At 33.0% G+C, this 57,671-nt stretch carries 52 protein-coding genes, 2 tRNA genes, 1 rRNA gene and 1 pseudogene (2 of these 56 only partly in view); 27 read left to right on the top strand and 29 right to left on the bottom strand.

All coding sequences use genetic code 11. The features are described from left to right. The 3 genes from AAGD20_RS01130 to AAGD20_RS01120 all read left to right on the top strand — a co-directional run. Window positions 1–212, top strand: the 3' portion of a protein-coding gene (locus AAGD20_RS01130; RefSeq protein ID WP_341749093.1) for an AAA family ATPase. 1,636 nt of this gene lie to the left of the window's left edge; the window shows 212 of its 1,848 coding nt (coding positions 1,637–1,848); its start codon lies off the left edge, out of view; the stop codon is at window positions 210–212. A gap of 139 nt (window positions 213–351) precedes the next feature. Further along, window positions 352–426 (top strand) — tRNA-Cys (locus AAGD20_RS01125). 19 nt (window positions 427–445) lie between these two features. After that, window positions 446–1,387 (top strand): site-specific tyrosine recombinase XerD, encoded by a 942-nt coding sequence (locus AAGD20_RS01120; protein ID WP_341749416.1) that lies wholly within the window; start codon window positions 446–448, stop codon window positions 1,385–1,387. A gap of 81 nt (window positions 1,388–1,468) precedes the next feature. Here the strand turns inward: AAGD20_RS01120 and AAGD20_RS01115 are convergent, their stop codons facing one another. Continuing rightward, entirely contained in the window at window positions 1,469–2,113 is a 645-nt protein-coding gene (locus tag AAGD20_RS01115) for a hypothetical protein (RefSeq protein WP_341749092.1), read from the bottom strand. A 198-nt stretch (window positions 2,114–2,311) separates the two neighbouring features. Between AAGD20_RS01115 and petA the strand changes: the two genes are divergently transcribed. The 4 genes from petA (at window position 2,312) to AAGD20_RS01095 (ending at window position 5,409) form a co-directional block, all read left to right on the top strand. Further along, a complete protein-coding gene (gene petA / locus AAGD20_RS01110; protein WP_341749091.1) occupies window positions 2,312–2,839 on the top strand; it encodes a ubiquinol-cytochrome c reductase iron-sulfur subunit in 528 nt (175 codons plus the stop codon). Window positions 2,840–2,845: 6 nt separating this feature from the next. Then, a complete protein-coding gene (locus tag AAGD20_RS01105) occupies window positions 2,846–4,057 on the top strand; it encodes a cytochrome b (RefSeq protein WP_341749090.1) in 1,212 nt (403 codons plus the stop codon). Continuing rightward, window positions 4,054–4,827 (top strand): cytochrome c1, encoded by a 774-nt coding sequence (locus AAGD20_RS01100; protein WP_341749089.1) that lies wholly within the window; start codon window positions 4,054–4,056, stop codon window positions 4,825–4,827. Before AAGD20_RS01105 ends, AAGD20_RS01100 begins: the two co-directional genes overlap by 4 nt. Window positions 4,828–4,977: 150 nt before the next feature. Then, window positions 4,978–5,409 (top strand): DNA (cytosine-5-)-methyltransferase, encoded by a 432-nt coding sequence (locus AAGD20_RS01095; protein ID WP_341749088.1) that lies wholly within the window; start codon window positions 4,978–4,980, stop codon window positions 5,407–5,409. A gap of 436 nt (window positions 5,410–5,845) precedes the next feature. Here AAGD20_RS01095 and AAGD20_RS01090 read toward each other — a convergent pair. The 5 genes from AAGD20_RS01090 to tolB all read right to left on the bottom strand — a co-directional run bounded on the left by AAGD20_RS01090 (window position 5,846) and on the right by tolB (window position 10,834). Beyond that, a 16S ribosomal RNA gene (locus tag AAGD20_RS01090) occupies window positions 5,846–7,348 on the bottom strand. A gap of 207 nt (window positions 7,349–7,555) precedes the next feature. Then, the gene (locus AAGD20_RS01085) at window positions 7,556–8,719 is read right to left on the bottom strand and encodes an FAD-dependent monooxygenase (protein ID WP_341749087.1); all 1,164 of its coding nucleotides are present in this window, start codon (window positions 8,717–8,719) and stop codon (window positions 7,556–7,558) included. Continuing rightward, on the bottom strand, window positions 8,719–8,979 hold the full coding sequence (locus tag AAGD20_RS01080; protein ID WP_341749086.1) for a monovalent cation/H+ antiporter complex subunit F: 261 nt from the start codon (window positions 8,977–8,979) through the stop codon (window positions 8,719–8,721). The genes AAGD20_RS01085 and AAGD20_RS01080 overlap by 1 nt, the downstream gene beginning before the upstream one ends. Before the next feature lie 433 nt (window positions 8,980–9,412). Continuing rightward, window positions 9,413–9,488 (bottom strand) — tRNA-Thr (locus AAGD20_RS01075). 20 nt (window positions 9,489–9,508) lie between these two features. Beyond that, the gene (gene tolB, locus AAGD20_RS01070; RefSeq protein ID WP_341749085.1) at window positions 9,509–10,834 is read right to left on the bottom strand and encodes a Tol-Pal system beta propeller repeat protein TolB; all 1,326 of its coding nucleotides are present in this window, start codon (window positions 10,832–10,834) and stop codon (window positions 9,509–9,511) included. Window positions 10,835–11,051: 217 nt separating this feature from the next. Here tolB and AAGD20_RS01065 point away from each other — a divergent pair, with 217 nt between their 5' ends. After that, window positions 11,052–11,357 (top strand): hypothetical protein, encoded by a 306-nt coding sequence (locus AAGD20_RS01065; RefSeq protein ID WP_341749084.1) that lies wholly within the window; start codon window positions 11,052–11,054, stop codon window positions 11,355–11,357. Next, on the top strand, window positions 11,350–11,739 hold the full coding sequence (locus AAGD20_RS01060; RefSeq protein WP_341749083.1) for a type II toxin-antitoxin system VapC family toxin: 390 nt from the start codon (window positions 11,350–11,352) through the stop codon (window positions 11,737–11,739). The genes AAGD20_RS01065 and AAGD20_RS01060 overlap by 8 nt, the downstream gene beginning before the upstream one ends. 145 nt (window positions 11,740–11,884) lie before the next feature. Here AAGD20_RS01060 and cyoE read toward each other — a convergent pair whose 3' ends face one another. The 7 genes from cyoE to AAGD20_RS01025 all read right to left on the bottom strand — a co-directional run bounded on the left by cyoE (window position 11,885) and on the right by AAGD20_RS01025 (window position 17,392). Then, window positions 11,885–12,781, bottom strand: coding sequence for a heme o synthase (cyoE, locus tag AAGD20_RS01055; RefSeq protein WP_341749082.1), 897 nt, complete (start codon window positions 12,779–12,781; stop codon window positions 11,885–11,887). 412 nt (window positions 12,782–13,193) lie between these two features. Further along, on the bottom strand, window positions 13,194–13,646 hold the full coding sequence (locus AAGD20_RS01050; protein ID WP_094649544.1) for a DUF1772 domain-containing protein: 453 nt from the start codon (window positions 13,644–13,646) through the stop codon (window positions 13,194–13,196). Between the two features lie 58 nt (window positions 13,647–13,704). Beyond that, on the bottom strand, window positions 13,705–14,094 hold the full coding sequence (gene acpS, locus AAGD20_RS01045; protein WP_341749081.1) for a holo-ACP synthase: 390 nt from the start codon (window positions 14,092–14,094) through the stop codon (window positions 13,705–13,707). Beyond that, complete coding sequence (rpoZ, locus tag AAGD20_RS01040; RefSeq protein ID WP_094649542.1) at window positions 14,091–14,483, bottom strand: DNA-directed RNA polymerase subunit omega; 393 nt, start codon at window positions 14,481–14,483, stop codon at window positions 14,091–14,093. Before rpoZ ends, acpS begins: the two co-directional genes overlap by 4 nt. Before the next feature lie 148 nt (window positions 14,484–14,631). After that, window positions 14,632–15,450, bottom strand: a complete 819-nt coding sequence (gene mutM / locus AAGD20_RS01035; RefSeq protein WP_341749080.1) for a bifunctional DNA-formamidopyrimidine glycosylase/DNA-(apurinic or apyrimidinic site) lyase — start codon at window positions 15,448–15,450, stop codon at window positions 14,632–14,634. A 124-nt stretch (window positions 15,451–15,574) separates the two neighbouring features. Further along, complete coding sequence (locus AAGD20_RS01030) at window positions 15,575–16,870, bottom strand: O-antigen ligase family protein (RefSeq protein WP_341749079.1); 1,296 nt, start codon at window positions 16,868–16,870, stop codon at window positions 15,575–15,577. Window positions 16,871–16,882: 12 nt separating this feature from the next. Next, the gene (locus tag AAGD20_RS01025) at window positions 16,883–17,392 is read right to left on the bottom strand and encodes a DUF2155 domain-containing protein (protein ID WP_192866941.1); all 510 of its coding nucleotides are present in this window, start codon (window positions 17,390–17,392) and stop codon (window positions 16,883–16,885) included. A gap of 307 nt (window positions 17,393–17,699) precedes the next feature. Here AAGD20_RS01025 and AAGD20_RS01020 point away from each other — a divergent pair, with 307 nt between their 5' ends. The 7 genes and pseudogenes from AAGD20_RS01020 (at window position 17,700) to AAGD20_RS00985 (ending at window position 24,711) form a co-directional block, all read left to right on the top strand. Further along, window positions 17,700–19,064, top strand: coding sequence for a M23 family metallopeptidase (locus AAGD20_RS01020; protein ID WP_341749078.1), 1,365 nt, complete (start codon window positions 17,700–17,702; stop codon window positions 19,062–19,064). 35 nt (window positions 19,065–19,099) lie between these two features. Next, on the top strand, window positions 19,100–20,044 hold the full coding sequence (locus AAGD20_RS01015) for an Rpn family recombination-promoting nuclease/putative transposase (RefSeq protein WP_341749077.1): 945 nt from the start codon (window positions 19,100–19,102) through the stop codon (window positions 20,042–20,044). Between the two features lie 40 nt (window positions 20,045–20,084). Further along, window positions 20,085–21,122: pseudogene (locus AAGD20_RS07065) on the top strand (Rpn family recombination-promoting nuclease/putative transposase). Window positions 21,123–21,253: 131 nt separating this feature from the next. Continuing rightward, a complete protein-coding gene (locus tag AAGD20_RS01000; protein WP_341749075.1) occupies window positions 21,254–21,787 on the top strand; it encodes a hypothetical protein in 534 nt (177 codons plus the stop codon). A 403-nt stretch (window positions 21,788–22,190) separates the two neighbouring features. Beyond that, window positions 22,191–23,186 (top strand): Mrp/NBP35 family ATP-binding protein, encoded by a 996-nt coding sequence (locus AAGD20_RS00995; RefSeq protein WP_341749074.1) that lies wholly within the window; start codon window positions 22,191–22,193, stop codon window positions 23,184–23,186. Window positions 23,187–23,199: 13 nt separating this feature from the next. Continuing rightward, window positions 23,200–24,108, top strand: a complete 909-nt coding sequence (lipA, locus tag AAGD20_RS00990) for a lipoyl synthase (protein WP_341749073.1) — start codon at window positions 23,200–23,202, stop codon at window positions 24,106–24,108. A gap of 39 nt (window positions 24,109–24,147) precedes the next feature. After that, on the top strand, window positions 24,148–24,711 hold the full coding sequence (locus AAGD20_RS00985; RefSeq protein WP_094649650.1) for a phospholipase D family protein: 564 nt from the start codon (window positions 24,148–24,150) through the stop codon (window positions 24,709–24,711). A 154-nt stretch (window positions 24,712–24,865) separates the two neighbouring features. On the opposite strand, the gene AAGD20_RS00980 is transcribed toward AAGD20_RS00985, so the two are convergent. Beyond that, window positions 24,866–25,573, bottom strand: coding sequence for a 50S ribosomal protein L11 methyltransferase (locus tag AAGD20_RS00980; protein ID WP_341749072.1), 708 nt, complete (start codon window positions 25,571–25,573; stop codon window positions 24,866–24,868). Between the two features lie 394 nt (window positions 25,574–25,967). On the opposite strand from AAGD20_RS00980, the gene AAGD20_RS00975 reads away from it, so the two are divergent. Next, the gene (locus tag AAGD20_RS00975; protein ID WP_341749071.1) at window positions 25,968–27,011 is read left to right on the top strand and encodes a hypothetical protein; all 1,044 of its coding nucleotides are present in this window, start codon (window positions 25,968–25,970) and stop codon (window positions 27,009–27,011) included. Window positions 27,012–28,236: 1,225 nt separating this feature from the next. Here the strand turns inward: AAGD20_RS00975 and AAGD20_RS00970 are convergent. Continuing rightward, window positions 28,237–28,422 (bottom strand): hypothetical protein, encoded by a 186-nt coding sequence (locus AAGD20_RS00970; RefSeq protein ID WP_341749070.1) that lies wholly within the window; start codon window positions 28,420–28,422, stop codon window positions 28,237–28,239. Then, window positions 28,407–28,562 carry a hypothetical protein gene (locus AAGD20_RS00965; protein WP_341749069.1) on the bottom strand — a complete coding sequence of 52 codons (156 nt, stop codon included), beginning with the start codon at window positions 28,560–28,562 and terminating at the stop codon, window positions 28,407–28,409. Before AAGD20_RS00965 ends, AAGD20_RS00970 begins: the two co-directional genes overlap by 16 nt. 525 nt (window positions 28,563–29,087) lie before the next feature. Between AAGD20_RS00965 and AAGD20_RS00960 the strand changes: the two genes are divergently transcribed. The 3 genes from AAGD20_RS00960 to AAGD20_RS00950 all read left to right on the top strand — a co-directional run bounded on the left by AAGD20_RS00960 (window position 29,088) and on the right by AAGD20_RS00950 (window position 31,502). Beyond that, window positions 29,088–29,714, top strand: coding sequence for a dioxygenase (locus AAGD20_RS00960; protein ID WP_341749068.1), 627 nt, complete (start codon window positions 29,088–29,090; stop codon window positions 29,712–29,714). A gap of 123 nt (window positions 29,715–29,837) precedes the next feature. Beyond that, complete coding sequence (locus AAGD20_RS00955; RefSeq protein ID WP_341749414.1) at window positions 29,838–30,572, top strand: TlpA disulfide reductase family protein; 735 nt, start codon at window positions 29,838–29,840, stop codon at window positions 30,570–30,572. Window positions 30,573–30,575: 3 nt separating this feature from the next. Next, a complete protein-coding gene (locus AAGD20_RS00950) occupies window positions 30,576–31,502 on the top strand; it encodes a S49 family peptidase (RefSeq protein ID WP_341749067.1) in 927 nt (308 codons plus the stop codon). Window positions 31,503–31,527: 25 nt separating this feature from the next. Here the strand turns inward: AAGD20_RS00950 and AAGD20_RS00945 are convergent, their stop codons facing one another. The 5 genes from AAGD20_RS00945 to AAGD20_RS00925 all read right to left on the bottom strand — a co-directional run bounded on the left by AAGD20_RS00945 (window position 31,528) and on the right by AAGD20_RS00925 (window position 36,745). Beyond that, the gene (locus AAGD20_RS00945; RefSeq protein WP_094649688.1) at window positions 31,528–32,298 is read right to left on the bottom strand and encodes a metal ABC transporter permease; all 771 of its coding nucleotides are present in this window, start codon (window positions 32,296–32,298) and stop codon (window positions 31,528–31,530) included. Window positions 32,299–32,616: 318 nt separating this feature from the next. Continuing rightward, entirely contained in the window at window positions 32,617–34,524 is a 1,908-nt protein-coding gene (locus AAGD20_RS00940) for an N-6 DNA methylase (protein WP_341749066.1), read from the bottom strand. 121 nt (window positions 34,525–34,645) lie between these two features. Next, a complete protein-coding gene (locus AAGD20_RS00935; RefSeq protein ID WP_341748686.1) occupies window positions 34,646–35,464 on the bottom strand; it encodes an IS3 family transposase in 819 nt (272 codons plus the stop codon). Between the two features lie 7 nt (window positions 35,465–35,471). Beyond that, entirely contained in the window at window positions 35,472–35,771 is a 300-nt protein-coding gene (locus AAGD20_RS00930; RefSeq protein WP_341748685.1) for a transposase, read from the bottom strand. Between the two features lie 602 nt (window positions 35,772–36,373). Next, a complete protein-coding gene (locus AAGD20_RS00925; protein ID WP_341749065.1) occupies window positions 36,374–36,745 on the bottom strand; it encodes a helix-turn-helix transcriptional regulator in 372 nt (123 codons plus the stop codon). Window positions 36,746–37,214: 469 nt separating this feature from the next. On the opposite strand from AAGD20_RS00925, the gene AAGD20_RS00920 reads away from it, so the two are divergent. From AAGD20_RS00920 to AAGD20_RS00910, 3 genes are all read left to right on the top strand, one after another. Next, window positions 37,215–37,340 carry a hypothetical protein gene (locus AAGD20_RS00920; protein WP_341749064.1) on the top strand — a complete coding sequence of 42 codons (126 nt, stop codon included), beginning with the start codon at window positions 37,215–37,217 and terminating at the stop codon, window positions 37,338–37,340. Between the two features lie 479 nt (window positions 37,341–37,819). Then, window positions 37,820–40,564 (top strand): hypothetical protein, encoded by a 2,745-nt coding sequence (locus AAGD20_RS00915; protein WP_341749063.1) that lies wholly within the window; start codon window positions 37,820–37,822, stop codon window positions 40,562–40,564. 38 nt (window positions 40,565–40,602) lie between these two features. Next, a complete protein-coding gene (locus AAGD20_RS00910) occupies window positions 40,603–41,874 on the top strand; it encodes an IS256 family transposase (RefSeq protein WP_341748792.1) in 1,272 nt (423 codons plus the stop codon). 25 nt (window positions 41,875–41,899) lie between these two features. Here the strand turns inward: AAGD20_RS00910 and AAGD20_RS00905 are convergent, their stop codons facing one another. The 4 genes from AAGD20_RS00905 to AAGD20_RS00890 all read right to left on the bottom strand — a co-directional run bounded on the left by AAGD20_RS00905 (window position 41,900) and on the right by AAGD20_RS00890 (window position 46,933). Further along, a complete protein-coding gene (locus AAGD20_RS00905) occupies window positions 41,900–42,364 on the bottom strand; it encodes an ankyrin repeat domain-containing protein (RefSeq protein WP_341749062.1) in 465 nt (154 codons plus the stop codon). Next, on the bottom strand, window positions 42,361–43,404 hold the full coding sequence (locus AAGD20_RS00900; protein WP_341749061.1) for an IS630 family transposase: 1,044 nt from the start codon (window positions 43,402–43,404) through the stop codon (window positions 42,361–42,363). The genes AAGD20_RS00905 and AAGD20_RS00900 overlap by 4 nt, the downstream gene beginning before the upstream one ends. Before the next feature lie 137 nt (window positions 43,405–43,541). After that, complete coding sequence (locus AAGD20_RS00895) at window positions 43,542–46,385, bottom strand: ankyrin repeat domain-containing protein (protein WP_341749060.1); 2,844 nt, start codon at window positions 46,383–46,385, stop codon at window positions 43,542–43,544. A gap of 299 nt (window positions 46,386–46,684) precedes the next feature. Further along, window positions 46,685–46,933, bottom strand: coding sequence for a hypothetical protein (locus AAGD20_RS00890; protein WP_341749059.1), 249 nt, complete (start codon window positions 46,931–46,933; stop codon window positions 46,685–46,687). Between the two features lie 738 nt (window positions 46,934–47,671). Between AAGD20_RS00890 and AAGD20_RS00885 the strand changes: the two genes are divergently transcribed. Next, the gene (locus tag AAGD20_RS00885; RefSeq protein WP_341749058.1) at window positions 47,672–49,486 is read left to right on the top strand and encodes an AAA family ATPase; all 1,815 of its coding nucleotides are present in this window, start codon (window positions 47,672–47,674) and stop codon (window positions 49,484–49,486) included. Window positions 49,487–49,742: 256 nt separating this feature from the next. Here the strand turns inward: AAGD20_RS00885 and AAGD20_RS00880 are convergent, their stop codons facing one another. The 3 genes from AAGD20_RS00880 to rseP form a co-directional block, all read right to left on the bottom strand. Next, window positions 49,743–50,915 carry a palindromic element RPE2 domain-containing protein gene (locus tag AAGD20_RS00880; RefSeq protein WP_341749057.1) on the bottom strand — a complete coding sequence of 391 codons (1,173 nt, stop codon included), beginning with the start codon at window positions 50,913–50,915 and terminating at the stop codon, window positions 49,743–49,745. Between the two features lie 394 nt (window positions 50,916–51,309). After that, entirely contained in the window at window positions 51,310–53,619 is a 2,310-nt protein-coding gene (gene bamA / locus AAGD20_RS00875) for an outer membrane protein assembly factor BamA (protein ID WP_410520910.1), read from the bottom strand. Window positions 53,620–53,682: 63 nt separating this feature from the next. Continuing rightward, window positions 53,683–54,777 carry an RIP metalloprotease RseP gene (gene rseP, locus AAGD20_RS00870; RefSeq protein WP_341749056.1) on the bottom strand — a complete coding sequence of 365 codons (1,095 nt, stop codon included), beginning with the start codon at window positions 54,775–54,777 and terminating at the stop codon, window positions 53,683–53,685. 92 nt (window positions 54,778–54,869) lie between these two features. Here rseP and nusB point away from each other — a divergent pair, with 92 nt between their 5' ends. Together nusB and AAGD20_RS00860 are read left to right on the top strand one after the other, a co-directional pair. Then, window positions 54,870–55,391 (top strand): transcription antitermination factor NusB, encoded by a 522-nt coding sequence (gene nusB / locus AAGD20_RS00865; protein ID WP_341749055.1) that lies wholly within the window; start codon window positions 54,870–54,872, stop codon window positions 55,389–55,391. Continuing rightward, entirely contained in the window at window positions 55,381–56,115 is a 735-nt protein-coding gene (locus AAGD20_RS00860; protein WP_341749054.1) for an RlmE family RNA methyltransferase, read from the top strand. The genes nusB and AAGD20_RS00860 overlap by 11 nt, the downstream gene beginning before the upstream one ends. On the opposite strand, the gene AAGD20_RS00855 is transcribed toward AAGD20_RS00860, so the two are convergent. Further along, complete coding sequence (locus AAGD20_RS00855; RefSeq protein WP_094649229.1) at window positions 56,095–57,252, bottom strand: hypothetical protein; 1,158 nt, start codon at window positions 57,250–57,252, stop codon at window positions 56,095–56,097. The genes AAGD20_RS00860 and AAGD20_RS00855 overlap by 21 nt on opposite strands. Before the next feature lie 330 nt (window positions 57,253–57,582). On the opposite strand from AAGD20_RS00855, the gene AAGD20_RS00850 reads away from it, so the two are divergent. Further along, window positions 57,583–57,671, top strand: the start of a protein-coding gene (locus AAGD20_RS00850; RefSeq protein WP_341749053.1) for an Rne/Rng family ribonuclease. The gene runs 2,071 nt beyond the window's last position; only the first 89 of its 2,160 coding nucleotides appear in the window; the start codon lies at window positions 57,583–57,585; its stop codon lies off the right edge, out of view.

The raw sequence follows: 57,671 nt of genomic DNA, 5'->3' as shown, positions 1-57,671 counted from the left end.
GTAAAGGTGACAATGCTATTATTATTGAATATAAAATATGTAAATCTCCTGATATTTTAGAATCTGTTGCCAAAGAAGGGTTAGATCAAATCGTGAGAAAAAAATATGAGGCTAAAATAAAAGAACACTCTCATGTTCAGAAAATTATCAAAATTGCTATGGCTTTTTGCGGCAAGGAAGTGGCACTAGAATATCAGATTGATAAAATTTAATTGCCTTTTCCTCTAATATTGATTATAGTCAATTCAGGAGAATTTGGGGCTAGAAACTATGGAGCGATGCCTATAAGTAATAGGCGAGTGACGACGTTACCAATTTCTCATCAATTGACTATAGTATTTACAATCTTTGGGCTAGGTAGCAAAGTGGTAATGCCGTGGACTGCAAATCCTCAATGCGTCGGTTCGATTCCGACCCTGGCCTCCACAAAAAATATACTAATATGATGGGGTTTATTGAGCAATTCCTAGAAATGATGATAGCTGAGCGTGGAGTAGCTAATAATTCGAAGCTTAGCTACCAATGCGATCTGTTAGATTTTCAAAAATTTTTATTACAAAATAAATTATCAGAACTAAATATTAAAGCTGAAAATATTAGAGATTGGGTAGAATATTTAGCAGAAAATGGCTTGCAAGCAAGATCGATCAATCGGAAGATATCAACTATAAAAAACTATTATGAATTTTTAATTAGTGAAAAACATACCAATTATAACCCTACTTTGATGGTAGATTTACCAAAATACCAAACTAAACTTCCTGCTACATTATCGATTGATCAAATCAAAACTTTACTTTTATATTGCGAACAAGATAAAGATACTGATTCCATACGCCTAAAAGCAATGATTCATTTATTGTATGCAAGTGGATTACGCGTTTCTGAGCTTGTCAGTATCAAGCTAACTGATATTTTAGCAAATCAAATGTTGCAAGATAAAATGTCGCAAAATATTAAAAAGATATTTTCTATAACTGGTAAGGGCAATAAAGAAAGAATGGTGATCATTAATGAACAGGCTGCCCTCAGTTTGCTAGATTATTTAACTATTCGCAGTAACTTTATCAGCAAAAAACATTTAAAAAGTCAAATTTACTTATTTTGCTCTTCTGCCGCTAGTGGTCATATGACTAGACAGAATTTTGCAATTCTGTTAAAACAAGCAGCTATTAAGGTTGGGTTAAATCCAGATAATATCTCCCCTCACACTTTACGTCACAGTTTTGCTAGCCATTTACTAGAAGGTGGTGCAGATCTTAGGGTGATTCAAGAACTACTTGGACATGCTGATATTAGCACTACCCAAATATATACCCATATCCAAACAAAGCATTTAAAACTTGCCTTAGATCGCCATCCGCTAAAATCAACTATAATCAAATGACTTATATATTTCCAAAATTTTTATAACTAAGTATACTGCTCCCATTTGTCTAGGAGGCAGTATACAGGTTTAGCTATAAGGTTAATAATCATATGCAGATGCATTTGGTACATCGCCAGAAGGTTTTACATCTTCCGGGAAGAGCTGTTGAGAAAGTTCTTCCTTATCGTCCTCATTACCTACAAAACTATTCAAAATTTGCCATTTTTCATCTTCATTTAATTTATCTTCTGCACTTATTGGTGGGGTATCAGCACCAGCAATGGCTGAACAGGCATTTTCAGGGGCGTCATTAACATCTGGATAGAGCGTTACTGTTTCAGGGGTGTTAAACTCTGGATAGAGTAGCACAAAAATTGAAGCAGCATGAGTAGTATCTTTACATTGCTTAAAAATCAACTCTCTTTCCTCGTCATTTGCTTTTTGGATTACGTCCATATATAACTCTGGTAAGTCTTCTGGATTAAACCCATTTGCTAAAATTTTAGTAATATTTGAGATATGGTGTAACTCATCTCCTTTTGCTCCTAGTCCTTTCATATGCAATGCACCTAGTAGGAATTTTACTTTATCATTATACGTTGCAGGTACATCAGGATTTGTGGCTTTATTTAAATAATCATTTTTTAATATATTCCTCGGGTCAGAAAGTGCAGCATGAACTTCTAAGAAAGAATAATTTTGTGGAAACTCTAAAACTTGTACTAAATCTGAAGGTAATAACATAAATAACTCCTTTAATTATTTGTTGAGATTTTAGTAATTAGTTAACAAAAATTAGCTAATCGTAACAAACGGTACTATATTTGTTTTTTTTGGGAGTGTCAAGTATTCTTATATTAAATTGCTGAAGAGATGCTTGATATTTTATTACTTTTATAGTAACATATTACGTAGATATCTATAAATTATACTGATCAGTTTATGTCAAATACTAATTGTTATGATAAGGCAACTCGTAGAGATTTTATAACCTTAACTGCTAGCAGTATGGTTGTGGTTGGAGCAGCGTGTGCTACATATCCTCTTGTTAGTTCATTTAACCCTTCAGCAGATGTTCTTGCCCTATCTTCAATAGAAGTGGATTTATCTCAAATCCAACCAGGGCAAACTGTTACTGTTAAATGGCAAGGCAAGCCGGTTTTTATTACTAATAGAACTCCAGAAAAAATCGCTGAAGCAAGAAATGTAAATCTCGCCGAGCTAATGGATCCTGAGCTTGACCAAGATAGAGTTAAATCTGGGCATGATAAGTGGTTGGTGACTATAGGCATTTGCACCCATTTGGGTTGCGTACCACTTGCAAACCAAGGCGATTATGACGGTTGGTTTTGCCCATGCCATGGCTCTCAGTATGATTCATCTGGTCGAGTACGCAAAGGACCAGCTCCTTTAAATTTGGCTGTTCCACCATATGAATTTATTTCCGATACAAAAATTAAAATCGGATAATTATTTATGAATGAAAGTAATTATCCTGAAGAATCCAATCCAAACAAATCCAATCCGATCATAGAATGGATCGACTACCGACTCCCTATTTTCTCGTTCTTTAAACATCTAGGCGAATACCGAACACCCAAAAATTTGAGTTACCTATGGAACTTAGGGTCAATAGCTGGTATTGCCTTAGTAATTCAGATAATCACTGGCATTATTTTGGCTATGCATTATACCCCTCACGTCGATTACGCCTTCGAGAGTGTTGAAAAAATTATGCGTAACGTCAATTATGGCTGGCTAATACGTTATATACACTCAGTTGGGGCATCAATGTTTTTTGTTGTCGTTTATCTACATATCTGTAGAGGGTTATATTATGGCTCGTACAAAAAACCTAGAGAGTTATTATGGCATATAGGCATAATAATTTTTCTTATCATGATGGCTACTGCCTTTATGGGATATGTGCTGCCTTGGGGACAAATGAGCTACTGGGGAGCAACTGTAATCACCAATTTATTTTCAGCTATACCTGTCATTGGCAAATCGATAGTTACCTGGCTTTGGGGAGGTTTTTCAGTTGATAACCCTACACTTAACAGATTCTTTGCTTTACATTATTTATTGCCTTTTATTATAGTAGCTTTAGTCTTACTTCATTTAGTAGCCCTACATGTTCATGGTTCAAATAACCCCAAGGGTATCGATGTTAAATCCCCTAAAGATACTATTCCTTTCCATCCATATTATACTGTAAAAGATTTTGTTGGATTTGGTGTTTATTTTCTAATATTTGCTTTTTTTGTCTTTTTCAAACCAAATTATTTAGGACATCCTGACAATTACGTACCAGCTAATCCTTTGGTTACTCCAACTCATATAGTTCCAGAATGGTATTTTTTGCCATTTTATGCTATTTTACGGGCAGTACCGTCAAAGCTAGGTGGGGTAATATTAATGTTTTCTAGTATTTTGTTATTATTTGTTTTACCTTGGCTTGATAGCTCAAAAGTTAGAAGTGCCAATTATCGACCAATGTTCCGTATAGCTTTTTGGCTGTTCATAGCTGATTGTTTGGTACTTGGATATCTTGGAGGAAAACCAGCCGAAGACCCTTATATTACCTTAAGTAGATTTGCTGCTACTTACTATTTCTTTCATTTTTTCGTTGCAGTACCACTAATTAGCAAGTATGAGAAAACTTTGCCATTACCGGATTCTATATGAAAGATAATAAAATTACCTCTTATATCAAATTTTACCTGTGTTTGTTAATTTTGTTAGTATCCAATACTATCACTGCCAACGAAGCATTACCTACAAAAAAGATTGCTTGGTCATTTGACGGAATTTTTGCTAGCGTTGATAGAAAAGCTGCCCAACGTGGCTTTCAAGTCTATAAAGAAGTATGTAGTGTGTGTCATGGTCTTTATAATTTATATTATCGTAATCTTAAAGATATAGGATTTTCAGATGAAGAAATTAAAGAAATAGCCAAAAATTATACGGTGCAAGATGGACCCAATGATGCAGGAGAAATGTTTGAAAGACCAGCTCTACCATCTGATCCATTTGTTCGCCCCTATCCTAACGAACAAGCAGCAAGAGCAGCCAATAACGGGGCAGACCCACCTGATTTATCATTGATCATTAAAGCAAGACCTGATGGGGCAAATTATGTATATTCTATACTTACTGGTTATACTAATCCTCCTGAGAATTTTAAATTAATGCCAGGATTAAGTTACAATCCATACTTTCCGCATAGTCAAATTGCCATGCCAGCTCCACTAACAGATGGACAAGTACAATATATAGACGGAACAAATTCATCGGTAGAACAAATGGCTATGGATGTTACCGTATTTTTACAATGGACTGCTGAACCTGAAATGGAAAACCGTAAATCTATGGGTTTGAAGGTAATGATATTTTTAGTAATTTTTACAATTTTCTTTTATATTTCTAAAAATAGAATTTGGCAAAATGTCAAGTAACTTAATTATACACCAGCAATTATAAATTCAAAATGTAAATGACAGTAATATTGTTCTAATTACAACTTATAGATATCAATTTGGAGTAATATTTTTTTATCATTGTATAATGTTTATCCTATGCCAATATATAATTAATGTGTCTCCTATATGTACAAATTTATAGATTTATTTTGTGGTATTGGTGATTTTCGTATAGCTCTTGAAGAAAAAGGGATGGAGTGTGTTTTTTCATCAGATATTGATAAAGATGTGCAAGAAACTTATAAAAGGAATTTTGGAGAAAAGCCCATGGGTGATATTTCTGAGATTCCTGAGCAAAAAATACCAAAACATGATATTTTATGTGCCGGTTTTCCTTGTCAACCTTTTAGTATCTCCGGTAAACAGAATGGTCTACATGATATAAATGGTAAATTATTTTATGAAATAATTAGAATTGCACAATATCATAAACCATTAATATTATTGCTTGAGAATGTTAAAAATATTATGAATATTGATAATGGTAATGTTATTAAAACGATAGATATAAAACTTGATGAAATAGGATATAAGTACCCTACAATTTTTATTCTATAAGTATTAAGCAGCATAAAAACGTCATTGCGAGGAGGCGTGAGCCTACGAAGCAATCCATATAGTCTTGGTGTATCTATACTAATTCTCATGGATTGCTTCGTCGCTACTAAAGTAGCTCCTCGCAATGACTCTTAGCAGTCAGCTTTTTTACTCATCATAAGGAAATAAATAAAAAATTGTAAGGTATGATCGCAATGACACAAGCTATTTTCTATATGACTTTTAAATGCCATGTGTAAGGTAAGTAGTAAGAAACTATAGGAGATAATGTTTTTCCTTAGCAAGTTAGGCAGAGCTATAACTTGATAGCAACGGAATGACAATCAAAGAAAGAGCTGTTTTTAAAAATTTGATAAACAATCAGTTAAAGGTAGTGACAGCGAAAGTCGAACTTAGGCAAATATTACAAAAGTAATACTTGCTATATTAAGTCTTTAAAGGAGGTAATCCAGCCGCAGGTTCCCCTACGGCTACCTTGTTACGACTTCACCCCAGTCGCTAATTTTACCGTGGTTGGCTGCCTCTTACGTTAGCTCACCACCTTCAGGTAAAACCAACTCCCATGGCGTGACGGGCAGTGTGTACAAGGCCCGAGAACGTATTCACCGCGGCATGCTGATCCGCGATTACTAGCGATTCCAACTTCATGTTCTCGAGTTGCAGAGAACAATCCGAACTGAGATATCTTTTAGGGATTTGCTCCACGTTACCGTATTGCTTCCCTCTGTGGATACCATTGTAGCACGCGTGTAGCCCAACCCATAAGGGCCATGATGACTTGACATCGTCCCCACCTTCCTCCGGCTTATCACCGGCAGTTTCCTTATAGTTCCCGGCATTACCCGCTGGCAAATAAGAATGAGGGTTGCGCTCGTTGCGGGACTTAACCCAACATCTCACGACACGAGCTGACGACAGCCATGCAACACCTGTGTGTGGTCCAGCCGAACTGAAGGGATGCATCTCTGCTTCCCGCGACCACCATGTCAAGGGTTGGTAAGGTTTTTCGCGTAACATCGAATTAAACCGCATGCTCCACCGCTTGTGCGAGCCCCCGTCAATTCCTTTGAGTTTTAATCTTGCGACCGTACTCCCCAGGCGGAGTGCTTAATGCGTTAGCTACGAAACCGAAAGAATTTCTCCCGATATCTAGCACTCATCGTTTACGGCGTGGACTACCAGGGTATCTAATCCTGTTTGCTCCCCACGCTTTCGTGCATCAGCGTCAGTTGTAGCCTAGATGACCGCCTTCGCCACCGGTGTTCCTCCTAATATCTAAGAATTTCACCTCTACACTAGGAATTCCATCATCCCCTACTACACTCTAGATTAGTAGTTTTGAAAGCAGTTCCGAGGTTAAGCCTCGGGCTTTCACTTCCAACTTACTAAACCGCCTACGCACTCTTTACGCCCAGTAATTCCGAACAACGCTAGCCCCCTCCGTCTTACCGCGGCTGCTGGCACGGAGTTAGCCGGGGCTTTCTTGGTCAGGTACCGTCATTATCTTCCCTGCTGAAAAGGGCTTTACAACCCTAAGGCCTTCGTCACCCACTCGGTATTGCTGGATCAGGCTTTCGCCCATTGTCCAATATTCCCCACTGCTGCCTCCCGTAGGAGTCTGGGCCGTGTCTCAGTCCCAGTGTGGCTGATCATCCTCTCAGACCAGCTACAGATCGTTGGCTTGGTAGGCCATTACCCTACCAACTACCTAATCTGACGCGGACTCATCCATCAGCGATAAATCTTTCCTCCGAAGAGAATATACGGTATTAGCATTTATTTCTAAATGTTATTCCGTACTGATGGGCAGATTCCCACGTGTTACTCACCCGTCTGCTACTAACTAATTTAGAGCAAGCCCTAAATTAATCCGTTCAACTTGCATGTGTTAAGCATACCGAAAGCGTTCGTTCTGAGCCAGGATCAAACTCTCAAGTTTGATTCTGTCTACTTTTTATTCAAAAAATTGACAGGTTTAATTTATCACTTTAAGTGATAAGTACATTTTGCTGTCACTACCTATATCTGATTATTTACTTTTAAAAACAGCTTACGAGCTGATGAGTAATCATCTTTTCGTGTGGTAATCATATGCAAAATCTACTATGCTGTCAACTGCTATTTTGATTTTTTTTACAATAACCTTCTAATTTTTAAGATTAAACCTTTTACCCATAGCATATTGTTTTAATAAATTCTTAATCGGATCTATATTATCAATAGCTTTAAGCCCTAGACGTCTTAGGTACCATAAGGGTTTTGAATGATTTGAGAAAATACTATTTAGGCTCTCAGTAATCATATACATATTACAATTATCATTTTGTCTTAATTTTTGATATCGTTCTAGTACTACTGCATTTGTACCGCTACTTGCAACTAACCCAGTTAAAGTTTCAATATCTTTGATGCCCTGATTTAAGCCTTGACCAGCTAGCGGATGAATTACGTGTGCACTATCTGCCACTACTACTATTTTATTATGAAAATATTTACTAGTTACACGAGCTTTTAAAGGAAAAGAACTAATATCACTATCCACCGCAATAGCTCCTAGAGAATTGCCACAATTTCTACTTACCAAATACTCAAACTCTTCACTCGGCAAACTGGTCAATAACGTAGCCTGCTCTTGGCTGGTAGTCCATACTATCGATGAGGTTTTTTGATCCTTGAGAGGCAAAATGGCAAAAGGACCAGATGGCATAAAATGTTCAATAGCACAATTTTCATGATTTTTCTCATGCCTAATATTAAATGTCAAGGCAGTTTGATTATATGATTTTTCTATTTTATTGAAGAAATAATATTGACGGACTTTAGAATTATGCCCATCACAAACAATCAATAAGTCACTATTTATAGTTTTCTGATTATCTAAATAGATGATCGAATGATCAGCTTTACTATCGATCTTTTGATAACCACACTGATCAATTATGTTGATCAATGAGTTTTTTTTAACATTTTCTAGTAATATTTGCTTAAATTCACTGTTTTTTACTATATAACCTAATGCATCATTACCTTTGATATTTGGCAAACACAACATTTCTGGTGCCTTATTATCCACAACATAAATTTCCAGCATTTTGCCAGCTACCTGTTCAATCTCAGACCACAGATTATTAGCTTCTAAAAACCGTGAAGAAGCAGGAGTTAAGGCTGTAGTCCTGATATCAGCACAAAAGCTGCTAGAGTTTATTGATTGACACTCAAGGATCGTAGTTTTAATATTCTTTTCGGCAAATGATAATGCCGTAAGCATACCACTTAAACCACAACCTAATATTACTATTTCTTTTTTCATTACATTACATTATTAGACTGACCAATAAAATACTTTAAATATGCTCCACTTGCTATAAAGCTTAACAGAAAATAAATCAGAGCAATATCTAAATAACAATTATTCATTTTAAATGACCCAAGAAAACAAATGAATAAAGTCATTATACTAGTTAAACTATTCAGCACTAAGAGTTTTACAAAAATATTTCTATTTTTAAGCAATAAATAAATCATTAAAGCAACAAATAAAATATTAATGACTAAATAAAAATTTATCATAGACCTAATTAAAATTAATTAAAAATGGATTGCCACGCTCACATATGTTCGCTCGCAATGACATGTACGACCTCAAACGTCATGGCTCAGAGCTACTTTAGTGGCATTGATGCAATCCAGAAAAATGATTAAAATAGATTGCTACACTCACATACATTCGCTCGCAATGACGTGTATACGCCTCAAACGTCATTGCGAGGAGTGCGGAAACCGCACGACGAAGCAATCCAGATTTATTATAATTTTTGGATTGCTTCGTCGACCTTACAGTCTCCTCGCAATGACGGTTTCTCAATTATTGTTTTCTTAAACTGACGCTTATGTGCCTACGCGGGAATGACAAGAGGAAGCGGGAGTAACAACTTACAATTGCTTCGTCAACCTACGATCCTCCTCGCTAATAGACATTGACTATAAAGTATTTCTATATTTATGGTGCCGATAGAGGGAATCGAACCTCCGACCTACGCGTTACGAATGCGTCGCTCTGCCAACTGAGCTATACCGGCGAGATGTTTATAAACTTGCGTTAGTTTAACATTTTTGACCATTCTGGGTCAGAAGCATCTTGAGGGGTGATAACTTCTCTTTCATTATAACCGGTTAAATCAATGGAATATATACGATTTCTCCCAGCTACTTTGTTTCTAGGAGGCCAACCTTTAGCAAACATAATTATCCTACCATTGGTTGACCAGCAAGGACTTTCAACCAGATACCCGCTAGTTATAATTCTTTCACTATTTTCCTCACCATTAGCAAGAGCTTTCATCACCCCAATGGTAAAACCCTCTCTAGAAATTTTAGTAAAAGCTATATAATCACCTCTAGGCGACCAACTTGGTGCAGCATAAACTCCTCCTCCAAAACTGATACGTTCAACATTTGAACCATCAGAATTCATAATATATAATTGCCTTGATCCACTTCGATCAGAGTTAAAAACTATCTTAGTACCATCCGGTGAATAGCTAGGAGAAGTATTAATACCAATACCATTGGTCAATTGTTTAGTCACCATACTATTCAAATCAGTTTCAAAAATATGGGTAGCTCCATTTCTTGCCATTGACATTATAGCCTTATCCCCCTGGGGTGAAAATCTTGGAGCAAAGGACATACCAGGGAAATTACCAACCAATTTTTCTTTACCCGTTTTAAGATCACGAATGTAAACATGTGGTTTTTGCTTTCGTGCATACGATAAATACATAATCTTATCTGCTTGCGGCGAAAATCTTGGAGTAAGAACTAGATTTTTACCATCTGACAGATATTTGTGATTAGCACCATCATGATCCATCATAGCTATTTTCTTTACTCGCTTTAGATAAGGTCCACTCTCTGACACATACACTATTCTCGTATCAAAATAACCTGAATCGCCAGTAATTTTCTCGTAAATTTTATCAGCTATTTTATGTGCCACCCTACGCCATAAATTTGCTGATACTTCAAAAACCTCACCTATAAGATCTTTTTCTAAACTTACATCCCATAATATAAAACTAACCTTTAGCTTACCAGAAGATAGTTTGATAACTTCACCATTAATTAGCAGATTTGCATTAATTTGTCGCCAAGCAGCAAAAAGAGGCTTATGTTTTATTCCTAGAGTCTGTTCTATAAAAGAAGCAGTAGAAATAGGACGAAACATACCAGAACTTTTTAGGTCATTAGATACTACACTAATTATATCAGCACCAATTACACTATTACCACTATTATCTGCATCAAATTTATTAATGGCTATCGGCATTGGATCAACATGTCCACGCTCTATAACTATAGTTTCTATTGCATAGCTATTAAAGTTAGCAACTACTAATAGTATAACAAATAAATACTTGATCACTAATCCCACCTAGATCATTTTTTAACAAATTATATCAATTTTTTTACTAACTATATTTTATTAGCTACACTATAGCAGATAAATTGTAAAACACTAAGTATTAGAATGTAAAAAATAATAAATTTTATGAAAATAATGAAGAGATGCTTATACCTTGTTATCAACAGCAAGAATACTAATATTTGACATTCATAAATGATCAAGATACAATCAACATATGTGGCATAAAATGTTATATTATGCACAAATTGCTAGCATGGATATTATGGAAGTTATACGTACAAAATTAGGGGATGGTGGCAAAGTCATTATTCCATCAATCTTTCGTCACAATCTTAATCTAATGGCAGGAGATGACATTATATTACATATGAAGGATGAGACAATTTATATTACCACTCCTAATCAAGCTTTATCCAAACTACAAACAAAGGTGAGAAACCATATTAATGCCACTAATCAAAATGTTTCCCTTGTTGATGAGCTAATAGCCATGAGACGTTTAGAGGCAAAGCGTGAATAATAATATTATACTTGATGCTTCCGCATTACTCGCTCTCATCCAAGAAGAACAAGGGGCAGAGATAATAAAACCTTTATTAAAGTTTTCTGTCATGTCGACTGTCAATATTGCCGAATCTTTAACAGCATTACAGCGTTTCAGTATTTCACCACAAAAATCACTAACTTTGATTAGCGATATTATTACTCTAATTGTTCCATTTGATCTTGAACAAGCTGGGTATGTAGCCGAACTACAATCACATGTTCAGCACAAAGGTTTATCTTTAGGCGATCGTGCTTGTATTGCTTTAGGTATCAAATTACAAATACCCATATACACTGCTGATATGGTTTGGACTCAACTACAATTAAATAATGCAGATATTAAATTAATTCGCTGAATTCCTACAAAAATATATCCAGACAAGTTGTAACTGGACATTAAATTAACTTATCTTCTATTCTTTCTAACTGCCAAAAGAATATTTAGTTATTGGAGTATAAAACACCACTTAATTAATTATCTCCGACAATCAATTAGTCAGATTAGCTATAATTTCGAAAGAAATCCAATGTTAAAAAAATACTGAAAAGATAAAATATTGAATAGGCAAATAATTTCTTAGCCTGTTTATTATCTTTATCACGAAACAAAGAAACAGCATAATATAGAAAAATTAGACCTAATATAAATGCCGTAAGCAAATATAAATGATTACTTATTCCTAAGCAAAATGGCATAAATGTAGTAATAAACATAATTATACTATAGGCAAGAATTTGCTTCTTAGTATAATAATCTCCCTTTACTACCGGCATCATCGGAACACCACAATTTTTGTAGTCTTCTGAACGAAAAATTGCCAATGCCCAAGAATGCGGTGGTGTCCAAGTTAAAATAATCATAAATAAAGAAAAAGAGCCAAGAGAAATCTCATTAGTCACCGTTGCCCAACCAATCATAGGCGGTAATGCACCCGCCACCCCACCAATAACTATATTTTGCATGGTTGAACGTTTTAGCCACATAGTATAAATGAAGACATAATATAATATGGTTATTAATAACAATAAAGCCGATAGCAGATTAACACAAAGACCCATCAGAAAAACTGAGAAGAAGGCAACAACCACACCAAAAGCTAAAGCGTCCCGTGGTTCTATAACCCCGGTGACTAGAGGTCTATTTTGCGTACGTTTCATTATGGCATCAATATCTCTATCATACCACATATTAATAGCTGCACTACTACCAGCTCCAAGCGTAATACAGAGCATAGCAATGCACGCTATAAATGGATGAATTACGCCTGAAGCAAGCCATAGACCAGAAAAGCTGGTAAATACCACAAGTGCCATCACTCTAGGTTTCATCAGCATAATATAGTCCATAACCGAGCTATTATAGTCAATTGATGAGAAATTGGTGACGTCCTTACTCATGCTCGCCCATTACTTATAGGCGTCGCCCCATCGTTCCTAGCACCAAATTCCCCTGAATTGACTATACCGGACTCTAAACTGAAGGGGGGGATTAATGTTTTACTCATAACAACCTTGATACTCTGTGAACAAAATTATAGTCAATTGATGAGAAATTGGTGACGTCGTCGCTCAATACTCACCTATTACTTCATAGGCGTCGCTCCATCGCATAAGCGTCAGTTTAAGAAAATAAAGTAGAAAAGTCGTCATTGCGAGACCACGCAAGTAGGTCGTGGCAATCCATAAAAGTAATCAAAGATGGATTGCCACGACCTACTTGCGTGGTCTCGCAATGACGACTTTTCTACTTTATTTTCTTAAACTGACGCTTATGCACTCCATCACTCCTGCTACCTAATTATTATTGCTTTTATTCACTTTTATCAACTAATGCTATAATAGCTAATAAGGTTGAAAGCAAAATAAGTCCTACGCGTAGCCAATGCATCAATTCCCATAGTTTTAATTCATAAACTACTTGCAAAGGATCAATTGTACTATGAGCAAATCCTGCATTTGCTTTGACAAAATATACAAAAAATAACACAAATGTCATACCTAGCGATACTGCAGATGTACACCATAAGTTACGTCTCTTGCCAATTTTATTTTGCATTAATGCCAATATTACAGAGCATTGAGCTATTAGTCCAATAGTTAACATTGTAGCACCAATTGTAAAAGACCAACTGGAAAAATATGACAAAAAATCGGTAGGATTCATACTTTGCCAAAATGGTACTAATACTAAACCAATCACAATACAACCACCGGCAAAGATACTTATTGCTATTAATGCTACTAGCTCTATAATTTTTGGCATGATACCCCCTTTTTTAGTATTTTTATTTAATTAAAACAACTTCCAGACCTCTATATACCTAAGATGTAGCGATTGCAAACGCTACGGAAGTTGGGTAATCATCTGAAATAGACAAATGAATTTTAATTTGTTCAGAATTTTGTCCAAATTTGCTCTGATTTTCATGATGATAAATCGATACAAATGGCTTTCCTAAATCATCATTTAATACAGAGATATTTTTAAATTGTAAATTTCTGCCAATCCCAACGCCAAGGGCTTTGCTAATTGCTTCTTTTGCTGCAAACCTTCTTGCCAAGAAACAACCATGTTGATCTTTACTTAGAGAACTTAGCTTTTGTAATTCCTTTTTAGAAAGAATTTTATCTATAAAACGTTGACCATATAGGTTTAATATCCTCTCTATTCTTGGAATTTGTACTATATCTGTACCAATGCCAAGAATCATTTTTGTTCATTATCACTTATATTATCATCAAATACTTGATCATCTAAATCAGAATAATCTTCAGTAATACTGATATCTGCACCACTTGGTAAATAGTCAAAATCTTCTGCAACAGCATCAAGAGAAGCATCGGGATTTTCTTCATCAATAGGATCGACTCTATTTTTTGTTCGAAGGCGTTTTAGTAACTGAGATTTTAAAGAACAAACTGTTACATAACCAGCCGCTATTTCACGTAATGCCAGCACAGTTGCCTTATCACCTTTAACGTTATTAATAGTCATCTTACTGCCAGAATTTATATCATTTGCTCTTTGAGACGATAGAGCTACCAACTCAAACCTATCATGAATTTTCCCAATGCAATCTTCAATCGTTATCCTAGCCATAACCCTCTCTTTTTATTTTATAAAATCCAACTAATTGTACTAAGTATACTAAGTAACTAAGTATATTTCAAGGATAGAATTTTTATTTATTTACTCACCTTACGCATGGCATTTACAGATCATATATATCTCGTCATTGTGAAGAAGCTTATTTTTGGCAAGTGGCACAATAAAAACTAGCCCTACCGGATTGCTTTATTTTCCTTATTATTCCCTGGCAGTTCAAACATTTCTGATTTTCTCGGGCATAGACCTGTAATTCTTGTTGGAAATAACCAGGTTTACTATCACCGCTAACAAAATCCTTGAGAGTTGTCCCGCCTGCTGATATGGCTTTTGTTAAAACATGTTTGACGGCTAACAACAAATTACTTATTTCGTTATTTGATAAACTACTACCCAGTCTACCTGGATGTATTCTAGCCACAAAAAGACTTTCAGAGGCATATATATTCCCAACACCGACAATAATCCTATTATCCATTAGCAGGTTTTTTATCGGAACAGAGCGATTCAGCAATTTCATTTCTAGATACTCATACGACATATCCTCTGACAAAGGTTCTACGCCTAAATTTGCTAAAAATGTTTCTTCAAGGAGCTTTGTTTGCCCGGTATAAATCATACCGAAACGTCGTGAATCATTAAAAACTAATTTTTTACAACTCCCCAAAAAGAGAATAATATGATCATGCTTTTGTAGCTGATAATCGCCAAGCTGTAGTGTTAACCTGCCAGTCATACCAAGATGGACAATAATCGAGTAATAATTATCTAGATCAATTAGCAAATATTTTGCCCTACGCCTTAGGGCGATAATTTTTGCTGATTTTACATCTGACTCTAACTGCTCGCTCAGTCTATAACGTATATTATCCCGCCTTTTATCCAGCTTATTAATGGTAGCCCCTATTATTCGTTGTTCTAGGCAACGTTTTAATGTTTCAACCTCAGGGAGTTCTGGCATTTTTACATTTTATTACTATTTTATATTTATTATATACTACATATATCACATAAACAACTTAGCACTAATAGTCGAAATAAAATATTTGACAATGGCTGTCATCGATCCTACTACCTAATTCTCATCAATTGACTATATTTGTCACTGATCGACGTAATAGTAATTTAAGCAAAATAATCGCCCCAAAGGCACTGCAAACCCACCATACTTGCCAAATATTAAATGAGATCATACCTATTATATAATAATTTATAAAGCAAGCATAGGCAACAGACTTATAATTTAACGTATCTATATCTATTTCCTTACTTGCTAGATTCATCTTATCATATTTAGAGGACTGCACTAAGCTTATATTACTAATTTTTTGAATATATTTATAAATTAAAGATAAAAATAGTATCAAACCTATTAAGCCCGTTTCAAATAAAATTTGCATTATATTATTATGTGGGTGTAGAGGTAATGGTGACCAAGTCCATTGATGATAGCTAACCATTTGTTCTTTATCAACTTTAAAATTTCTTGACGAAGCAAATCCATAGCCCAAAATTGGTTTCTTGATAATTTGCTTGGCAACAAAGTGCCAAATAAACACCCGATGCTTAGCAGTATCAGGTAGAAATTTAGCATAGTTCTCTAATGCATAATATGGTTGTATTTTATAGCTAATTATCGGCATCATTATTGAACCGGTGAGCATAGCCAAGGTAAATAATTTCAAAAAAATAGATTGCAATGCTTTGGTTGCTAACAGCCTATTTGTTAAAAATACTAACCCACCTACGGTAAATGCTAAAAAGCTTGCCAAACTATCTGAGATAAATAATAAATAAAAAATTAACAAATAATATATTAGTGCCAATAGATATTTATGATATAGTATCAGTATAGCAATTAGTAACCAGGAAAGAACTGACAATAAAGAACAGCCCCGATCAAGAAGGAATAAAAAGAACTGACCGGAAGAATTTGGCTGAAAAATAGTACGAAAGGTTTTTGTTATAATACCATGAGATAGATATTCTATAAAGAATAGAGCAATTGCTGCCACTATTCCTATAATAAAATATATTTTTATTTTGGTTGCATTGATCGGTAATTTGTCAATATTGCTATTTACGATAAACCCTATTAGAACAACTAAAGAAACTTGTAGATAATTAACTAAAGATGAAGGATAGTTATGTGAATAAAAATTTGTTACAAGACACCAAAGACAAAATAGTAACTCCAATTTCCAATTGGATAGCAAAGTTTTTTTAACAGCAGCATATTGCAAATTAACAAAAATTTTACCTCTTAAAGTGGTTAATATAGTTAATAACCAAATAGGAACTATTACTGCTGCAGAGAAACCGGAAATTAATCCAACTGCTGGAAATAACATTACTAACACGTAAATCATGGATTGTATCATTCTTAAATATCCTTATAAACAATCTTTAGCAAAAATTTCATAAATTGGATGCTCAAAGGTGGAAACTGAAATGCTTGATGAGATAAGCCATCCTTGAAAAATTAACATAGGGTCTTCATCAATCTTATGTTCTGTAATGGTTAATAGCATGTAATTATCTCCATTGTAAGGATCAAGATTTTTTATACATTTATGCAATTTAATTTGAATGTTACCAAAATATTGTGGTTCATTAAGCTTTAATAACATTTCCTTTGATGTTGCGGTAATTTTATTTAAAGCAATAATTTTGCCCTGCTGGCAAATTTTTAATTCTGAATTTTCAGCATTATTTGGTATATTGGATAAATTATTGTCGTTAACTTGACGGTCTTTAATTTCTAAGGCTTTAATTTCTAACTCGTTACTATCTTCATCGGTAGTATCGAAGAATTCTACATCTTGAACGACGTCTTCGGCTTGTCCATAAGGAGAGAGAACACATAAAAAACCGATTATACTAGTAAATATAAGACGTTTCATCAATTTTTGTAGCATTCGGAAATAATAATTCTTTGAGTTATATTGGAGTGGTAGTTATACTACCTTGTAATAAAATTGTATATGTAAAAATTTACATTTTTTTATTGTAATTTATTTTTCTATACTCCATATTGGTAGAGTAACTAATATATAATTAGAGTCAATTGATGAGAAGTTGGCTATATCAAGACTTCTTTTAGAAGTCACTTATGTTGAGGAATTTGAAGGAAACTATCCATCCCAAACCAGATTATGGATAAATTTTTCCTGAATCACCTAAGAACCTAATACATTTGAGTAAGACTTAATGCAAGCTATTATCCAACTTATATTAACCAATCCACAAATTAAATCTAAATTTAGGACTGGTTTTTCGTACTTGTCTATATTTATTTTTATGGGCTTTGCTACTTTTGTATCTTCATCGATCAATAAATTCGTTAATGATACTATGTCAATTACCATAGCGGAACCAGAAATAGTTGACCCCTTAAAAGAACTATCGGATGAAATATCCCAAATTGTTACAGTCAAAAAAGGTGATACATTAAAAGCAATACTTTTGCATCAACAAATTCCAAGTAAAGAAATAACCCAAATTATAAAAATAACAAGAGACAAAAATATTGAATCATCTTTAAAGATAGGGCAACAACTGGTTTTTGATTATGAAACAAAACTTATCGAACAAGATGATCAAGACCTTGCTTCCGAGTCACGTACATTGAAAAAACTAACTATAGCGTATGATAAAATCAAATCTCTAGAAATTATTAGAGAAGGTGAAGACCTTCTTGCGAAAGACGTAACCAAAGTTTTCAATAAGCTCCTAACCAAATCGTCGGTAGTTATTAATTCAAACTTTATGTCAGCTTTAAAAGCTTTAGGGTTATCAAGTAATAGTATAAGTGAAATGATTAATTCGTATAGTTATCAAATTGATTTTCAACGTCAAATTAAAAATGGTGACACGGTAACTGTTATCACTGAGAAATTTGTTACCAAAGATGGTAAATTTTCCCATCATGGTAAGGTTCTATATGTATCACTTAATTTATCCGGTAAGGAGTATAATATTTTTCGATATTCTCCAAATAATACAGCAAATAATCATGATTTCTTTTCCGAAGATGGTAAAAGTGTTAAAAGAAGTTTGCTTAGAACCCCTATCAAATTAGTTAGAGTTTCCTCACATTATGGTAATAGACATCATCCTACTTTAGGTTATACCAAAATGCATAAAGGAGTTGATTTTGCAGCTCCAACTGGTACGCCAATTTATGCGGCAGGTAATGGGGTGATAACTGAGATAGGCTGGAAATCTGGTTACGGGAAATTCATACAAATTAAACATAGTCAGAATTTATCAACTGCTTATGCCCACGCTTCTAATTTTGCTAAAAATCTTAAACCAGGAAGTATAGTGAAACAAGGGCAAGTAATTGCATATGTCGGTAGTACTGGTAGGACTACTGGAGCACATTTACATTATGAAGTTAAAATAAGTGGTAAGAACGTAAACCCTATGAATGTTAAATCTACCCCTGGTATAGAACTTAGCGGCAAGCAATTGGCACAATTTAAGCAATTTAAAAATAGTATAAGGTCTTTAAGTAGTGAACTTGATAGTAAATCAGAAATTACTGAAAATTCAGCAACGAAATTTCTTTAAAATTTTATCAAAGAAGCTCTATAATTTAAGTTATTATGACTTCAGACAAGCCAAAACATGACGAAATCTTTCGCAAATCTATGGAGAATCCAATAGTTGCTAAAGAGTTTTTGGCAACTCATTTGCCGAAGGATGTGTTGGCTTTAATCGATAGCACATCTTTAAAATTAGAAAAAGATAGTTTTATTGAGCCAGACCTTTCTGAAACTATTTCTGATGTATTATTTTCTGTTAAGTTTAATGATCAGGATGGCTATATTTTTTTGCTATTGGAACATCAAAGTACTGTTGATAAAATGATGGCATTTAGGTTATTTAAATACATGATTAATATTTGTGATCTATATTTAACTACTAATCATAAAGCTAAACGCCTTCCAGTAATTTATCCCCTAATAATTTATAATGGCAAGAAGAAATATAACGCACCTCTTAATATATGGAATTTATTTAGCCATCCAGATTTAGCCAGAGGCTTCTGGACAAATGATTGTCAGCTTATTAACGTACATGACATCCCCGATGAAGAACTCAAGAAAAAAATATGGTCTGGGATTTTGTTATTTTTCCTCAAACACATCCACGAACGTCAATTACTGAAAAGATGGCAGGAAATTTCTCATCTCTTGCCTAAATTGAGTAAAATAACAATAGGCCATGACCACATAAGAAATCTATTGAGCTATACTTTGACCTTTATTGAGCAAAGTGATAAAATAGAGTTAGAAAAAATATTAAAAAATAGTTTAACTAAAGAAAAAGGAGAAGAACTTATGCCTAGTATAGCTCAAGTATGGAAAGAAGAAGGGATTCAAATCGGAGAAGCTAGAGGTAGAGCCGAGGGTAGAACCGAGGGTAGAGTCGAGGGTGAAGCTAAATTAATAAAAATGATGATAAACAATGGTAACTCTATTGAAGAAGTAGCGAGAATGACTAGATTATCTATTACAAGAATCAATGAATTACTGAAAGTACAATAAGTAATGAATTATTAGATTAGCTATATAAGCAAATTTTATTATGACTCTAGACAAGCCAAAACATGACGAAATCTTTCGCAAATCTATGGAGAATCCAATAGTTGCTAAAGAGTTTTTGGCAACTCATTTGCCTAAAGATGTGTTGGCTTTAATCGATAGTACATCTTTAAAATTAGAAAAAGATAGTTTTATTGAGCCAGACCTTTCTGAAACTATTTCTGATGTATTATTTTCTGTTAAGTTTAATGATCAAGATGGCTATATTTTTTTGCTGTTGGAACATCAAAGTACTGTTGATAAAATGATGGCATTTAGGTTATTTAAATATATGATTAATATTTGTGATCTATATTTAACTACTAATCCTAAAGCTATAGTCAATTCAGGAGAATTTGGGGCTAGGAACGATGGAGCGACGCCTATAAGTAATAGGTGAGCGACGAGTGACGACGTCCCCAACTTCTCATCAATTGACTATAAAAGCCTTCCATTAATTTATCCCTTAATAATTTATAATGGCAAGAAGAAATATAACGCATCGCTCAATATATGGAATTTATTTAGCCATCCAGATTTAGCCAGAGGCTTTTGGACAAATGATTGTCAGCTTATTAACGTACATGATATTCCTGATGAAGAACTCAAGAAAAAAGTATGGTCTGGAATTTTGTTATTTTTCCTCAAACACATCCACGAACGTCAATTACTGAAAAGATGGCAAGAAATCTCTTATCTCTTGCCTAAATTGAGTAAAATAACAATAGGTCATGACCACATAAGAAATCTATTGAGCTATACTTTGACCTTTATTGAGCAAAGTGATAAAATAGAGTTAGAAAAAATATTAAAAAATAGTTTAACTAAAGAAAAAGGAGAAGAACTTATGCCTAGTATAGCTCAAGTATGGAAAGAAGAAGGGATTCAAATCGGAGAATCTAGAGGTAGAGCCGAGGGTAGAGCCGAGGGTGAAGCTAAATTAATAAAAATGATGATAAACAATGGTAACTCTATTGAGGAAGTAGCAAGAATGACTAGATTATCTATTACAAGAATCAATGAATTATTGAAAGTACAGTAAACTGGCACTTATTAGCAAGGCATTACTTTAGTAGCAACGAAGCAATCTAATGAATGTGGATTGCCACGACCTAGTTCTGTGGTCTAGGTAAAAAACGTCTTGTACTTTTCTGCAATTTTTTAATTGCCACGGTGTTTAATGCTAATCAAGTTAGCTATAATTTACAAACAACTAAGAACTCTATAGGTATCAAAATTATGTTTAAGCAATTAACTAACTTAATCGTATTAGTTTTATCGATTAATACAACAACAGGGTATGCAGAAGATAATCCAACTAAAGTTAATGAAAACGAAATGAACAAAACAATAAGAATACCTACTCCTATTAAATTTCCTTTATTTAAGGAAGATAAAAAAGATATAGACAGACTTATAAAGAAGTTTAATAACAAGAAAAAACGAGAAATTGTTTTTTCAATATCTAGTGAAGAACCGTTAAATAAATGGCGTCCAGATTTAACTCAAACTATTCATGACACTCCGCGTGTTAACTGTTTTAGTCAAACCCCATGTATTAACCCAGATTATATACCTATTGGCATTAGAATGCCTGAAGATGATGAATATTTTTATGTAAGAGAAAATGAAACTAGTCCGGTGAGACGTTATAAGAAAACCTTAAGGCAAAAGATGGAATCGAAAATTAAATGCATATACTATTAGACCTCTTGCATAACCTAAAGATAACTGAGGAATTTTTAGGAAAAACGAAGTTGAATACCGCAGCGGACGAAGATGTACATGAGGAACGGAGACGAGTTTTGACAACAAAATTACCAATTAGATTAGGTTATGCAAGAGGTCTAATGACATTGGTTATTTTTTACAACTTTTAAGCTACCACAATGACTTCTAAAACTGCTTCCTTTTCTAACTAAGTATATAGAAAATACCTGAATAAAAATAATAAAAATATTTTTCATAAAATACTTAGTGCATATCATAATTAGTATATACTAAAATTATCTAAGGATAAGAGTATAGTCAATTCAAAAGGATTGGGTGCTAGACGTCACCAACTTCTCATTGACTATAGCTACCAAAAAAATAACCTATTGTAAAAAAGATGATTGATATAAACCAGCAACAAATACTAAATAAAATTTCCAGTATTACCTTTAGTGACAATACGAAATTAATCGATATTATATCTAATATTGTAATTAAGGATAAAAATATTGGATTTGCAATTGATATTTTTGGCAAGGATCCTAAGGAAGTCAATGAAATAAAAATTAAAGCTATCAATAAATTAAATGAAATAGCTAATATTGGCAAAATCACTATAGTTTTAACTAGTAGCAAAAATTTATCTAAAAAATCAACTAGTCCAAAAATTAGGCATTTCATTGATGGAGTAAAAAAGGTAATATTGGTAGCATCTGGTAAAGGGGGAGTTGGCAAGTCTACTATAACCGCATTGATAGCCGAGCAACTAAATCTGGAAGGATATAAGGTAGGAATAGTAGATGCTGATATTTATGGACCATCAATTCCGCAAATATTTGGTATTAGTGATGTACCAGAAATAGTGTATAATAAAATGACCCCTTTAAAATCGCGGGGCATTGAAATTATTTCTATTGGATTTCTTATTCAGAATAATTCTGCTATTGTGTGGCGTGGTCCAATGGCTAGCAAAACCATTTACCAGCTATTATCTCTCACTCATTGGCAGGAGTTAGATTATTTAATTATTGACATGCCACCCGGTACTGGTGATATTCACTTAAGCATTTTAGAGAATTATCACTTAGATGGAGTAATAATAGTAACTACTCCGCAAAAGATGGCGGCAATAGACGTAGTTAGGTCGATTGATTTATACAAAAAATTTAATTTACCAATTTTAGGTATTATAGAAAATATGAGCTATTTAGTTGAAGCAAGTTCAGGAAAGAAAATCGAGATATTTAGTGGCAATAGTGGAGAAAATTTTGCCAAAGAATATAATATACCCTTAATCTGTAAGATTCCTATTGAACCAAAATTATCCTATAATTGTGACAATAGTATTAGTCTTACCGATATAATTAAACTACCAATAAAACAATTTGTTTAATAAGTAGGATTATATGTCAAACATAATCAAAATAGAAGAAGTGCCAGCTATAAAAAGACCTGATTGGATAAAGGTTAAAGCACCAAATTCGTATCAATATCATGAGACAAGAAAGATAATTGAAAATTTAAAATTAAACACAGTCTGTCAAGAAGCAGCCTGCCCTAATATCGGAGAATGTTGGGCAAAAAAACACGCTACAGTTATGATTTTAGGCTCTGTTTGTACTCGTGCTTGCCGTTTTTGTAATGTTAAAACTGGTCGCCCTGATTTACTCGATCCGCATGAACCACAAAGATTAGCTCAAGCTGTGATGAAATTAGGACTTGAACATGTGGTAATTACTTCAGTTGATCGAGATGATTTAGATGATGGTGGAGCTGAACATTTTGCCAATTGTATCAAAGAAATAAGACTAGCTTCACCTAGTACCACAATTGAAGTTTTAACACCCGATTTCCTTAAGAAAGAAGGAGCCGCTGACATAATAGCATCAGCAAAACCTGACGTCTATAATCATAACGTAGAAACAGTACCTTCTTTATACAAAACTATTAGACCAGGAGCTAGGTACTACAATTCACTAAGTCTTTTGCATAATGTAAAAAAATTAGACCCTGAAATTTTTACTAAATCAGGTATGATGGTTGGTCTTGGAGAGTCGAACGATGAAATTATGCAAGTAATGGACGATTTAAGAGAAGCTAAAGTTGATTTTTTAACTATCGGGCAATATTTACAACCAACCAAAAATCATGCTATAGTTGATAGATATGTTTCTCCAGAAGAATTTAAATATTTTGAAAGAGTTGCCAAAGTTAAAGGATTCTTAATGGTTTCTGCCAGTCCATTAACTCGTTCTTCTTATCATGCTGGTGAGGATTTTCAAAAATTGAAGGATAATATTAGACTTCCCGCATAAGTCTATCAAATCCCAAAATTACTGTAAACATTATAGAAAATGAAAAAAATATCTAAAAAGCATAATACAAAATTATCAGTGATAATATCATTTTTACTCGGTATTGCTACCGGAGTAGGCTATAATGAAATAAATGATACAGCTTCTTGGCATAGTTTTCATACTGAAACTGATAATTTGAATGTCTGCTTTACCCCTCCATCCGGTTGTGGCTCATTAATAGCAGAAGAAATATCTAAGGCTAAGGATAGTATCTATATTCAAGCATTTGGCTTAACTTCGCAAAAGATAGTTGATCAATTAATTAAGGCGAAACAAAACGGTGTTGAAGTAAGGATATTATTAGATCGTAGTAACTTACATGATAGATATTCTAAAATGCATGAATTAAAACGAGCTGGTATTGATGTATCAATAGATAAAGTACCAGGTATAGCTCACAACAAAATTATGATTATTGATAAAAGCAAGGTGATTACCGGTAGCTTTAATTTTACTAACGCAGCTGATAATAGAAATGCTGAAAACGTTTTATTAATAGAAAATAGTGATATTGCAGAAACTTATCTGCAAAGTTGGCTTAGTCGTCGAGCAAAGAATTAATAGGCTCTGTCAATGGCGTCTTTTATAGTCAATTCAGGGGAATTGGGTAGCAGGAGCGACGCCTATAAGTAATAGGCGAGCGACGAGTGACGACGTCACCAACTTCTCATCAATTGACTATACCATCTTCTTATGGATGTTAACGTTCAGTCCATCAACGTTTCAAACGTTGGGTTATTTCTAATATATAATGTATATTACCATCATTATGTAGGTCAGCTTCTTTAACTATTTTATAACTTAATTGATACTTTAAGCATAATTGTTGTATTCGGTCAATGCTTCTCATTGATGAAGTAATAAATATTCTACCTTTATGTGACAGTAACTTAAACCCTTTTAACATAATAGCTGTTATGAGTTTATTATCAACATCATAAAAAGTATGGCTAATTGCTCTTCTTTCAGGTGGTATAGTTTTAAATTCATCCTTTGATAAATTATCCCAAGGACCCCCTGAAACAATTATATCTATCTTACCTACAAAATTTGGCAGTAAAGGAGATACCCCCTCTCCTTTAAATAAATACACATTTTTTGTAATACCATTAAGTATCAAATTATCTGTAGCACATTGTATCGCATACTTACTGATATCACTTCCAATAATTGTATCGGCACCATTTTTTGCAGCTATTATACCTAAAGCAAAGCATCCAGCTCCTATATCTGCAACCACCTTACTTTCTACTAAATTGTTATCTATTAAAAACTCTGCAAACATTTCAGTCAACTTTCCAGGAGGATAAACATTAACATTCTTGATAATAAAATTATTGTTAAGAACCTTTACCTGATATTGTACCTCTTTATCAATTATACTTGATATATATTTTTCTGCCTCTGGATTTATTTGTGCCATAGATTTCATACTTAATAACCATAAAACTTTAAATTAGTCTATCATCTTTTTAACTTCCTTCTATGACACATTTAGAGTTTTTTACAATATCATCAAATTTTGGATTATAAGGGATTGTTCATGTACAACAGTTTTACATTATATATTCAATTCAGGAGAATTTGGGGCTAGGGGCGACGAGTAGTGACGACATCACCAACTTCTCATCAATTGACTATAGTAAACCATCTCCATCAGTAAAGTAGAAAAAAAATAAGTGTTTGTAACAGAAATATTTTGACATACTAAAATTATAAACTATAAGAAGACATTAATAATGGAATCTATAGATCAATAATGATCATTGACCATAAATATCCACCAAATAAAAACAGTATAGACTAAGAGAACGATTATGAAATATAACCTAGACATACAATATGATGCTATAATAAATGATGAAATGGTACAAAGGCTCGAACAAAATAAAAATATCATAAATTGTTTGAAAAATGACAAGGCTGTTAATGTAATTGTAAACACTACAGAAGTACCAGAACATTTAAAAAAAATAATAATAGCTGCATATTTAAGTGATCGTTCTCTAACAACTCCTAATTGTGAGTTAATAAAAGTGCTAGGTCTTAGCAATAATAATCCTGCTTTAGAATATATTCACAAGAATGAAGATTTATTAAATTACTTTAAAAATGAATCAAGAGAAGATATTGTTCCTAAATATGGTTCAAATTTAGGAATGTTGATTTTAATGGATAGTCATCATTCGCAAGAAGTGCAAGATGTGCAACTAGAGTGCATGTCTGTAAATAGTTCTATGCAACTTAGTACTTTCTCTCGTAGTAACTTTTTCACAGCTGTTCCAATAAAAGATGAGGAATTAAGTGCAATGATAAATCTATTGTCTGGTAATTCAGGTAATTCAGAAATTGGTTGTACAGCAGCTATAATAGCCCAAACGCTAGTAGAAAATCTAAGTCAACATCATATATCTTTACAAAAGGGCGATCTGCCTCTCATAGCATGTATGGTATATTATAGGTCTAATCACTCTGAATATCAAAAATTTCGTGATCAGGCACAACAAAAGCTTTCATTAGGTTCAGACAATATATGGCAATTGTTCAGCGTTATTGACGCAATTTCAGAAGATCCTGATTTATTAAAGCCAGTAGGTAAATCCAGTATAGAAAGGAAAATTGTAAATGATTTAGTGGAAAAGATTAATTCATCTGTAGGTATTTTAAAAGACCAAGGAAACAGTAGTGGTACTGTCGAAACTCTAGCAAGGTTGCATGATGATTTAAGCAAACTTTATTTTGACCATAATCAAAATATATTTAACATACATTTTCCCCAGGAGACTAGTGACTTCTTAGTACAAAATGGATTTAATGAGATATATCCAATTGGAGAGTCTATGACGCCTAATGATTACTAACAAAAAGGCATTATGTCAAGTGGTTGTTATACAGAAGGTAAAAAGAAAAAATATCCTGTAAGACCCTTAAATTGGCATAATATAACTTATTATTTTCTATAAAAGAAACTTTTTTTATTGCATATATTAATTTTCGATCAAAACTATCAATACAAAGATTTCGTAAATCGTACAATTTACGGAATCTTTGTAATTTACTACTAACATTAAAGTAGGTAATTATCACAAAAATTATTTACTTATCTAATCATACCTAATATGCTTTCTATTGCAAAATGTAAATTTATTACTCACCTTACGCATGGCATTTAAAAGTCATATAGAAAATAGCTTGGCGTCATTGCGAGAAGCTACTTTAGTAGCATTGAAGCAATCTAATGAATGTGGATTGCTTCGACCACGTAGTGGTCTCGCTAATAGCGTTTTGTACTTTTCCGAAATTTTTAAATTGTCATGGGGTTTATGCGTAAGGTAAGTTTATTATGTTTATCAACATGTCAGAATTTCCTTTATTGGGATGACACCATAACTGTTGAAAGTTGAAAAGAAAGCTAAATTATAACTAAAGATTGTGTGTAAATATAAACTTAGGGTAATTACCATACAAACCCGTCATTGCGAGGAGGTCGCCAGACTGACAAAGCAATCCATTTCTATTCACTTTTTCTTGGATTGCCGCGTCGCCGCTTTTAGCGGCTCCTCGCAATGACGTAGTAATGCTAGACATATTAGCTATACCCAACAACTGCTATCAATATAGTTGTCAAAGTTTTTTGTTTTTATACTTATAGTAATAATCAATTGTATAACCAATAAACCCAAAAAATAGTAGGGGAATGGTATGGCATAATGAATATTTAATAAAGAAAATTTCATAAACACCTATATTATTTTCAATTAGATATGTTATTACTCGAAGCATGATAGTCATATACAACGTTCCCCTGATTACATATAACAGATATTGATCCCACTTAAACATAATTAACCTCAACATTCGACATAAGCACTAAATAAAATATATACTTGAAACGGTTCTTATAGCTAACCTGACTAACATTACTACGTCATTGCAAGAAGGCATATGCCGACGAAGCAATCCATTTTGGGTTAGTTTTTGGATTGCTTCGTCGCTACTAAAGTAGCTCCTCGCAATGACGTATGTTATTTCTATATTATACACCTAAATTCTATATAACAAGTTATATCGAATTTAGATTAATTATTAGTGAGGAAAATCTAAATGACCAAAAGTATCCCCGTGGTGACCTGTTATTGACATACTAAAAGATGGCTCTCCCCTACATGCATCAGCTACCATAGCAGCCGTTGCACCTTTGGCTAAGAATTGACCAGCAGCTACCGGATTGGTTGCAGCAGTAATAGTAGCAGCAGTTAAAACTCCCGCCATCCCAGGGGAACTTTAACGTTAAGCTTATCAGTAGGAGCTAATGGCGAATAATCTATGTTACCCCAACAATTGTTTGTGTGTACAGTAGGTTGTGAGTTTTCAGCTCTCTCGACCAGCCGTGCAACCCAATCTTTACTCATAACATCATCCTTATATTTAATATTAATAATTAATTATTATTATAAAAACAACTATTTTTATAATTAGATATAGAAACAGCTGCCATCATATTTAAAAGTGTATATAAAAATTTTAGGTAATACAAGTGATTTTACTAAAATTTTTGAAAAATTATTATCACAAATATTTTGAATTGATATATAGTTAACTCGATTAGTATTTACCATAACAAACTGGTATCTATTAGGCGAGGAGCCATTTTAGCACAACCATCGAAAGCTAGAAGAGGAAGCGGGTTTAGACAGAGGAGTTGAAAAGTCGTATGGAGTCAACGTCATTGCGAGGAAGACCGTAGGTCGACGAAGCAATCCATAAAAGCAACCAAAATGGATTGCTTCGTTGGCTCATGCCCTCGCAATGACACGGTTATTTTTCCGTAACTTTTAAACTGCCATGATAACCTCTAAAACCTCTTCTTCTAACTTTCGACAACTGGGTCGCTTTAGTGGCAACAAAACAACCCAGATAATTAATGTAGGCAAAACATGAAAAAGTTATTATTTCTAATCTGTTTGTGTTCTACTATTGCTATAGCAAGTGAACCTAACTATTATCCTAATAGGCTTAATTGCTGTAAGATTACTAAGAGTACAATAAATGATTATGAACCGCTAGAGTTTCAATCATCCAATAACTTACTTAGAAGCACAGGTCAACAATCGGTCTATCGTGGTACAAAAATTATAGTGAAGGGTATATTGTTAGACCAGCATTGCGTTCCAGTATCAGATGCAAAAATATATTTATGGCAAGTTGGAAGTGATGGAAAATATCCCTATATACCACTTCGTACTCGTATCAATAAAAAAATGCTAAATCTTGGAAGTAAATCAAGTTTTACCGGATCTGGTACGGCCACTACCAATAATAAAGGGGAATTCTATTTTATTACTATATACCCTAGTAAAATTGGTCGTGAAACTGCTAATGTAAACATTAGAGTTGAGCATTTGGATCTTGGGCAATTACAAACTAAGTTATATTTATCTAACTCAATGGTTGATTTAGATAATTGCGGAGAAGTTAGCCATGTTCTGACTAGTGTTCATAGTGGCATCAAAACTTATGAGTTTAAGGTTGTGATGCCAGGACGAACATTCAAAAGATATTAAAGGTTGGATTATTTACATCCGCAACAATCTTCTACAATGGGCTTTTCTAATGGCTTTTTTAGTCCACAAGAAGTTAAAATTAAGCAGCTTAATAATATTAGAGGTAAAAAAATATTGTTTTTCATGATAATTAATAAATTAGTTGGCAATAATTCTATTGTTTATAGGTATATTAAAAAATATAGTAAACTGTTTTTTTTGATTGTAGCATACTTATTGTGCATCACTAATAGTTTTGCATTAGATTATAGCAAGTCAGGCGTAAAAATGCTTGATTCATCTCCCGTTCCAGATACGGTATTTTTTTTCGATGATAAAGGTGAAAAATATTCTCTTGATAATTTTGAAGGAAAAACGATATTATTGGTATTTTGGGCAACATGGTGTGCATCTTGTGTTAAGGAAATGCCAGATTTAGATATATTGCAAAAAGATTTTAGAAAGCTACCATTTGCTATAATTCCTGTATCACAAGACTACCAAGGCATAGAGGTTATACAAAAATATTATAAAAATTATGATATAAGATATTTACCAATCTATCATGATTTTAGGAATCAATTATTTAAAGCTCTTTCAATAGTTGGTATACCAACTGCTATTCTAATTAGTCCAGATGGAAAAATGTTAGCAAGTTTTGTTGGTATTATTAATTGGTACGATACAGAAATTCGGAATATTATTTTGTCAAATATTCCTGGGAATCATCCAGAACCCAAGAATAGTTACCGTGAACAAACGATTAATCAACCGGTTAATAAACAGTTAGCACCTAAAGAACAGAAAGATAAAAAACTAGAAGTACAACAAAACATAAAAGAAGATCATAATGCTTCTGAAGAAACAAAAAAGGAGTAACCAATGCGTAAAGCACATAATAAAAATTCAATTGCCGACACGAAATTTGAACAGGTAATTGCTAAACGTCAAGTAGGTAAGTTAGAACAATTATTTTCCTTGTTACCTATAATAGGTTCTGGGGCATCAAAGCCAGTAGTTGCGGTTCTTCGCCTTAGTGGAGTTATCGGTAAAGTAAGCTCAATAAAATCAGGGCTAACTATTGAGTCACTACATGAGTTAATTGACAAGGCTTTTGAAATCAAAAATCTTGAGGCTCTATGTTTAAGTATAAATTCTCCAGGTGGTTCACCTGTGCAATCTGAGCTGATTAGTAAACGTATAAGATTGTTAGCTCAGGAAAAGAAAATACCCGTGTATAGTTTTGTAGAAGATGTAGCAGCATCTGGTGGATATTGGCTTGCCTGCATTGGCGACCAAATATATGCATCTAAGAGTTCAATTATTGGTAGTATAGGAGTTATTTCGGCTGGTTTTGGGTTCCCTGCTGCTATCGATAAGCTTGGTATAGAAAGGAGAGTCTATGCAGAAGGTAAAAATAAATCTATCCTTGATCCATTCCAACCAGTGCAAAAGGAAGATATTAAAATTATTAAGCATCTACAAAAACAGATTCATCAACATTTTATAGATTATGTTAAAGAACGTCGAGTCAGTAAGTTAACTCAAGAAGATGATATTTTATTTAATGGAGAATTCTGGTCTGGACAAACTGCTGTTGATTTTGGTTTAATTGATGGTATAGATGATATGTATAGTTTTATAAAAAAGAAATACGGGGATGTCACTATTAAATATGTAGCTAATAAACAATCATGGATTAAGAGAAAGCTTGGTATGGTAAGGCATGATTTCGTGCAAGAATTTTCTGATAGCTTGATTGAATCGATAGATAATAAAATTACCTATGATAGATTTAATATTCGGTAATATAACTAACCCTACAATTTTTATGCTATACTTTAGTTGCTCGTGAAATTATATAGAATAAACAATAAACCATAGTATTTATTACAGTAATTATTGGGGTAATTGGTACATCAAGATATAATGATGCTGTTAAACCAAGGAAATTTACAATTAAAGCCACGATAACTGAATTGATAATCATTTGAGCAGGGTTACTAGAAATCATCCTAGCCGTCATGGTTGGAATCAACAAAATACTAGTGACAAGTAGTGCTCCAACAATTTTAATAGTCGAGAATACTGATAAAGATAAAAGTAACAAAAATGCCAATTCAATGGTTCTTACTTTTATCCCTTTAATTTGAGCAATATCTCTATTAATTACAATTAGAATAATCTGACGGTAGAAATAGCAAATGAAAAAAATAACTAACAGAAATATGACTGATAAAATTAATATATCATTTAAGGAGCTAGATAAAATATCGCCAAATAATAGGCTAGTAATCTTAATCTGTAGTGGATACATATAACTTATTACCAAAGCCAAAGATAACATAAAATTTGATACCAAGATTACCACATTACTGCCACCTGATCTATTTTTTAAGGTAAATACTAAGATAGCAAAGATAATAGCGACAATTAATCCCGAATAAACAACAGGCAAATGGATTAGAAGACTAATACTCCCAGCCAGTAAACTAGCATGCGACAAACCATCACCAAAATAAATATATTTTTTCCATAAACTTAGACAACCAAGGGGAGCAAAAATTAAACTAATTAGAATTATAGTTAATATTATTAGAGTCATTTATACGATTTTTAATAAATAAATTGAGAATAGCACTTAGTGCTTAATTATTTTTATGGTTATATATAGCCAATTCAGGAACATTTGGAAACGTTGCACTCGTTGCTCACCTATTACTTTTATAGGCGTCGCTCTATCGTTTCTACTACCCAATTCTCCTAAATTGACTATAGGCTTCTGGATTGCCACGCTTACGTACGTTCGCTCGCAATGACGTAGGCATCTATAACCCGTCAGTCATTGCGAGGAGTGCGGAAACTGCACAACGAAGCAACCCATATAGTCTTGATGTATCTATACTAATTCTCATGGATTCAACTATGTTACAATATCACCAAACTCATCCCTTAAAAAAGATAGTTTGTCCAAAGCTTGCCATTTTTGAGTAAATGTATCTTTAATCTTATTTGAAATCTCTAAAGTTTTATTTCTATCTAATGGAATAGGTATTAAAAGTTCCTTCCATCTATCTCCTATATTTGGTAGAGTTGTGTCTATGAATATTTTGTTATATAGCTGTTTTTGTGTAATTGAATGAGACATAGCAAATAGAAAATAATACGATGTAATATTGTAAATGTTATGTTGATTAATAATTCTAAAAGTTGTAATTTCATTAGTCAATAAAACATTCGTATCAAATTTTGAAATCATTGCAACAGACCCTATCCTATAACTTCCTCTACGAACAAAGACTACATCCTCTTGTTGTAAAGACAAACCATTCTTACCTTTGATTTTATGATATATATGTTCTGGTACTAATGCAGTTGGGTTCTTGTAAATTTCCCAATTAATTATATCAGCCACTCTAACATAAGGGACTGTTCCAGTCCCTTTATACTCGCTTGGCGGTGAACCGTGTCCGTTAAATGCTTGTAAAATATTTTGCTTTAATAATTCGTTAATTGTAATAAGTTTAAATTTTTGATTATTAGCTATCTCTTTTATTTCTTCTTCTTTTTTTTTCCAGTAATAGCGTGGTACATAAACGTTATTGGTGATATCAGAACTTGAAGTTATAAAGGTATTTTTATTGAATTTTTTAGATAACAACTCATTTCTTATGGTTTCTGTATCGTCCCAAATTTCTTTTGTAAATACCTCATTTGTACTATCGTACCTATAAATTAATCTTCCAGTATGATCATGCCCCATTTCTTCTGCAACAGCCATGATAATATCACTATTTTGTCTTTTGCCTTTTTCTAATACTAATAAACAAGTTTTCGCATTACAATAAGGTCTAAAAGTATTATGAGGTAGATCTATAACTGCAATAATATTATTTTCTTTAACTAAAAAATCTAGAACGTGTTTTTTAGAAGGGGCATGAAGGTAAGTCTCTGGTAAGACTATTGCAAGTTTACCTCCATCTTTTAATAATTGCAAACATCTTTCTATAAATAACTCTTGAGGTTCAGTTTCTTTTACTTTATTAGTTCTTATAAAAGAATTACCTTCTTTTTTATATTGATGCCCTAGTTCAAAATATTTACAGTCTTCTTTTAGAACCTTGATTTTGCTACCAAATGGAGGATTTGTAACAACAAAATCAAAAGTGTTTAGTTCAATTTCACCGTCTTTTTGAGTTGTAATTAATTCTTTTGTTTTTACCTGGAATTCATGAATTGGATGCAATGTATTTTCTTGAACAATTTTACTCTTACCATCACCTATAATTGTCATATATGCTTTGCATATCTTAACTAAATCTATTTCTTTCTCTAATCCATAAAAACACTTTTCGGCTATTTGCTTTTTTAACCTATTTATATCTGTTGAATTTTTATATGTTCGATCATGATCCATTTTTTTCCAAACATGTTCAAGTGCATATATTAAAAAACCACCACTACCACAAGCAGGGTCTATAATGGTCTGATTTGAGGATGGATCCAAAATTTGCACTGCAAGCTTTACAATTTCTCTAGGTGTAAAAAATTCACCTTTTTCACCAACTAATTTACTTTCTGCAAAAGTTTCAAAAGCCTCCCCTACTATATCTTTTTCAGTTTTTAGTAATGCGATTTGCTCTAGTTCTCCAACTACATAAACAATTGATTTTGCATCAAGTGTTATTTCTTCATTTGTAATAAAAATTCCATCATCTTCTAATTCTTCTTTTACTTTTATAAACAATTTTTGTATTCGTTTTTTAACTTTACCATATTGTGCTATCTTAATTTCTTCATTTTCACTTTTATCATTATTTATTGTCTCCATTTCTTCTGTTGTTATTCTAAAATTTGGCAAACTATCAAGTTCATATATGGTGGTCTCCTTTGTCTAGACAAAAATTTAGCAATTTAGAGATATAATTCCCATGAAATTATTATTGTCACTATTATGCAACTTTTTGTTTATAGTACATCAAGCTAGGAGTCCTATACCCCAATGCTTGGTGCATTCTTTCGTGGTTATAAAAATCGATATATTCCTTAATAGCTGCTTTTGCCTCCTTTACAATTGTTAAAATTATTCGATAAATTTTTTCCTGTTTCAACGAACGCCAAAATCGCTCAATAAACACGTTGTCCAAAGCTCTACCTTTGCCATCCATACTTATTTGAATATTATATTTTTTTAAAATACAGATAAATTGCTCAGACGTAAATTGCACTCCTTGGTCTGTGTTAAAAATCTTTGGTATACCATATTGTTCTATAGCTTCCTCAAGAGCCTCTACACAAAAAGTACTTTCTAAACTAATAGATACCCGCCAGCTAAGTATATAACGACTGTGCCAATCCATAATGGCTACCAAATAAACAAATCCTTGTTGCAACCTTATGTAAGTGATATCTGAACACCATACTTGATTTGAGTATGTTCCCTCTAAATCTTTTAATAAATAAGGATATATTTTATGTGCCTGATTTCTTTTACTCAAATTCATTTTAGGATAAACAGCTTCAAGACCCATTATTTGGTAGTAACGTCTAACAGCTTTACGACCTACCGAAAAACCTTGGGCTTGTAAATATTTAGCCATCCGTCGCATACCATAATATGGATGCATAGTATAGGTCTCATCAATTATTGCCATGATCTTAAGTTCTTGTTCACTAATAGCAGTAGGTTGATAGTAGTAGGTTGACCTACTAATACCCAACAACTTACACTGTTGTATAATTGTTAATTTATTATGATTAGGCTCTATCATATTACACCTAACCTTTAAGTCCAAACAATGCAGATTTTTTTTTGAGCCAGTCACGCTCTACACTTAACTGTCCAATTTGTTCATATAGATTCTTGATTAACTCCTGCTGATTTGGATCAGCACTCTGTGTTTTACTCTTAAAGCCTTGTACTAATAATTCAAGCCCCTGTTTTTTCCAATTACTTATCTGCGTTGCATGAACACCATACTTACTAGTTATTTGGGCTATTGTTAGCTCGCCCTTGATTGTCTCTATGACAATTTTTGATTTCTCCTCAGCACTATATTGCCTTACTTGTTTTTTCATCTCTAGCTCTCCTTTTTTGCTAAAGAATTCTATCTCATTTCTTCTATTTTTGTGTCCAAAATATGGAGACCATTATATAGACTATTTAAAATATAGGATGAATGATAAGCTACTTGCCCCATATTTGAAAAATACAACAATAGATAAAAGGCTAACAGAGCTATATAGGCAACAACAACATTTAGAACAACAGAAGTAATTATAGTTGGAAATGTATAAGAGTAAAGTTGATTTTCAAAATTCAACTTATAGTTGATATATAAATTGTTTTTTACATTAAGAAATTTTTAGTTTCCTAAAAGTTAGCTTTTTTATATCAAAAATTTACTCAGAAAATCAAAAATTCTCAAATTTTGTACAGTTTTTTTGTTAAAATTTTAATTTTTGACGAAATAACTATGAGGCTGCCTACGATAACTAATTAATTATATTTTGAGCTATTTTTCGGCGAAAATATATGATTTTTGAAGGAATAGTGTACTTATTTCAAGAAAATCATGTTTATTTGCAGCCAAAAAGAGCCAAATATAGCATTACTTTAGTTATTGTAGGTGTAGCCTCCTAGATACCAATAACTGTATCAGTACTTTTCCCTTACTATGCTACTCTTTAATCAACGAGTGTATCAATGCATTAATAGCCTGTTGATATGCTGGGTTACAGATTTTCATAAAATTCCTTGACACCTCTATACACAAACGCTGATGCTGAGTTTGAATAGGCTCAATATTTTTAATATCTTCTAAACCTTCATAAAAATAATCAATATTTTTTTCTAATGCTTTAGCAATAAGAATCAGCCTACCTATTGATATTCTATTGAAACCAGTCTCATATTTTTGTAATTGTTGAAGTGTTACATCTATTGTCTTTGCAAGTTGCTGACGTGACAAACCTTTAGCAAGCCTTAGAGAATAGATTTTTTGTCCTATCAATTTATCAATTTTGCTTATATAGTCATTGTTTCTTGCCATAATTAATTATAGTATTTTAAGTTCATATCGTTCTGTATGGCTTACGTTTATCTGATAGAGAATTAAGCTTATTCTTCAAACCCATCAATATCTTATTACATTTTTCAAATTTTGAAAGGATTAAAATAACAAGCGAATACAATTGTCCTTGTAGATGTAACATAATAACTCAAGTATAACACCTACTCAATAATACAAAAAATATCAACCAAAGATTAATTTGTAGAAACTTTATTATTATATTGACTAGGTGTGAACAAAAATAGGCTTTGTTCCAAATCATCTATTTTATTAAGTAAATCTTCTGTTTCATCTTATGCAGCAATATCTGATAAGTGCAAACTAGCTAGTGAGGTTAGGCTTTGGCTTAAATCTTTACTACTCTCAAGGCTACTTAGGTTGTTATCACTCTTATTATGTGCAACTCTGCTTTATCCACCTGGCTAGGTGTAAAAATCTTTCCGCCCAAATGAAATTTATAGTCAATTCAGGAGAATTTGGGGCTAGGAGCGATGGAGCGACGCCTATAAGTAATAGACGAGCGACAACGTCCCCAACTTCTCATCAATTGACTATAGCAATATCTGGTAAATGATCGCTATTACTCGCGTAAACATTTTTCATGATTTTTTTAAGATTTTCGATATCTTGTAACTTGTTAAATTTGACAGCAATTTTTCTCATATAAACCCCCTGTAGTATCTGTATTTCGAGGGAATTATTATACCATAAAAAATCACCATTTGCATCAAGTTTCGTGATATTTTTACATCATGTTTTTTATTGCATAATTACCACTAAATTTGATATTCCACAAATTTCTTTAAAAAGCACTTTACATATTAAAATATATTAATATTACACAAAGCATATTAGACTTTAATAGTAAAGATTACTTTATTATATCATAGAATAGAACTCGTGTGGGTCTAAAGAACGTCATTGCGAGACCACATAGTGGTCGTGGCAATCCATTTCTAATCATTTTTCTGGATTGGCTTTGTCACCGCTAAGCAGCCCCTAGCAACGACGTCATACTAATCTAGTTAACTATAAATAAAAGAGAGAAAAACAATGCCCTTAGAAAAATATGTTATAGACCAAATAACTACTAACTCTATTACTAATCTTGATCTTAATAATAAACAGATAGACGATGTTAAAGCGAAGGAGCTAGCAGAAGCCTTAAAGGATAATCACACTATTACTACTCTTTACCTTTATCAGAACCAGATAGGAGATGCTGGAGCACAGGCTATGGCAGAAGCCTTAAAGGATAATCACTCTATTACTAATATTAATCTTCAGAATAATAAGATAGGAGATGCTGGAGTACAGGCTCTAGCAGAAGCCTTAAAGGTTAATAAAGCTATTATTGATTTTTGCATTGATCGTAACCCGATAGGACCTGTGGGAGTTAGGCATCTAGCAGACGCCTTAAAGATTAATAAATCTATTGTTGCTTTTTACACTAGTTTTAACAATATAGGAGATATTGTAAAAAATGAGATAAAAGCAGCCCTACAGATTAATGCAAATTTTCCTGCAGAAGCCAAAAAAGAGGCTCTAGCAAAACAAATAGCCGAACAGGCAAGGCAAAAAGAGGCTGAAAGACTTGCGAAGGAAGCAAAGATTAGAGAGCAAGAGGAAGCTGAGGCAGCCAAAGAAGCGGCTAGATTAAAAGCTATAGAGGAGGCAAGGCAACAAGAAGCTGAAAGACTTGAGCAAGAAGCAAAGCTTAGAGAGCAAGAGGAGGTTAAGGCAGCCAAAGAAGCGGCTAGATTAAAAGCTATAGAGGAAGCAAAAGTAAAAGAATATATCCCCAATATACCGGCTGTAAAATTATTTGAGGTAGTGGGTGGGGATAATCAGTTTAACGATGATGATCAGGCTACTATCAAGGAAGTATCAGAGCTAATTCGAGACGGTAACGACCGTCTGCAGGAACATGGCAAGCAAGGGATATTGCTACTTGGTAATACCGGGGCTGGCAAGAGTACGCTCGCTCATTTATTTAGTGGCAAAAAACTGCAAGCAATTAGGGATGATGCAACTAACAAACTGGTTATTGATGCGATGCAGCCACTTGCTGATATTGTCATTGGTCATAAAATGACTTCTGAGACTAAAATTCCTAATAAATGTCTGGCTAAAAAGCTACCCATTTGGGATTGTCCTGGCTTTAATGATACTGACCCTGTCCAAGAAATTGCTAACAGCTTCTATATTAAAAGGCTCTTTGAGACCACAGATCAGCTAAAATTTGTGTTGGTGGTAGATGAATCAGATTTAAGCAGTAAGAGAGGTAGTGATTTCCTTGAAACGTTATATAATTTTATAAAAAGTTTTAAGGATATTGAATCTATAGAGGGTAGCATATCTTTAGTAGTTACCCATGTAGAAAAAGGCACAAATATTCAGCATATCAAAAACTCTATAGATGCAATATTAAGAGATAATCAAATATTAAAATATATTCAAGGGGCAACAAAGAAATGTAAGGAACTGATTGAGAAGCTCAAAGATGGTAATTCAATACATCTATTCTATAAACCAACTGAAGAAGGTGAGTTAACTGTACCTGACTTACTTGCGGAAATAGACAAATCATCCACATATTCTGACGCTAATAGTGAGATGGTCAACATAGCTATTTCAAAGAAAGCTACGGAGTGTTCATCGCATCTGTTAAATACTGCGAGTAATAATTTTAATCAACTATTAGAGGTGATAGTTAAAGCTATTGGTGATGCCACTAATTGCTTAAATATTAATCCACTTAATGCATTTTCTGAAAATTATGCGATTGTCAAAGATTTGGTTCCGTCATCAATTAATTACAATGAGCTAAAGCAACATAGCGAAGGTGAATATTTTCCAGAGTTGGAGTTATTATCAAGATTGCAAAAAGTGCTTAACTATAATCAAATAGATAACATACCAAATGCCTTAATGATCTTGCAGATAGCAGTGGAGCTTTTTGCTGAATATGCTGACTCTGATAATTCTCAGCTTCAGCATCAGATACAAGATTACGGTTATTGTTTACAGCAGCAACATGAATATGTAAAATTCTTTGCTAATGTCTGTGGAGTTGAATTACCTGATCATGCAAAGATTGCAGAGTTAATAACAGCTTGCCATACTAAAGTAACAGAAAATCTTGAGTATCAAGTTAGTAGTTTGAAGATTGATGAGAACCAATCTGACCGAGAGTATTATACTAAAGCTATCGAATATCTGGAAAATTACAAAGACTCTCCTGCCTGTAAGAATCTTAAGGCTATAGCCTATAGTTGCTTAGCTAGTATTGCTGAGCATGATGGTGCTAATGAAGCTGCCTTGACTTACTATGCAAAAGCTATAGATGCCAATAGCCACCTACCAAAAATATATGAAGAACTAGGACAACTACTTTTTAACAAGGGTGAATATGCTAAGGCGATTGACTGCTATAAAGTAGTTAATAATGAATTTATGATAAAAACATGTTTTAAAAAATGGCTAAAACAAGATCAAAACAATCCTGATATAATGCTAAAACAGGCTGAGTATTCCGAGTCTGTAGGTTTATTTGAGCAAGCCAAAAAATATTATCAGCACGCATTTAGCCTAAGTCATGATGACAATTTTAAGGCTGCCGCTTTAGAAAAAATTGGCAATATTATGGTTAATACTGCTGCTCAGGGACAAAATTTTATTACCAGATCACAGGAACATGATTTTTACAATTATGACCTGTTAGATGAAGAATTTACCAAAAATTTACTTGGCGGAGTCTATAATATACTTTGTGTAAGTTGCAAAAGTAAGCAGTAAGAAGTACTGTAAGAAAACAACTTATAAAAAGGTAAAATATGTCAGAAAAAATAAAAAAGAAGATATTAGAACTAAAAGATAATAATATAAGTAATAATTTAGTAGAAGAATTATTATCAAAAGCCGATCCATCTAAGTTGTTTGGCAAAGAAGGATTATTTCAACAACTAAAAAAGCAAATAGTTGAAAAAATATTAGAAAGTGAACTAGAGCATGAATTAGGTTATTCAAAGCATAGTAAAATGCCGAAAGTAGATAATAATCGTCGTAATGGTAGCTATGAAAAGACAATAATTGATGATGATGGTAGGAAGGTTACTCTGGAAGTACCAAGAGATCGAGAAGGAGAGTTTGTTCCGAAATTAATACCTAAAGGGCTGAGAAGATTCAGTGGATTTGACGATAAAGTTATCTCACTTTATGGTCGAGGAATGACAGTCAGTGAAATTCGAGGTCATTTGGAAGAAATATATCAAACTGAGGTTTCCGGTGATTTAATATCGACAATAACCGATGGAGTAATAGACGAAGTAACTAGGTGGCAAAATCGAGGTTTAGATAAGGTTTATCCAATATTATACTTAGACTGTATTCACGTTAAGTCTAGGGATAACCAGGTAGTGATAAATAAAGCAGTATATTTAGCGATTGCTGTTAATATAGAAGGAAAGAAGGAGTTGCTGGGTATTTGGGTAGGAAAAAATGAAGGTGCTAAATTCTGGATGCAAGTAGTTACTGAGTTAAAAAATCGAGGAGTAGAACAAATTTATGTTGCTTGTGTTGATGGTCTAAAAGGTTTTCCGGAAGCGATAAGTAGCATATTTCCTGCGACTATAGTACAGTTATGTATAGTTCATATGGTTCGCAATTCAGTGAAGTATGTCTCATATAAGGATTTAAAGGAGGTGACCACAGATTTGAAGCAAATTTATACAGCAAATAATGAAGAAATGGCAAGTCTAAAACTTCAACAATTTAGTTCAAAATGGGACAAAAAATATCCAGTAATTTCTGATATTTGGCAACGTAATTGGTGTGGGATAATCCCATTTTTTGCTTTTCCTGAGGAAATAAGAAAGGTAATTTATACAACAAATACCATTGAATCTGTCAACCGTCAAATTAGAAAAATCATCAAAAATAAGGGGGTGTTTCCAGATGATAAATCAATTCAGAAAATAATATTTTTAGCTCTGCAAAATGCATCTAAAAAATGGACTATGCCCATAAAAGATTGGTCATTAGCTTTGAATCAATTTGAAATACTTTGTGGTGATTTTAAATATGATTTATTGGAATGTAAAAAATAGAACTTACACAAAATAAATGATTGACTCAGAAAGTAGCTTTATAATTAATATCAGTAGTTTTCTCAGCAATCTGTTTTATATATTTTATATGAGGAATCTGAGCACAATATATCAAAGCATTCGCATCTTGCTTATCTATTAAATTAACATCTGCTCCTTTTTGCAAGAGTTTATCAACCCCATAATAAAACCCATTAATAATCGCATGCATCAAAACTGTCTTGCCATCTATATCTTGATGATCTAAATCTGTAATCTTGGCAAGTGCAAGATCAAAAGCTGCTGAGTGTTGAGATTTACTTGCTTCCTTAAGCACATCAGTATGAGCTAATTCCTCTGCAGAAATAGTTTTTGTTATTACTATTAAGGGATTTAAAGTAATAGCCTTTAATTCTCGATATGAATTGAATAAATATTTAAAAGTATTAGAAATATTTACTTGCTTTTGTAGTTGACCACTTAAAGTAGCCTGTTGTGCTAGTGTACTCAATTAACCTGAAGAGTTGCAGAAATGGTTAAGGTAATAGTTTGGAAATTATCATTTATTAAGGTACGTAACCTATCTTTATAATTGCCGATGTTGCTAAAAAATTTGTTTATTGCTTCCGAAAATTGTTCGAAATTATGATAAAATTTATTATTAGTTGTAATACTGTGCATAAACTTCCATAATCTCTCAATTGGGTTAAGATTTGGACTATATGGTGGCAAAAATACTAGCTCTATTTTAGTATTTACTAGGTATTCCTTAACTTTCTTGGATTTGTGGTAACTGGCATTGTCACAGATTAAATATATTCTTTCCTTCTCACTATTCTCCTCTTCCAATCTCTGTAGGAAATTAACTATCTGCTCCCCATTTATTTTGGGGTTCTCTGTGCTTACTAACTGTAAATTAACTAGGTTAATAGCACCAATCATGTGCTTTCTTCTCCAGCCACTGAATGTTGGTAAGGTCTTATCTTGGTTCTTTCTTATCCAACCGCACCTTGCCTTTGCTTGATACTGAGGATGAACACCGTCCATAAAATATATGGCTTCCTTATCTCTGAGATTCCCTTTTAGTAAACTGTAGTTTAACTTAAATAATTCTTGCTTGTCAAAATCCAGCTTAGCTGGTACTACTTTCGGCTTCTTGTAAACAAAACCCAGTTTGTATAGTAATTTTGTTACTCCCGTTATCGTATATGTCACACCATATTTGTTCTCAATGTAATGCATGATATCTTTAGCATAAACATAATTATTTGCTTCTAGGTGATTCACTAATTCTGCCTGCTCAACATCATTTAATTTGCTTGTGCTACCTCCATTGTTGGTATTAAGCTTATTGGCTTTTTGATAATCAACAATATGTTTTCTTATCGCTTCGTGGCTCAGGAGTAGTACCTTAGCAATCTCTACATTACTATACCCATCGTCATACATCAAAACTGCCTTAATACGATCACGTATCCTTCCGTCTCGTTCTGTTTTATGACGTTCCTTCAATTTTTCTCTTTGTTCTTCTGTCAATACATTCTTGCTCATAATATCATATACTCTATAATATCTCTCCTATCTTTGCAACCCTTCATTTATTAGTAGTATGCCTGACTTAACTGATTAGATAAACTTTCTAAGTTACTCTTACTCATAAATTATTACCTTGTTAATTCAATATTGTGTTAAATGGCAAAGTCATGGGATAATCCTGTAACATTTGCTTCCAACTCTTCAGAAGGTAGTGAGCCAGGATATTTAAGCCACTGTAATGCTTCTGGTAAGTACTTATTCGCTATCTCTAGTACTGTTTCACCTTTATTAGCAACATGATCAGTTGAAGCAGAGTGTTCAAGAAGATATTTTACAACGTCTAGTTTTTTTATCTTAGATATCCCCTCACTTTCCCACAACGCAGAATATAAAGGAGTATAACCTCTATCATCTACAGCATTAACTGAAGCTCCTGCATTAAGTAACATTTTTACAGCAGGCAAATTAGCCAACCAGCTAGCCATATGTAAAGGTGTATAATCATTAGATGGTGATAGGTTAATATTGGCAGCATGATCAATTAGAATTTTGCTAATCTGATGCCTCAGCTCATCATCATTTTGCACTGAGTAATATAACGGTGATGCCCCATCTTTATCAGCTTTATTTATGTTCACGCCATTAGCAATTAAACATTCTACCACTTGTAACTGTTCCTTACATATTGCTGCTTGCAAAACTGTACGACCATCACTTTGACGAATAGCATTGATATCAGCCCCTTTATCAATTAACCACTTAACTATGTCAACATGCCCCTGTTGCGATGCTAACCATAAAGCGGTATATTGCTCACTATTAGTTGTTTTATAATCAATATCTAAAATTGTAGGAGCTAGTATCTTCATTATCTCAATAAAACCTTTAAAACTAGCTATATGCCATGGAAGTGTACCTTCATTACTTGGAATATTACTATCTGCTTGTTTGCTTATTAATAATTCTGTTATTAATTTATTACCATTCGATACAGCACAAAATAATGGAGTTACTCCAACGATACTTTTAGCATTAATATTAGTTCCTTTGGTTAAAATATTTTTGACAATATTAATATCTTCTAAATTTACTCCCCAATGCAATGCTATCCATCCACCAGCATCAACTATATTAACATCAGCTCCTCTGGCTAATAATTCTTCTGCTACTTCAGGATGCTTTTTTTGCATTGCTACATGTAGAGGTGGCATACCATTAACAGCATTTATTGCATTTATATTAGCCCCAAGCTGAAGTAGAGTTTTTACTGCTTCTAATTTACCTTCCTGAGCAGCAAACCATAAAACCTTCTTCTCGTCACCTTTATCTACGATCGTTTTATCGTAGTTAATTAACGCTTTGATAACCTCTAATGCTTCTGTAGCAACTGCTTCATGTATTGGGAATGCTCCATCTTTACTTAAAATTAGAGAATTTGCACCATTATCTAATAGAAACTTAATTATTTGAGGTAGATTATAATGTGCACACCAGGATAGAGCTGTTAAACCTTTAGCATCCTGATGATTAATATCAATACCACCTTTATTTAATACTTTTTCTACCCAGGATACATCTTTAAATTCTAAAACCCAATGTAAAGATCCATATCCAAAGTTATCTATAACAGTATTGTTAAATTTTGGATGGTTAAATATATATTCGGCTATAGCAGTATTTTTCTTCATACAAGCTATAAAAAATGTAGTAAATCCTTGTTTAGTAGTTTTGGCATTAATATCTGCATATTCTCCAACTAACCATTGTACAGTAACTAACTGACCTGATTCTGAAGCTATATGTAATGCTGTTGAGTTTACAGCATCAGTAGTTTTCAAGTCGATAATATTAGGAATCTTGTTTTTTAGAAACTTCATTGTGTTTATAGCCCCGTATTGACTTGCATAATGCCAAAGATGCCTACCTTCTATATCTAAAATATTAATATCAGCTTCATATTTCATTAGAAACTCCAATGTTTCTATATTATTGCGCATTGCCGATTGTAATGCCGGGGTTCTTCCTCCTTTATTCTGAGTGTTAACATGAATATTTTTAGTAAGCATTAATTGCATAACACCAATAGAGTGTGGCACCCTTGCAGCATAATGTAAGTATGTATTATCCTGAACATCTTTTAGGCTAAAATCCATTACACCTTGATATTGTGTTAATAATTCATTGGTTAAATATCTGAATCCATGATCACAAGCTAAGAAGAATGGTGTAAGTCCTTTATCATTCTGAACGTTGATATCAGCACCTTTGTCAGTTAAGAATTTAGTTGTTCTTAAGGTTTTTTCTTGATTTACTGTGTAACCATCAAGTACCCTAATACCACCACACCCCCTTAGTGTAAAGTTTTCATCAATTACCATTTGTTGCCCAACTATATATAGTTGATTAGCATCTTGTAACTCATTATTTAATTCACTGGCAAAGATTATTTCATTTGTATGGGATATAATAAGATGAAGAGCTGTACCACCATCAAAGAGGGCAGATTTACAATTAATATCAGCGGTTTTCTCAGCAATCTGTTTTATATATTTTATATGAGGAATCTGAGCACAATATATCAAAGCATTCGCATCTTGCTTATCTACTAAATTAACATCTGCTCCTTTTTGCAAGAGTTTATCAACCCCATAATAAAACCCATTAATAACTGCATACATCAAAACTGTCTTGCCATCTATATCTTGATAATCTAAATCTGTAATCTTGGCAAGTGCAAGATCAAAAGCTGCTGAGTGTTGAGATTTACTTGCTTCCTTAAGCACATCAGTATGAGCTAATTCCTCTGCAGAAATAGTTTTTGTTATTACTATTAGGGGGTTTAAAGCAATACCCTTTAATTCTCGATATGAATTGAGTAAATATTTAAAAGTATTAGAAATATTTACTTGCTTTTGTAGTTGAGTACTTAAAGTAGCCTGTTGTGCTAATGCCTGACTTAACTGATTAGATAAATTTTCTAAGTTACTCTTACTCATGCATTATTACCTTGTTAATTCAATATTGTCCTAAATACGTCCATAATCACCTTTAATAGTATAAGTGTAGCTCATTTAATTATTATAAATCCATATATAATCAATGGCATCATCGTGTAATTCTAAAACTGCTTTATCGCTACTTGAATGGCAATCAATACCTGCTTAGGAGTCCACATTTTATGTACTATGCAATCAAGTTCATAACTCCTACTAAAATACAACCCACCATCTTAAAAGTTGTTAAAATGACTTCTGAGATGGTGAGTAAATTATAAACTCACAGAGTCTTTAAACTATCAGTTATGATGCGAACTATCTCCCATCAAACTTTGTTGAATGGCATTTGGATCTGTTATCTCTTCCGTATAGAGATAAGATGGAACTGAAACTGTTTTACCAATTGATACTGTACCGCCAGCACTCCCAAAAAGATTTCCATCAACAACACAATTACCATCATGTTTATAATATACTTTACCTATAGTTTGGTTATTAGAACGTTGTTTGACAATCACACATTTTGCATATTCATCTCGTGTTTTCATGATATTTACTCCCATTTTAATTGTGTTAGTTTAGCAATCAGCTTTACAGCTAATTGAGCATCACCTCAAAAGTTAGGTTGTTGTTTCAACATCCATTCTACTGTTGAGTTAATTATCTTTACACATTCTTAATTTTAATGACAACAATTTATATACTATTTATCATAATATTTATTCTATAGGTTGTAAATCTATCACAGTAAAAGTTTTTTCTATATAGCTGTAACTAATCCGACAGGAATTGTCATTATAATTTAGGCTATTTCTTCTTTTACTCTACTGTGTAGAGCAAATTTACTATCATTAATAACAACTCATGCACTGATTCCAACAGATAAATTTAGGAAACTTATTATTTACCACATACAGCTTAATCAAATAGAATGGCGACAAGAAGATAAAAATATAGAGAGAAAAAATTATAATAAAATCAGATACCAGGAAGTTATAATTTTTTTCAGGTACTTTGTGCAGCCTTGGCTGATGTTGCCATATGATACCAGAGTATAAATTTATGTAGGGTACTAAAGGATTAGTATACCGCGTCAATTATTTCAATTGGTATTATATGGTTAAACAGACACTGTTAACAAAGGTATTTAACCAACTAGTTATCATGTTTTTAGTACAAATTATAAAAAAGAAATTTTTATAGCAAAAATTTTACTAATTAGCTATTAGTGGAGAATAAAAAAGTAGTATAATGGGTATTATAGTTGGAAGGAACAGGTGAAAACAATGATAGAAGAAAAAGATAAAGATAATATTAATTATCAGCCAAGAATGTTTGTTGGTACCGATGACTTCAAGACATTATTGCTAAATAGCGATGTATTTGTTGATAAGAGTCTAATGATCAAAGAATTATTAGAAGATAGTGGAGCAGTTACACTCATTACTCGCCCAAGGCGGTGGGGGAAGAGCTTGAATATGGATATGGTGCGAAGATTTCTAGAAATAGAAGTGGATGAGTATGGGATACAATTGCCGCAAGAACAAAGAGTTAATTATAAGTTGTTTAGTGGAGGAGAGGTAGATTTAGGTTTTGATGAGACTAAAGAACTAAAGCCATTAAAAATTGCTAATGTAGCAAACTCTATGAAACGCCAAGGTCAATTCCCAGTTATTATTATAAGTTTTAAGGGGATTAGGGGTAGTAGTTATGAGGAAATTGAAAGTAAAATCAATTATCAAGTAATACAGTTATTTAGTAATTATCGTTATTTGGAGACTTATTTAACAGATAAGGAAAATTTATTAAATGATGCACAAAAGAAACAATTAACTAGATATTTTTCTGGAGAATTTAACAAAGTAGAACTTGAGAATAGTTTGAAATTTCTAAGCGACTTACTTTATAAACATTTTAATCAAAAAGTTTACATACTAATTGACGAATATGATACGCCAATTAATAGTTCCTACATGGAATTTGGTCATAAAGAAGAATTTAATCAGGTACTTAAACTATTTCGGGCAATATTTGGCAATAGTCTTAAAACCAATGATTCATTACAAAAAGGTGTTATTACCGGCATATTGCGTGTTGCTAAGGCTAATTTGTTTTCAGATTTGAATAATTTAACTGAATGTAGTCTACTAGATGAAAGATTTTCTAGCAGTTACGGATTTACTCAAGCAGAAGTTGATGAACTATTAACTAAAGTACCAACCACTACAAAGCCAGAAGAAATTAAAAATTGGTATAATGGCTATAATTTTGGTGGAGAAGTCATTTATAATCCATGGTCAATTATGCAATGTTTGGCAAGTAAAGGCAAGCTTGATCACTATTGGATTGATAGTGGTGGGACTGGTTGGATTGATCATGTATTGCTCTCAGATGAGATGCAAACAGATATCCAGGCTTTAGCTGCGGGTAAAACTATTACTTCTTCTATTACTAAACATATAAATTTTGCTGATATTAACCAACCAGAAGGGTTATTTAGCTTATTATTATTTAGTGGCTACCTAAACACAACTACCAAGATGCCAGAAAGAGATATTTATGATTTATCTGCTCCTAACTACGAGGTGAAATATATTTATGAAAAAAGAATGCTACAATGGGTTACTAAACAAATAAAAATTGATAATTCTGGATATTATTCTTTTGTTACTCTATTACCAGATGGTAAAATAGAGGCGTTTAAAGAGCGTCTGCAGGAATTGTTACTTAATTCTACTAGTTTTCACCAAACAGGAGAGAAAAAAGCCGAATTATTTTATAGTGGCTTTATGCTCGGCTTTGTTAATATGTTAGCTCCTAATTATATAATATCAAGTGAACAAGAATCAGGGGATGGCAGAGCCGACGTTATGATGATCCCGAAAGTGGGCAAAGGTGATAAAGCGATGATTATCGAGTATAAAATCGCTAAATCTTCAGAAGACTTAGGCTCTATAGCTAAATCTGGTTTACAACAAATTATTAATAAAAAATATGATAGTAAAATAAAAGAGCATTCACATGTAAAACAAATATTAAAAATTTCCTTAGCATTTTGTGGAAAAAATATGGAGTTAGAATATGAAATAACGAAGCTCTAATAATAGAGCGTAAGCACTTGTATAATAAGCAATTTGGTATCTGATTGGGTTCGCAATATGTACACTACGCTCCGCCAGTTACTTATTACCCTTCCAGGGATTTTGTAATTTTATAAAGCAATTCATATGCTCCATATATGCTCCTTACGAATTGGAAAATAAAGAGTATATTTGCCCTCAACCCCTCTTTAGTATTGCTGTTCAGCTGGAGGGATTATGCAACAAATAGTCAACTCTTCCTCCATCCATACCGATATTATATCTTCTTGTATTGGTCAACAGATGGCTGGTTAAATGGATCGATTTTTAGGTAATTAGCAATTAGCATAGTACTCAACATTGTATGGATAATTTGATCTATAATTGCATACTCATCGATATGTACAAAATTCTCTAGCATCACTGGTCGCTTGACTTGCACTAATGCATTATATATATTGTTAGCATGAGCAGCTAAACTCCTCGCAATCTCTGAGTTCTCTTTATTGTTAGTAATAATTTTATAAAATTTATCATCCGGACCTTCTAAATAAAGTTGCAACTGACTATGCTGATCGAATGTCCCTTTGGCAATTATAGGGGTTATACCAAAGCCATTCTTACCAAGTGATTCAGCTGTAATTTGTTGTTGCCATCTACATAAGCCATCTAATTGGTAACTGTAATTAAACATAACTAACATATGTCTATTTAAAGAATATTGATTGAGGTAATACTCCGCTATCTCACAAATATTATAGTCAATTGATGAGAAGTTGGGGACGTTGTCACTCGTCGCTCGCCTATTATTTATAGGCGTTGCTCCATCGCTCCTGCTATCTACTTCTCCTGAATTGACTATAGAGCCATCAAGGATAATATCTGATATTTTCTGGGAAGCAGCTGCAACAACTTTGCCTACATCAACTCCTGCAATTGCTGCTGGTAGTAAAGAGGCGTTAGAAATTATACCAAATCTTCCACTGCTTACATTATCATGCTCTAAACAATTTGCACCAAAAGACTTTGCTAAATTATATAACAAATTATTACTAAACGGTACTGTTACATAAACATTTTGAGAAGGAACGTGCAAAACTTCTAAAACATACTTAGTTAATAAATAGGTTTCATTGGTATTCCCAGACCTACTCAATGAAAAAAACACTGCCTTATCTAAGTTAACTACTGCCAATTTTTTATCAATTGCTAACTGATCTAAATTATCAAGATATATTAGCCTTTTAGTGGCTACTGCCTTCATGCTTAGCAATGCCCTAATATTTAGGCAAGATGCACCAAAACCTATAATAATCACAGTATCATATTTTGCCGTAATCTGAGCAGCAAGATTCTTTATTTGATCTTGCTTAATCAGGTCAAACCTTAAGAAATCATATTTATTGGATTTAATCTGTAAAAGAAGATCGTTATATAGTTTGCTCAGCATTTAATCTCCGCTTAATAGATTTCCCCGCTTCTCGTTGTCATTCTTAGTAATGGCGAGAATCTAGCCCCCTGCTTACGCAGGGGTGACACCACAACTGTTGAAAGTTAGAAGGTAAAGCGGGTTTAGATAGGTTTTCTGTCATTGCGAGACCACGCAAGTAGGTCGTGGCAATCCATCTTTGGTTACTTTTATGGATTGCTTCGTCGACCTACGGTCTTTCTCGCTAATAGACGTTGACCACATACGATTTTTAAACTATCCGGTCTAAAACCGCTTCCTCTTCTAACTTTCAACAGTTGTGGGGGTGACATTAAGTCGAGCAGGGATGACACTAAGTTGAGCATAAATGACATCCTTGCGTGTAATGTTAGCCCGGTTCTTTACACCTTTCATGTTAAAAATGTGTAGAGAACTTTAGATGGAAAGTTTGTTTCTCATCATAAGGTCGCTTCTTAATTGGCCAAGCCCAATCCATTCTGATAGGGGCAAAGCGAGTGACCCAGATAAAGCCAACTCCAACAGAAGCCCGAAGCGACTTATCATTATAAAAACTATCAGCTTTATAGGTACTTTTAGAATTTAATCTTACCCCCCACAGACTACCAGCATCTATAAAAACAGCACCAGTCAAATTAAAGTCTTCTGGTAAACCAGTCGGAAAATTAAGTTCTGTTGAAACTGTATAATATTTTTCTCCACCAAGACCTTCATTTGTTCTTTTCTCTCTAGGGCCTATTCCACTGGCAGCAAATCCTCTAAGACTATAATCACCCAAATTAAAGCGATCAGAAATTCTAACAGTTTTACCTCCAACACCCATGATATTACCGACACTACTAGCAATTTTCAAAGTAAATTTATTATTGATAAAAGATTTAAAATACTTACCGTCTAGTTCATGTTTTAGATATTTATTATTACCTCCAACACCAGCAAATTCCTGGGTACCACTTATAACGTAACCATTTTTAGGAACAATCCTACTATCAAGTTGATCATAAGTGATAGTATGCCCAATAGCAGATGTTACGAATTTTCCCATTTGTTCATTTAAGAATATAGAACCCGGATTGCCTGGAGAGCTTAATACTTCTCTTTTAATAGTATGGTCAATTTCATGACTTAAATCTTCGGCAATATCATAACCAAGAGAGGTTTTGAGTCCTATAGATTTTAACGTATAATTTTGATCTCCTTGTGAAAGGAATGAAGTACCACGACCGCTATAATTATTGAAAGCATTGAAACCTAGCGATAAGTCTTTATCAAGAAAATGAGGCTCGGTTATGCCGCCATAGTAGCTAATACTTTTTTTCCCTACTTGCACTCCAGCATTTAACAATTTTCCGGTACCAATTAAATTGCGTTCTAAGAATGATATACGTCCAAATGGTCCGCCTGCTGTGTTATAGCCAGCATCAAAACTAATTGATGACGTTGATTTTTCCTCAACATCAATATTAATATCATATTTATCTTTTCGTTCTGTGGGCGTGACGCTAATAAGTACTTTTTCAAAATAATCTAAATTACGTAAATTTCGATCACCTTTCTCAATATAAGAACGATTAAATATATCTCCTTCAGAAATTTTAAATTCTCGCCTAATAACTTTATCTTCAGTTTTTAGATTATTAGTAATATTAATTTGATTAATATATACTTTATCTGCCTTATCTATCACAAATTTAACATCGACAGTATGATCTGGATTTTTACTACTTATATCAGGATAAACACTAATTCCTGGATAACCTTGACTGGCAAAATATGCAGTAAGTTTATTAGTTATTTTATTTAAACGATTAATATTGAATGTTTCACCGGAAGTAACATTAATATATTTGTTAATTTCATTTAGATCAATATTAGGCAGTTTATTGTCAATAGTAATGTTGCCCAATTTATATTTTGCTCCTTCATCAATAGAATAAGTGATGGTAAAATATTCCTTGGTTGGATTTAGCTCTGCTGTAGCAGAAATAACGCGGAAATCGGCAAATCCTACTGATTGATAAAATTCCTTTAGTAATTCTTTATCATACGCCAAACGATCTGGATCATAGGTATCATTAGTTTCTAAAAAACTAAACCATTTCGATTGTTTGGTTAGGATAACAGATTGCAGTTCATTAGTACGATAATTATTATTTCCTTGGAAATAAATTTGTTTAACTGTTGTTTTAGGTCCTTCTGCAATATCAAAAGTAACTCTTACTCGATCATTCTCAAGCTTTTCGATTTGTGGGGTGACAGTTGTCGAATAACGACCGGAACGTTTGTACATCTCCTTAATCTTCTCGACATCCAGTTGGATTTTAGCCCGACTCATTGATTCACCGGCCATAGTAAGCATTTCCTTCGATAATACAGAGGTTTTGATTTTAGAATTACCTTGGAATATTACCTTAGCAATAAAAGGAGTTTCTGAAACAGTAACTATCAAATTGCCACCACTTACTAGTCTAATAGTTATATTCTCAAATAAAGATGTTGCGTAAAGATTTTTGATTGCTTCATCTGCTCTTGACGAACTATATTCTTCTCCAACTTGAAGCTTTAAATAATTTTCAATAGTTGAGGTTTCAATCCTTTTGTTACCTTGAATAGTTATTTCTTTAACATACTCAGCTGATAAAGCGGAGATATTATATAAAATAGTTGTTGCCAAAATAGCTATTTTAATAGTTGGTTTGACTTTTATTTTCACAAGAACCTTCTTTTCTTTAATATTTTAATTTTAGAGTAACGGGTATGGTTAACTTAATCATTTAAAAACTAAGTTTTTTATATCATTTGACAGAGAAATTACAATAAGAAAAATAATTATCCCTATACCTAATCTTAGTATAACATTTTTTATTGCCCCACTAAGTGTTTTACCAAAAATTATTTGATATATTATAAATACTAAATGTCCACCATCCAGAACTGGAATTGGTAGCAAATTAAGTAAACCTAGATTAATTGATATCATAGCAACAAATAGGGCAAAGCTTGCTACTCCTTGTTCTAAAGATTTTCCTGATTCTTGGGCAATGGTAATTGGTCCACCAATTTCATTTAATGATCTTGTCCCCATTAACATTTGTCCAAAATGTCCTAAAATTAAATTTGAGATATAAATAACGTCTACGGATCCTTGATAGATACTTTGAAAAATATTCATTTTAATATAAATAGGCTCATTTTTAGCAATAATTCCTATATAAGGTCTTTTTAGATTAGGATGATTATCTAGTTTTTTCTCTACCGGAATTATAGAAATGTCTATAACCTCACCATTTCTGTCAACTAAAAGATGGAGAGGCTTGATTCCGTTGGTTAATAGGTTGTTTTGTAAATCGGCGATACTGTTAATTTTATTATTATTCACTATAATAATTTTATCGTTTTTTGTAAGTCCAGCTAGTTCTGCAGGGGAATTAGCTACCACTTCACCAATTATTGGTGGTATCTCTATTTGACCGTGAGAAAAATAAATAGTTGTGAATATTACAATGGCTAACAAGTAATTAGCTATAGATCCAGCGGCTACAATTAAGAATTGGGCATAGAGAGGCTTGCTAAGAAAGGCGTAATGTGACGGATTCGGATGCTCTAAAGAACCGGATTCCCAAGATTTGGGTTTTTCCAATGTTGCAGGGTCAAATCCATAAATTTTAACGTAACCACCGAAGGGTATGGCACAAATTTTCCATTTTACGCCATCTTTGTCTATTTTAGAGAATAGTTCTTTGCCAAAACCTATCGAGAATTCCTCGACCTTTACTCCAAACATTTTAGCTACGTAATAATGACCAAACTCATGAACAAATACTAATAGGCTGATGGTCAGAATAAATCCGAATATTGATAACATACAACTCATTATTTTTTTAAGAGGTTTACTAAGTTATACTTTTTTGCTATAGGTAATAGATTAAATATGTTACAATACTGTTGAAAAATTTTATGACCTCAGCCAAAATTAACACCAAAACGATAGCACGCATTGCTGCGGTACAAGCAATTTATCAGTATAAACCGGAAGATCCTAAGTGCAACATAGAAAAAATCATACAGCAAATTATTCAATTCTATCAAGATGAGAGAGCGGCTAATAGTTTAACAACCAATCTAACAGCTAGTTTAAATAAACCAATAAAAGTAAAATTAAGTATAAGCCATTTTGAATTGTTAGTAAAGTCTGTAGTTGTAAATCTACCTCAAATTGATAAGATGATATCAAGGCATTTAACAGCTGAATGGCAAATTACTAGCTTACCTATTCTGCTTCTTGCTCTTCTGCGTGTGGCAATTTGTGAATTACAATTTTTTCCAAATGTACCGAATAAAGTGGTAATTAATGAATTCACCGACATTACAAATGATATGTTGAGCGAGGGCGAGGTTGGTTTTGTTAATTCTGTATTGGATAGAATTGCTAAAATATCTAGCGAAAACTTTGAAGAGATTGCCGATCATGACATCTAACATATCAGGTTTTAGAGGTAAATTTGTTGCCGTTAAAACTGCAAAAAGGCGAAAAACTTCATCAAAAGAGTGGCTTGCACGCCAATTAAATGATCCTTACGTTGCTAAAGCCAAGCTTGATGGTTACAGATCCAGGTCAGCTTATAAATTGCTGGAAATTCATGAGAAGTTTAATTTGTTAAAACCAGGGATGAAATTAGTTGATTTAGGGGCTGCCCCAGGAGGGTGGAGCCAGGTTGCTGCCAAAATTATTAAATCTAATGATTCTGGTATAGTTAATTCAGGAAAATTGGGTAGCAGGAGTGATGGAGCAACGCCCACTAATATGATAATTGCTGTTGATTTGCTTGAGATTGAGCCAATTGTTGGTGTAGATTGTTTGCAAAAAGACTTTTATGCTGAAGATACTGAAGAGACTATTATAAAAATGCTAGATGGTAAGGCTGATATTGTAATGAGTGATATGGCTGCGAACACGACAGGTCATGCAACAACAGATCATATTCGAACTCTTGACTTATGTGAACATGCCCTTGATTTTGCCTTAAAAGTTTTAAAGCCGGGAGGGCATTTTATTGCTAAAATTTTTCGAGGTGGTACAGAAAATAGTGCCTTGAACAGAATTAAACTTAATTTTCATAAGGTTAAGCATTTTAAACCATCTTCTAGCCGTAAAGAGTCAGTAGAGATCTATTTAATCGCTCTAAGTAGGAAATCTGTATAATTTTCGTTTAAAAAAGTACCAAGAATAATAAAGTACAAAAGTCCCAACAACAGTATATGTAGAAAATAGAAAACCTTGTCCATCATAAAGTCCATGTGCTATATAAGAAGATAAAGCTCCAGAATAAATACCAATAGCACACATAGTGAAATATATTGCTAGTGCGGTTCTCAAATCTTGGGCTTCAAATTTACCGGATAATATTAATATATTACAAATAAAAATAGCACATAAACATACACCAATTGTAGAAAGGAGATAGATGTTGCCTATTAAAGTGACCCCATAGTGGGGTAAAAGAATAAAGCTGGCTAAGAGGATAATCATCAGTATTAAGTTAGCAAGATATTTATTGATTATTTTTAATGATAAAATAACAGGTGATATCAAGAAAAATATACTCATAAGAGTATAATGGGAAATAGTGTCTATCTTTGATACAGGAAAGTGTTTTTCTAAAGCAAATTCCTCATAATACCACAATATATCGAAAGTAATATAAGATACCATAAAGCCTGTTAGAACCTGTAATTCTATGTTCTCAATTAAAAATGAAAATCTAGAAACTAAAATTGTATTTTTGTTAATATTATCTCTTTGTAAGCAAGTTATAATAATAAAACTATAAAGTGATACGCATAATAATAACCCATTTGTCGCTGATTCTAGAAATTCGGCTAGTAAATCAACGGTAAATTGTCCAGCTATCCATAGCAAAGAAAAGATAATAAGAGCAAAATATTTATAGTATTTATAGTTATTGGTTAATTCCACTATTTTGATGATAGTAGTGGTTATGTAAGTGTAGTAGGCGGATGCCATTATAATAAAATTGATTTTAAGGATGGTGTAATCCTTAATCATAATTAGGTTTAATATACCTATTATCAGTAAGATTAAACTAATAATGGTAGTTTTGTTGTCACTGATTTTATTAATTAATGGGGTTAAGAATAAACCAGCTATTATATAACCTAACATTTCGATTGATTCGATATGATCTAGCTGATCTCCAGATAGGCCTTTACTTATTAAAAAATCTGGTATTACTAGTGCATTGATGTAAGTAATACATGCGAAAAGAAATACACTAATAAACAATAGCAAAGCTGTTTTTAAATGATTATCTTGGGTCATAAATAATTGTTTGCTAAACTAGATTACATCGTATATAAATTTCTTAATAGAGAGGCGTTTAAGAAGTTTGTGTAATCAAAAGTACATTAGCTTATTCATTAAAATTTGTCTAATTAATTTTATTATGACCATGAATAAAATTTAGGTTTATAGAACAGCGAATTTGCGTAAGATGGCTAAGAAATTTCTAATGGTAGTTATTTATTAGGTTAGTGTACTTAAAACGATATGAATGTTTTTTAAATTTGTCATAATAAATAGATATTGTTTAATGTTGCTAGGTTTGCAAAATATTAGAGATGTACCTAGAAATTTACGAGTAAAAAATTAATGAGTAAGAAAATTATAGTTGATGCTAACTTTCCTAATGAAACAAGGGTAGTATTACTAAATCATAATAATAATATTGAAGATATTGA

This window comes from Candidatus Tisiphia endosymbiont of Sialis lutaria (genome assembly GCF_964026535.1).
Lineage (GTDB): Bacteria > Pseudomonadota > Alphaproteobacteria > Rickettsiales > Rickettsiaceae > Tisiphia.
Note: the sequence above shows the minus strand (reverse complement) of the source record. Positions and strands in the feature narration are given on the sequence as shown.

Excerpts from the sequence above, each read along its gene's own strand:
- AAGD20_RS01120 (WP_341749416.1), top strand. The coding sequence starts at position 446 with ATGGGGTTTATTGAGCAATTCCTAGAAATGATGATAGCTGAGCGTGGA.
- AAGD20_RS01115 (WP_341749092.1), bottom strand. The coding sequence starts at position 2,113 with ATGTTATTACCTTCAGATTTAGTACAAGTTTTAGAGTTTCCACAAAAT.
- petA (WP_341749091.1), top strand. The coding sequence starts at position 2,312 with ATGTCAAATACTAATTGTTATGATAAGGCAACTCGTAGAGATTTTATA.
- AAGD20_RS01105 (WP_341749090.1), top strand. The coding sequence starts at position 2,846 with ATGAATGAAAGTAATTATCCTGAAGAATCCAATCCAAACAAATCCAAT.
- AAGD20_RS01100 (WP_341749089.1), top strand. The coding sequence starts at position 4,054 with ATGAAAGATAATAAAATTACCTCTTATATCAAATTTTACCTGTGTTTG.
- AAGD20_RS01095 (WP_341749088.1), top strand. The coding sequence starts at position 4,978 with ATGTACAAATTTATAGATTTATTTTGTGGTATTGGTGATTTTCGTATA.
- AAGD20_RS01085 (WP_341749087.1), bottom strand. The coding sequence starts at position 8,719 with ATGAAAAAAGAAATAGTAATATTAGGTTGTGGTTTAAGTGGTATGCTT.
- AAGD20_RS01080 (WP_341749086.1), bottom strand. The coding sequence starts at position 8,979 with ATGATAAATTTTTATTTAGTCATTAATATTTTATTTGTTGCTTTAATG.
- AAGD20_RS01065 (WP_341749084.1), top strand. The coding sequence starts at position 11,052 with ATGTGGCATAAAATGTTATATTATGCACAAATTGCTAGCATGGATATT.
- cyoE (WP_341749082.1), bottom strand. The coding sequence starts at position 12,781 with ATGAGTAAGGACGTCACCAATTTCTCATCAATTGACTATAATAGCTCG.
- AAGD20_RS01050 (WP_094649544.1), bottom strand. The coding sequence starts at position 13,646 with ATGCCAAAAATTATAGAGCTAGTAGCATTAATAGCAATAAGTATCTTT.
- acpS (WP_341749081.1), bottom strand. The coding sequence starts at position 14,094 with ATGATTCTTGGCATTGGTACAGATATAGTACAAATTCCAAGAATAGAG.
- rpoZ (WP_094649542.1), bottom strand. The coding sequence starts at position 14,483 with ATGGCTAGGATAACGATTGAAGATTGCATTGGGAAAATTCATGATAGG.
- mutM (WP_341749080.1), bottom strand. The coding sequence starts at position 15,450 with ATGCCAGAACTCCCTGAGGTTGAAACATTAAAACGTTGCCTAGAACAA.
- AAGD20_RS01030 (WP_341749079.1), bottom strand. The coding sequence starts at position 16,870 with ATGATACAATCCATGATTTACGTGTTAGTAATGTTATTTCCAGCAGTT.
- AAGD20_RS01025 (WP_192866941.1), bottom strand. The coding sequence starts at position 17,392 with ATGAAACGTCTTATATTTACTAGTATAATCGGTTTTTTATGTGTTCTC.
- AAGD20_RS01020 (WP_341749078.1), top strand. The coding sequence starts at position 17,700 with ATGCAAGCTATTATCCAACTTATATTAACCAATCCACAAATTAAATCT.
- AAGD20_RS01015 (WP_341749077.1), top strand. The coding sequence starts at position 19,100 with ATGACTTCAGACAAGCCAAAACATGACGAAATCTTTCGCAAATCTATG.
- AAGD20_RS00995 (WP_341749074.1), top strand. The coding sequence starts at position 22,191 with ATGATTGATATAAACCAGCAACAAATACTAAATAAAATTTCCAGTATT.
- lipA (WP_341749073.1), top strand. The coding sequence starts at position 23,200 with ATGTCAAACATAATCAAAATAGAAGAAGTGCCAGCTATAAAAAGACCT.
- AAGD20_RS00985 (WP_094649650.1), top strand. The coding sequence starts at position 24,148 with ATGAAAAAAATATCTAAAAAGCATAATACAAAATTATCAGTGATAATA.
- AAGD20_RS00980 (WP_341749072.1), bottom strand. The coding sequence starts at position 25,573 with ATGGCACAAATAAATCCAGAGGCAGAAAAATATATATCAAGTATAATT.
- AAGD20_RS00975 (WP_341749071.1), top strand. The coding sequence starts at position 25,968 with ATGAAATATAACCTAGACATACAATATGATGCTATAATAAATGATGAA.
- AAGD20_RS00970 (WP_341749070.1), bottom strand. The coding sequence starts at position 28,422 with ATGGCGGGAGTTTTAACTGCTGCTACTATTACTGCTGCAACCAATCCG.
- AAGD20_RS00965 (WP_341749069.1), bottom strand. The coding sequence starts at position 28,562 with ATGAGTAAAGATTGGGTTGCACGGCTGGTCGAGAGAGCTGAAAACTCA.
- AAGD20_RS00960 (WP_341749068.1), top strand. The coding sequence starts at position 29,088 with ATGAAAAAGTTATTATTTCTAATCTGTTTGTGTTCTACTATTGCTATA.
- AAGD20_RS00955 (WP_341749414.1), top strand. The coding sequence starts at position 29,838 with ATGATAATTAATAAATTAGTTGGCAATAATTCTATTGTTTATAGGTAT.
- AAGD20_RS00950 (WP_341749067.1), top strand. The coding sequence starts at position 30,576 with ATGCGTAAAGCACATAATAAAAATTCAATTGCCGACACGAAATTTGAA.
- AAGD20_RS00945 (WP_094649688.1), bottom strand. The coding sequence starts at position 32,298 with ATGACTCTAATAATATTAACTATAATTCTAATTAGTTTAATTTTTGCT.
- AAGD20_RS00940 (WP_341749066.1), bottom strand. The coding sequence starts at position 34,524 with ATGGAGACAATAAATAATGATAAAAGTGAAAATGAAGAAATTAAGATA.
- AAGD20_RS00935 (WP_341748686.1), bottom strand. The coding sequence starts at position 35,464 with ATGATAGAGCCTAATCATAATAAATTAACAATTATACAACAGTGTAAG.
- AAGD20_RS00930 (WP_341748685.1), bottom strand. The coding sequence starts at position 35,771 with ATGAAAAAACAAGTAAGGCAATATAGTGCTGAGGAGAAATCAAAAATT.
- AAGD20_RS00925 (WP_341749065.1), bottom strand. The coding sequence starts at position 36,745 with ATGGCAAGAAACAATGACTATATAAGCAAAATTGATAAATTGATAGGA.
- AAGD20_RS00920 (WP_341749064.1), top strand. The coding sequence starts at position 37,215 with ATGAAATTTATAGTCAATTCAGGAGAATTTGGGGCTAGGAGCGATGGA.
- AAGD20_RS00915 (WP_341749063.1), top strand. The coding sequence starts at position 37,820 with ATGCCCTTAGAAAAATATGTTATAGACCAAATAACTACTAACTCTATT.
- AAGD20_RS00910 (WP_341748792.1), top strand. The coding sequence starts at position 40,603 with ATGTCAGAAAAAATAAAAAAGAAGATATTAGAACTAAAAGATAATAAT.
- AAGD20_RS00900 (WP_341749061.1), bottom strand. The coding sequence starts at position 43,404 with ATGAGCAAGAATGTATTGACAGAAGAACAAAGAGAAAAATTGAAGGAA.
- AAGD20_RS00895 (WP_341749060.1), bottom strand. The coding sequence starts at position 46,385 with ATGAGTAAGAGTAACTTAGAAAATTTATCTAATCAGTTAAGTCAGGCA.
- AAGD20_RS00890 (WP_341749059.1), bottom strand. The coding sequence starts at position 46,933 with ATGAAAACACGAGATGAATATGCAAAATGTGTGATTGTCAAACAACGT.
- AAGD20_RS00885 (WP_341749058.1), top strand. The coding sequence starts at position 47,672 with ATGATAGAAGAAAAAGATAAAGATAATATTAATTATCAGCCAAGAATG.
- AAGD20_RS00880 (WP_341749057.1), bottom strand. The coding sequence starts at position 50,915 with ATGCTGAGCAAACTATATAACGATCTTCTTTTACAGATTAAATCCAAT.
- rseP (WP_341749056.1), bottom strand. The coding sequence starts at position 54,777 with ATGTTATCAATATTCGGATTTATTCTGACCATCAGCCTATTAGTATTT.
- nusB (WP_341749055.1), top strand. The coding sequence starts at position 54,870 with ATGACCTCAGCCAAAATTAACACCAAAACGATAGCACGCATTGCTGCG.
- AAGD20_RS00860 (WP_341749054.1), top strand. The coding sequence starts at position 55,381 with ATGACATCTAACATATCAGGTTTTAGAGGTAAATTTGTTGCCGTTAAA.
- AAGD20_RS00855 (WP_094649229.1), bottom strand. The coding sequence starts at position 57,252 with ATGACCCAAGATAATCATTTAAAAACAGCTTTGCTATTGTTTATTAGT.